The organism is Nonlabens sp., assembly GCF_047636915.1.
Classification (GTDB): Bacteria; Bacteroidota; Bacteroidia; order Flavobacteriales; family Flavobacteriaceae; genus Nonlabens.
The window spans coordinates 1-49,429 of sequence record NZ_JBLIGN010000015.1; the positions used below are offsets into that span (position 1 = coordinate 1).

General features: G+C 35.4%; 45 protein-coding genes and 1 pseudogene. 27 read left to right on the forward strand and 19 right to left on the reverse strand.

Annotated elements, in window-relative coordinates; genetic code table 11:
• Positions 1 to 1,971 precede the first annotated feature (1,971 nt).
• From ACJAT0_RS04155 to ACJAT0_RS04180, 6 genes are all read left to right on the forward strand, one after another.
• A complete protein-coding gene (locus ACJAT0_RS04155) occupies positions 1,972 to 2,388 on the forward strand; it encodes a response regulator (RefSeq protein ID WP_415180650.1) in 417 nt (138 codons plus the stop codon).
• Between the two features lie 523 nt (positions 2,389 to 2,911).
• Positions 2,912 to 4,888, forward strand: a complete 1,977-nt coding sequence (locus tag ACJAT0_RS04160; RefSeq protein ID WP_415180651.1) for a PAS domain S-box protein — start codon at positions 2,912 to 2,914, stop codon at positions 4,886 to 4,888.
• A gap of 4 nt (positions 4,889 to 4,892) precedes the next feature.
• Positions 4,893 to 6,023: an FIST signal transduction protein gene (locus ACJAT0_RS04165; protein ID WP_415180652.1), complete on the forward strand. Its 1,131-nt coding sequence runs from the start codon at positions 4,893 to 4,895 to the stop codon at positions 6,021 to 6,023.
• A complete protein-coding gene (locus ACJAT0_RS04170) occupies positions 6,024 to 7,076 on the forward strand; it encodes a sensor histidine kinase (protein WP_415180653.1) in 1,053 nt (350 codons plus the stop codon). It abuts the gene before it with no gap.
• Position 7,077: 1 nt separating this feature from the next.
• Positions 7,078 to 7,395 (forward strand): Hpt domain-containing protein, encoded by a 318-nt coding sequence (locus ACJAT0_RS04175; RefSeq protein WP_415180654.1) that lies wholly within the window; start codon positions 7,078 to 7,080, stop codon positions 7,393 to 7,395.
• A gap of 33 nt (positions 7,396 to 7,428) precedes the next feature.
• Positions 7,429 to 8,157, forward strand: a complete 729-nt coding sequence (locus ACJAT0_RS04180; protein ID WP_415180655.1) for a LytR/AlgR family response regulator transcription factor — start codon at positions 7,429 to 7,431, stop codon at positions 8,155 to 8,157.
• A gap of 365 nt (positions 8,158 to 8,522) precedes the next feature.
• On the opposite strand, the gene ACJAT0_RS04185 is transcribed toward ACJAT0_RS04180, so the two are convergent.
• Positions 8,523 to 10,544 carry a tetratricopeptide repeat protein gene (locus tag ACJAT0_RS04185; RefSeq protein ID WP_415180656.1) on the reverse strand — a complete coding sequence of 674 codons (2,022 nt, stop codon included), beginning with the start codon at positions 10,542 to 10,544 and terminating at the stop codon, positions 8,523 to 8,525.
• A 490-nt stretch (positions 10,545 to 11,034) separates the two neighbouring features.
• On the opposite strand from ACJAT0_RS04185, the gene ACJAT0_RS04190 reads away from it, so the two are divergent.
• From ACJAT0_RS04190 to ACJAT0_RS04200, 3 genes are all read left to right on the forward strand, one after another.
• Positions 11,035 to 12,282, forward strand: coding sequence for a sugar isomerase (locus ACJAT0_RS04190; RefSeq protein WP_415180657.1), 1,248 nt, complete (start codon positions 11,035 to 11,037; stop codon positions 12,280 to 12,282).
• 124 nt (positions 12,283 to 12,406) lie between these two features.
• Positions 12,407 to 12,706, forward strand: a complete 300-nt coding sequence (locus tag ACJAT0_RS04195) for a hypothetical protein (protein ID WP_374003533.1) — start codon at positions 12,407 to 12,409, stop codon at positions 12,704 to 12,706.
• 24 nt (positions 12,707 to 12,730) lie between these two features.
• Complete coding sequence (locus ACJAT0_RS04200) at positions 12,731 to 13,930, forward strand: glycosyltransferase (protein ID WP_415180658.1); 1,200 nt, start codon at positions 12,731 to 12,733, stop codon at positions 13,928 to 13,930.
• On the opposite strand, the gene ACJAT0_RS04205 is transcribed toward ACJAT0_RS04200, so the two are convergent.
• Genes ACJAT0_RS04205 through ACJAT0_RS04215 form a run of 3 tightly spaced genes read right to left on the reverse strand, consistent with a single transcriptional unit; the run spans position 13,931 to position 19,733 of the window.
• Positions 13,931 to 15,439: a glycoside hydrolase family 2 TIM barrel-domain containing protein gene (locus tag ACJAT0_RS04205; RefSeq protein WP_415180659.1), complete on the reverse strand. Its 1,509-nt coding sequence runs from the start codon at positions 15,437 to 15,439 to the stop codon at positions 13,931 to 13,933.
• Positions 15,436 to 16,635 (reverse strand): hypothetical protein, encoded by a 1,200-nt coding sequence (locus ACJAT0_RS04210; RefSeq protein WP_415180660.1) that lies wholly within the window; start codon positions 16,633 to 16,635, stop codon positions 15,436 to 15,438. Before ACJAT0_RS04210 ends, ACJAT0_RS04205 begins: the two co-directional genes overlap by 4 nt.
• A 35-nt stretch (positions 16,636 to 16,670) precedes the next feature.
• The gene (locus ACJAT0_RS04215; RefSeq protein WP_415180661.1) at positions 16,671 to 19,733 is read right to left on the reverse strand and encodes a hypothetical protein; all 3,063 of its coding nucleotides are present in this window, start codon (positions 19,731 to 19,733) and stop codon (positions 16,671 to 16,673) included.
• A gap of 161 nt (positions 19,734 to 19,894) precedes the next feature.
• Here ACJAT0_RS04215 and ACJAT0_RS04220 point away from each other — a divergent pair, with 161 nt between their 5' ends.
• Positions 19,895 to 20,710: a dolichyl-phosphate beta-glucosyltransferase gene (locus ACJAT0_RS04220; RefSeq protein ID WP_415180662.1), complete on the forward strand. Its 816-nt coding sequence runs from the start codon at positions 19,895 to 19,897 to the stop codon at positions 20,708 to 20,710.
• 384 nt (positions 20,711 to 21,094) lie between these two features.
• Here ACJAT0_RS04220 and ACJAT0_RS04225 read toward each other — a convergent pair whose 3' ends face one another.
• Both ACJAT0_RS04225 and ACJAT0_RS04230 read right to left on the reverse strand, forming a co-directional pair.
• The gene (locus ACJAT0_RS04225) at positions 21,095 to 21,763 is read right to left on the reverse strand and encodes a ZIP family metal transporter (protein ID WP_415180663.1); all 669 of its coding nucleotides are present in this window, start codon (positions 21,761 to 21,763) and stop codon (positions 21,095 to 21,097) included.
• A 221-nt stretch (positions 21,764 to 21,984) separates the two neighbouring features.
• Positions 21,985 to 23,157, reverse strand: a complete 1,173-nt coding sequence (locus ACJAT0_RS04230; RefSeq protein WP_374003540.1) for a THUMP domain-containing class I SAM-dependent RNA methyltransferase — start codon at positions 23,155 to 23,157, stop codon at positions 21,985 to 21,987.
• 44 nt (positions 23,158 to 23,201) lie between these two features.
• On the opposite strand from ACJAT0_RS04230, the gene ACJAT0_RS04235 reads away from it, so the two are divergent.
• A complete protein-coding gene (locus ACJAT0_RS04235) occupies positions 23,202 to 24,002 on the forward strand; it encodes a class I SAM-dependent DNA methyltransferase (protein WP_374003541.1) in 801 nt (266 codons plus the stop codon).
• A 532-nt stretch (positions 24,003 to 24,534) separates the two neighbouring features.
• On the opposite strand, the gene pyrF is transcribed toward ACJAT0_RS04235, so the two are convergent.
• Both pyrF and prfA read right to left on the reverse strand, forming a co-directional pair.
• A complete protein-coding gene (gene pyrF / locus ACJAT0_RS04240; RefSeq protein WP_415180664.1) occupies positions 24,535 to 25,344 on the reverse strand; it encodes an orotidine-5'-phosphate decarboxylase in 810 nt (269 codons plus the stop codon).
• Positions 25,345 to 25,369: 25 nt separating this feature from the next.
• Positions 25,370 to 26,446: a peptide chain release factor 1 gene (gene prfA / locus ACJAT0_RS04245; RefSeq protein WP_374003543.1), complete on the reverse strand. Its 1,077-nt coding sequence runs from the start codon at positions 26,444 to 26,446 to the stop codon at positions 25,370 to 25,372.
• Positions 26,447 to 26,539: 93 nt separating this feature from the next.
• Here prfA and ACJAT0_RS04250 point away from each other — a divergent pair, with 93 nt between their 5' ends.
• From ACJAT0_RS04250 to ACJAT0_RS04265, 4 genes are all read left to right on the forward strand, one after another.
• Positions 26,540 to 27,163 (forward strand): hypothetical protein, encoded by a 624-nt coding sequence (locus tag ACJAT0_RS04250; RefSeq protein ID WP_415180665.1) that lies wholly within the window; start codon positions 26,540 to 26,542, stop codon positions 27,161 to 27,163.
• The gene (locus ACJAT0_RS04255; protein ID WP_415180666.1) at positions 27,156 to 27,626 is read left to right on the forward strand and encodes a peptide-methionine (S)-S-oxide reductase; all 471 of its coding nucleotides are present in this window, start codon (positions 27,156 to 27,158) and stop codon (positions 27,624 to 27,626) included. Before ACJAT0_RS04250 ends, ACJAT0_RS04255 begins: the two co-directional genes overlap by 8 nt.
• 162 nt (positions 27,627 to 27,788) lie before the next feature.
• Positions 27,789 to 28,199, forward strand: a complete 411-nt coding sequence (locus ACJAT0_RS04260) for a hypothetical protein (RefSeq protein ID WP_415180667.1) — start codon at positions 27,789 to 27,791, stop codon at positions 28,197 to 28,199.
• Positions 28,200 to 29,030 (forward strand): hypothetical protein, encoded by an 831-nt coding sequence (locus tag ACJAT0_RS04265; RefSeq protein ID WP_415180668.1) that lies wholly within the window; start codon positions 28,200 to 28,202, stop codon positions 29,028 to 29,030.
• A gap of 7 nt (positions 29,031 to 29,037) precedes the next feature.
• Here ACJAT0_RS04265 and ACJAT0_RS04270 read toward each other — a convergent pair whose 3' ends face one another.
• The 8 genes from ACJAT0_RS04270 to ACJAT0_RS04305 all read right to left on the reverse strand — a co-directional run bounded on the left by ACJAT0_RS04270 (position 29,038) and on the right by ACJAT0_RS04305 (position 35,922).
• Positions 29,038 to 30,216, reverse strand: a complete 1,179-nt coding sequence (locus ACJAT0_RS04270; RefSeq protein ID WP_415180669.1) for an AIR synthase related protein — start codon at positions 30,214 to 30,216, stop codon at positions 29,038 to 29,040.
• A 174-nt stretch (positions 30,217 to 30,390) separates the two neighbouring features.
• Entirely contained in the window at positions 30,391 to 30,567 is a 177-nt protein-coding gene (locus tag ACJAT0_RS04275) for a hypothetical protein (protein WP_415180670.1), read from the reverse strand.
• A 524-nt stretch (positions 30,568 to 31,091) separates the two neighbouring features.
• A complete protein-coding gene (locus tag ACJAT0_RS04280) occupies positions 31,092 to 33,278 on the reverse strand; it encodes a glutamine synthetase III (RefSeq protein ID WP_374003549.1) in 2,187 nt (728 codons plus the stop codon).
• Between the two features lie 122 nt (positions 33,279 to 33,400).
• Positions 33,401 to 34,351 carry a calcium/sodium antiporter gene (locus tag ACJAT0_RS04285; RefSeq protein ID WP_374003550.1) on the reverse strand — a complete coding sequence of 317 codons (951 nt, stop codon included), beginning with the start codon at positions 34,349 to 34,351 and terminating at the stop codon, positions 33,401 to 33,403.
• A gap of 632 nt (positions 34,352 to 34,983) precedes the next feature.
• Positions 34,984 to 35,190 carry a hypothetical protein gene (locus tag ACJAT0_RS04290; RefSeq protein WP_415180671.1) on the reverse strand — a complete coding sequence of 69 codons (207 nt, stop codon included), beginning with the start codon at positions 35,188 to 35,190 and terminating at the stop codon, positions 34,984 to 34,986.
• A 238-nt stretch (positions 35,191 to 35,428) separates the two neighbouring features.
• Positions 35,429 to 35,566, reverse strand: a complete 138-nt coding sequence (locus tag ACJAT0_RS04295; protein ID WP_374003573.1) for a hypothetical protein — start codon at positions 35,564 to 35,566, stop codon at positions 35,429 to 35,431.
• Positions 35,567 to 35,607: 41 nt separating this feature from the next.
• Positions 35,608 to 35,745: a hypothetical protein gene (locus tag ACJAT0_RS04300; RefSeq protein WP_374003553.1), complete on the reverse strand. Its 138-nt coding sequence runs from the start codon at positions 35,743 to 35,745 to the stop codon at positions 35,608 to 35,610.
• Positions 35,746 to 35,751: 6 nt separating this feature from the next.
• Positions 35,752 to 35,922 (reverse strand): hypothetical protein, encoded by a 171-nt coding sequence (locus ACJAT0_RS04305; RefSeq protein ID WP_374003554.1) that lies wholly within the window; start codon positions 35,920 to 35,922, stop codon positions 35,752 to 35,754.
• 236 nt (positions 35,923 to 36,158) lie between these two features.
• Here ACJAT0_RS04305 and ACJAT0_RS04310 point away from each other — a divergent pair, with 236 nt between their 5' ends.
• The 3 genes from ACJAT0_RS04310 (at position 36,159) to fsa (ending at position 37,601) form a co-directional block, all read left to right on the forward strand.
• Positions 36,159 to 36,413 (forward strand): hypothetical protein, encoded by a 255-nt coding sequence (locus tag ACJAT0_RS04310; protein ID WP_415180672.1) that lies wholly within the window; start codon positions 36,159 to 36,161, stop codon positions 36,411 to 36,413.
• A 134-nt stretch (positions 36,414 to 36,547) separates the two neighbouring features.
• On the forward strand, positions 36,548 to 36,742 hold the full coding sequence (locus ACJAT0_RS04315) for a hypothetical protein (protein ID WP_415180673.1): 195 nt from the start codon (positions 36,548 to 36,550) through the stop codon (positions 36,740 to 36,742).
• Between the two features lie 202 nt (positions 36,743 to 36,944).
• The gene (gene fsa, locus ACJAT0_RS04320) at positions 36,945 to 37,601 is read left to right on the forward strand and encodes a fructose-6-phosphate aldolase (RefSeq protein ID WP_374003557.1); all 657 of its coding nucleotides are present in this window, start codon (positions 36,945 to 36,947) and stop codon (positions 37,599 to 37,601) included.
• A 77-nt stretch (positions 37,602 to 37,678) separates the two neighbouring features.
• On the opposite strand, the gene ACJAT0_RS04325 is transcribed toward fsa, so the two are convergent.
• Positions 37,679 to 39,139: a hypothetical protein gene (locus tag ACJAT0_RS04325; protein ID WP_415180674.1), complete on the reverse strand. Its 1,461-nt coding sequence runs from the start codon at positions 39,137 to 39,139 to the stop codon at positions 37,679 to 37,681.
• A gap of 140 nt (positions 39,140 to 39,279) precedes the next feature.
• On the opposite strand from ACJAT0_RS04325, the gene ACJAT0_RS04330 reads away from it, so the two are divergent.
• The 5 genes from ACJAT0_RS04330 (at position 39,280) to ACJAT0_RS04350 (ending at position 45,110) form a co-directional block, all read left to right on the forward strand.
• Positions 39,280 to 40,899, forward strand: a complete 1,620-nt coding sequence (locus ACJAT0_RS04330; protein ID WP_415180675.1) for an ABC-F family ATP-binding cassette domain-containing protein — start codon at positions 39,280 to 39,282, stop codon at positions 40,897 to 40,899.
• A gap of 559 nt (positions 40,900 to 41,458) precedes the next feature.
• Entirely contained in the window at positions 41,459 to 41,740 is a 282-nt protein-coding gene (locus ACJAT0_RS04335; protein WP_374003560.1) for a riboflavin synthase subunit beta, read from the forward strand.
• A gap of 8 nt (positions 41,741 to 41,748) precedes the next feature.
• Positions 41,749 to 43,581 (forward strand): DNA mismatch repair endonuclease MutL, encoded by a 1,833-nt coding sequence (mutL, locus tag ACJAT0_RS04340; RefSeq protein WP_374003561.1) that lies wholly within the window; start codon positions 41,749 to 41,751, stop codon positions 43,579 to 43,581.
• 24 nt (positions 43,582 to 43,605) lie between these two features.
• Positions 43,606 to 44,235, forward strand: coding sequence for a rhomboid family intramembrane serine protease (locus tag ACJAT0_RS04345; protein ID WP_415180676.1), 630 nt, complete (start codon positions 43,606 to 43,608; stop codon positions 44,233 to 44,235).
• Positions 44,236 to 44,237: 2 nt separating this feature from the next.
• Positions 44,238 to 45,110 (forward strand): rhomboid family intramembrane serine protease, encoded by an 873-nt coding sequence (locus ACJAT0_RS04350; protein WP_415180677.1) that lies wholly within the window; start codon positions 44,238 to 44,240, stop codon positions 45,108 to 45,110.
• On the opposite strand, the gene ACJAT0_RS04355 is transcribed toward ACJAT0_RS04350, so the two are convergent.
• Positions 45,107 to 45,808: a trimeric intracellular cation channel family protein gene (locus tag ACJAT0_RS04355; protein ID WP_415180678.1), complete on the reverse strand. Its 702-nt coding sequence runs from the start codon at positions 45,806 to 45,808 to the stop codon at positions 45,107 to 45,109. The genes ACJAT0_RS04350 and ACJAT0_RS04355 overlap by 4 nt on opposite strands.
• Complete coding sequence (locus tag ACJAT0_RS04360; RefSeq protein ID WP_415180679.1) at positions 45,805 to 46,527, reverse strand: RDD family protein; 723 nt, start codon at positions 46,525 to 46,527, stop codon at positions 45,805 to 45,807. The genes ACJAT0_RS04355 and ACJAT0_RS04360 overlap by 4 nt, the downstream gene beginning before the upstream one ends.
• Positions 46,528 to 46,575: 48 nt before the next feature.
• On the opposite strand from ACJAT0_RS04360, the gene ACJAT0_RS04365 reads away from it, so the two are divergent.
• From ACJAT0_RS04365 to ACJAT0_RS04380, 4 genes and pseudogenes are all read left to right on the forward strand, one after another.
• Entirely contained in the window at positions 46,576 to 47,532 is a 957-nt protein-coding gene (locus tag ACJAT0_RS04365) for a stage II sporulation protein M (protein ID WP_374003566.1), read from the forward strand.
• Entirely contained in the window at positions 47,525 to 48,460 is a 936-nt protein-coding gene (locus tag ACJAT0_RS04370) for a hypothetical protein (protein ID WP_415180680.1), read from the forward strand. The genes ACJAT0_RS04365 and ACJAT0_RS04370 overlap by 8 nt, the downstream gene beginning before the upstream one ends.
• Positions 48,450 to 49,220, forward strand: a complete 771-nt coding sequence (locus ACJAT0_RS04375) for a DUF4129 domain-containing protein (RefSeq protein WP_415180681.1) — start codon at positions 48,450 to 48,452, stop codon at positions 49,218 to 49,220. Before ACJAT0_RS04370 ends, ACJAT0_RS04375 begins: the two co-directional genes overlap by 11 nt.
• Positions 49,220 to 49,429: pseudogene (locus tag ACJAT0_RS04380) on the forward strand (DUF4350 domain-containing protein); the annotation flags it as partial. The gene ACJAT0_RS04375 and the pseudogene ACJAT0_RS04380, both read left to right, overlap by 1 nt.

Consider the following 49,429-nt stretch of genomic DNA (forward strand, 5'->3'; position numbering starts at 1 on the left):
GGGAGAGTATGTCGCCGCCTTCTTTTAAACCCTTATCCTCTATTGGATAAGGGTTTTTTTATGCCATATAGCTTCCTACTTTATCTAGATAAATAATATATAAGCATATATATGGACCACAGCTTTAAGTGCACCAAGTAGTGCTGATTATAAATTATATAGTCCAATATTTTTTTTAAATTGTTTTTATAAACAATACGGCTTGCTTTTATTACAAAATAACCAAGGCTGTACAGGTAATTATCTTTATCAATTTCAAAGTGTTTTAAATTTGTCGATTTGTGGTTATATGATATAGAAAATGTAGCCTTTCTATCTTAACTATAACCTACACTATCTATTATGCATATTTGTAAAGGTTCAAACCTTCTAGAGTCCTCCGAAAGATTTAAAATAATTTGGACGATCGGGAATATGTGGCTCTTATAAATAGTAAAAGTTTTTACAAATGTTTAAACCTAATTATTAATGTGTGGCTTTCACTGAATGAAATAAAATGGTTTTTAATAGTTATCTTGAAATAAAGTGCAGCAGTAAAGCTTATTTCAAAACAATTATCTCACTATTACAAATGTTTGTCATCAACGGTTCATTCTAAATCATATAGTTACCGTCAATTTCCATTAAAAAGCCCTGTAGAGTTGTTCGTTTAATAGATATTTCCAAGAATGGTACAAATTTTGGTTGGATGCTTTTTAAGGATGCTTGTACGAAATAGGTCCTTCTTTTTGATGAGATAAAATCTGACTTTATTTCTCTTTAGCTTCAAAGTATAAATGATCTTAATAACAAGGGATGCAAAATTACAATAGTTGGTTGTGATGGTCATGGAGTATTGCTCTATATCTTTAAAGATATTCTTGTCCACAGGTTTCCTGTTCATCTGGTTGTAATTCTTCGACCTATAGGTTCAAAAGTCATAAAACGGATACCATTTTTGACTTAAAAGAACCAGTAACTGTGATTAAGTACACCTATTAGAAGTCGCTTGAAGTAGAATTATATCTATGGTTTGATAAATGGAAAGTGTTTACAGATGAAAGAATTTCCAAATATAATACAAGTAAATGTTATTACATACATAGATGTTAGCGCATGGTTCACTGAAGCCTAAAAATAAATATAATTTGGTTATTTGCTTGAACGACAACTATTATATAGAAATACCTAATACTATAAACATGGTAGAAGGTCATTTATTTGATAACAAACACAGGCTTAAAAACTTTTCTGGGCCAACAAAACGGAGAAAAATAAATCGCGCAAATGAGTTTTCTTAAGCATGGATCATTTCCCGTAGAGGTTGGACGTCGCCAATGCCAACTTCCCTTTATTGCTAGATGTACGAAGATAAAAATATAATTGATGCTAAATCAGTATTGAACAAAATGTAAAGTCACCTTTTGTTAACTTGAAAATAATAGCTAAAAACAGCAACTGTTTTGTCTTTTACATCAAAAACTATTATGAAGGCCAAGTTTGTAATTCGCATATGCATAAGACGTTGAATTTTTTTAGTATACTTGAAGAAATAGAGCATAAAGCGATATTTAATTTATACGGTCGGGAAAAAGGAAAATATATTTTATAGTTAAAATGGAAGCTTTTCCAGCGTAATTTTTGTAATTATGGGTTATTTTGTGGTTTTTATTGCTACAATTTAAACAATATATTCGATTATTTACAAATGAATCTCTTGATCAGTGCTGGCACTTACTCTATCTTAAGATTTGTATGTGATGCTTGAAACAAACGTTTGTTCAATTAGGTCATTTGGTACCAGTTATGTTGGGTACTAGTTATAGCTATGCTGCAATGGTTTGCTTTGTGGTATCGCCAAGGGTTCATGATCACCTTTCCAACCATCGACACTTAAAGGTCATTCATCGACACTAAATATAGGTTTGATCTCTTTACTTAACAATTCAAGAAATAAATTAATATATTTATTTTTGCTAAAAGGTAAAAAAATTGAATAATTCAAAGCTAAAAATATTTCTTATTGAGGATGACACTATAGAAGTTATGAAATTGAAAAGGGCCATCAAGAAGCTCCAATTAACTCATGAACTTATTGAAGCTAAAGATGGAGAAGAAGCATTATCCTTCTTAAGGGATAGTGGCGTTCTACCAGACATTATCTTCTTGGATCTCAATATGCCTAAAATTAACGGTATTGATTTTTTAAAAATTATAAAATACGATGATGTTTTAAAATACATACCTATAGTTATTTTAACTACTTCTAATAACCGTAAAGATGTTCTGACTTGTTATCAAACAGGAATTGCGGGTTATATAATTAAGCCCTTAAAATATGAGCATTATGTGAATAAAATTGCTTCAGCTTTGGAATACTGGAGTATGAACGAACTAATAAAAGCATAGCAAGAGGGCAGTCCCTTAACTTTTTATTGGTATATTATTTTCAATCTTACTATTAAATGGCATAGGTTTATATTAGTAATCAGGATTTTTCTCTTAAAATACATATCCTCAATAGAACCTATAAGTCACTTGAAGTAATAATCATCAGCCTACGCTACATATAAATATATAGGTTCTGTGTTTACCTATTTTCTTCTAATAATAGAGCCTCTTTTGAAACGCAGTTAATTTGCCGTTTGGCACTTTTTAATCAAGTTTTAGATTCTATAGCATTGCTTCTTTGATATAGGACAAATCCTATGCAATCCTGCATATAATTTATGTAAACTTGGGACTTTACAAATACACTGCTGTAAAAAAGATGTGTTGCGCAATTATTAAAACAGAACAGGCCAGTAAAGCCTGTTATTGTTTTTGAAAAGGTCAACGGGCTTTAATTTTTGAGCAACTTCATGAAAAAGTGACTACCTTAGAGGATAATAGTAAAGAAAGGCTAGTAAAGTAGAACTTAATACAGCTGCTTATGAATGATGAAAAAGCCAAATTATATGAAAGGGCATTAGCCCTAGAAAAGGCTGCTCGAAAGGAAGCTGAACACACACTGGATGAAAAGTTGATAGAGCTCTACACTAAAACTAAAGAGTTAGAAGTTTCCAAGGAAAAGTTAGAAGAATTATTACAAACTAAAACTTCAGAACTTAAAGGACTTTTTGAGAACCTTGTAGATGCTTATGTGTTGATAGATCTCACAGGCAATGTTCTTAAAATGAACGATGCGGCCGAAATTTTATTAGGGTATGGATCGCATGAAAAATTAAATCTTTTGGATTTAGTTATTCCAGGAGAACGCTTAAAGGTAATAACTAGTTTTAAACAGCTCTATGAAGAAGGTTTTATAACAGACTTTCATGTAAAAATAGCTATTGCAGATGATTCTATACGTTTGGTTCATATCAATGCAAGTATCATTTACAATTCTAAATATCAACCTATTGCGGCACAAGGAATAGTAAGAGACATTACAGACGAAAAAGCTGCGGAGCAGCAGCTTTTAGATACTCAGAATCGATTAAATACGCTTATACGTAACTTAGAAATAGGAGTTCTTTTAGAAGATGAAAATCGCAATGTCGTGGTTACTAATAAACGTTTCTGTAACTTTTTCAATATACCTCATGCTCCTGTAGATATGATAGGTCAAAATTGTTCCAATGATGCAGAATTATGCAAAGGACTATTTCAAGATCCTGTATTATTTACAGAAAGAATAAATGAAATTATTAGTAATAAAAAGCAAGTTTTATCTGATGAGCTTGTTTTAAAAGATGGGTCTGCTTTAGAGAGGGATTTTATTCCTATCTATGAAGATGGCGTTTACAAAGGCCATCTGTGGACGTATAGGGATATTACTTTAAGAAGAAAATATAATGAAGCTATAGAGGCAGAAGGACAAAAGTACAGCAGTATTATTGCTAACATGAATTTGGGACTTATCGAGGTAGATACGAATGATAAAATCACGATGGTGAATCAAAGATTTGAGGAAATGTCCGGTTACTCTAAAGAGGAATTGATTGGTGAAAAAGGGCATGAAGTTTTACTAGATGAAGATAATAAGGCCGTTCTTTTACAAGAAAACGATAAACGAGCTAAAGGAGACTCAAGTTCTTACGAACTAAAGGTGCGGGACAGAGATGGGCAGAGTAAATACTGGCTTACAAGTGGTGCGCCTAATTACAGTATTACAGGACAGCTCATAGGTTCTATAGGTATTCATCTTGATATTACTAAAATTAAAAATCTAGAAGCACAAAAACAAAGGTTGCTTTATAAATTAGAGAAAAGCAATAACGAACTTCAAGAATACGCACATGTAGTTTCACATGATTTAAAATCTCCATTACTCAGTATAAATGCCTTAGTTACTTGGATAAAAGAGGATAATAAAGGCGCATTATCTGAAAACACCTTATCTCATTTTACTATGATTGATGAGACGTTAGAAAAAATGGAGCAACTTATTTCTAATTTATTAGAATATTCAAGTATTGTAAATGATCATGATGTTTCCAGAGACGTAAATTTGAATAGGGTAATGGATGATATTGTAACGCTGCTGCACTTTCCAGATCACCTGATGTTTACGATAGTAAAACGGTTACCCACCATAAAAGTGGATCGAGTTAAAATTCAGCAATTATTTCAAAATTTGATTAGTAATGCTATCAATTATTGCAATGAAGAAAATAGTTATATTGAAATTGATTATGAAGATGGGGTCAAAGAGTATACTTTTTCTGTAAAAGACAACGGAATAGGTATCAATAAGGAGTACCATCAGAAAATTTTCCAAATATTTCAAACACTTCATAAAAGACAGGAGTCCACAGGGATAGGACTTTCTATTGTAAAAAAAATAGTGGATTTGTACAATGGTCGCATTTGGTTAGAAAGTATTCCTGGTAAAGGAACGACTTTCTTCTTTACTATAGAAAAATAAAAATATGAGAACAGTACAATTACAAAAGAAAGCGGCTGGTGATTGGGAATGTTTAGGTGATCAGTATATTTTAAAGGAGCCATTAGTACTCATTTTTGGGAATCGTTTCTTACTAGAAGATGAAATGAATTATGAGGAATTAAGAACGCGCTTTCCTGATGGTCACCTAGTATTTGGATCTTCTTGTGGCGAGTTAGTCGGCAGCTCTGTAAATCATGAGCATATTACAGTTACGGCTATTGAATTTGAACGCACTACTTTTGAAGTAAAAGCTTTTAATATAAAGGATAGTAAAGGCGATAGTGAAATAGCTGGTAGAGAGGTTGTTAAAAAATTAAACCCTTCAGGACTCAAACATATTTTTGTAATCTCAGAAGGAAGTTTTGTAAATGGATCTGCTCTCACTAAAGGAATGCAAGAAGCGTTGCCTAAAATCATGATAACTGGTAGTTTATGTGGAGATGATGCACGTTTTGAAAAAACATTAGCCTCCTATAATAAGGCTCCTAAACAAGGAGAAATTGTTGTTATCGGTTTTTATGGTGATACTTTTGAAGCTTCTTTTTCTATATATGGCGGTTGGACACCTTTCGGTCCGGAAAGATTAGTCACAAAAGCTGAGGAAAATATTCTTTATGAAATTGATGGTAAGCCAGCACTCGATTTATACAAAAAATATTTAGGTGATAAAGCAATGGATTTACCAGGGTCTGCGCTCATATATCCATTAAATATAAAAAGTCAAGAGAATCAACAATCATTTGTGCGCACGATATTAAATATAGATGAAGAAAAAAACACCATGATTCTCGCAGGAGATGTTCCTCTTAATTCTTCTGTACAGTTGATGATGACTAACATGAATAATATCGCAGCAGCGTCTGAAACGGCTGCTATTCGAGCCATGCAAGGAAGGGATAAAGCGCCGCAACTTGCTTTATTAGTCAGTTGTATAGGTCGTAAATTAGTATTGAATCAACGGGTTGAAGAAGAGATAGAAGAAGTGCGCGGTATCATAGGTGACGATGTCATCATAAGCGGTATGTATTCTTATGGCGAGATAGCTCCTTTTTATGGGGAACGCAGTTGTAAATTACATAATCAAACCATGGCCATAACGTTAATAAGTGAATAGATGAATCCGCTTTTAAAAAGACAAATTAGTAAATACCTTCCTGCTGACCTTAAAGGACGACAAGATTTAGAGATTTTTTTAAAATCTGTTGAAGATTCTTATGATAATTTAGATGATCAATTTAAAATGACTCAACGAGCTATGAAAATAAGCTCTGATGAATTATTTGAAGCAAACAAATTGCTGAGGGAAGAAACGGAACTGCAACGCAATTTATTAACGAAGTTACAAACGGTTATTAATACAATTCAGCCTTTTGAAAACACGGGAGAGCAGAAAAATATTTTTGAAAACCTAGAAGGAAAGAAGCTTGCAGATTATATAAATGAACAAGCTGGACAACTTATAAAGGTTAATAAAAATCAAGAAAAATTACTTACAGAACTGGCACTTCAGAATCAAGAGTTAAATGACTACGCGCATATCGTCTCGCATGATCTAAAATCCCCATTAAGAAGTATTGAGGCCTTGATGAGTTGGTTAATAGAAGAACATCGGTATACACTTGATAAAGAAGGAAAGGCATATTGTGAATTAATCGTTTTTCACATAGAAAAGATGGATGCACTTATATCTGGAATTTTAGAATATTCCTCAATTGGCAAGGAAATAAGAGTAGAACGGGAGCTTAATTTAGAAGTTTTAGTGAAAGAAACGATAGAATTACTTAACGTGCCAGATCACATACACATAAAAATACACCAGTTACCCATAATAGAAGTGGACCGATTTAAGTGGCAACAAATTTTTCAAAACCTGATTGTCAATGCTATAAACAGTATCGATAAACAAGAGGGCTTTATAGATATTATTTCAAGGGATCTGGATACTAAAATTCAATTTGAAATTAAGGATAATGGGAAGGGAATTGATTCGGCTTATTTTGAAAAAATATTTCAAATATTTCAGAAGTTAGAAAATGATTCTAAAAATACGGGTATAGGATTATCAATCGTAAAGAAAATCATCACTTCTTACCAAGGTGAGATCTGGCTAGATAGTGAACTAGGAAAAGGGTCCTCATTTTATTTTACCCTACCTAAAACAAATTAAAATGGAAGAACCGAATTTAGATTATATTAATGAACTTGGTTTTGGAGATAAGGTGTTTATAAATAGACTCATCGCTGTAATTAAGGAAGAATTGCCTCAGGAAATAGAACTTTACAATAAGAACTTTAATAGTTCTGCTTTTGTAAAAGCCGCTGAAAGTGTGCATAAATTAAAGCACAAACTGGGGATAATGGGCATGGTTGATGGTTATAATACGGCAATTGCATATGAAGAGGAGCTAAAAATGGGTGGAAGTTCGCTTAAAAGTGAATTTGATATCCTACTTGAACACTGTAATCGTTTCATAAATGAGTTATAATATGTAAATTGCTGGAACACAAAATTTAAAATTTTGAATTGTATTATAATTGATGATGAAGTAACCGCCAGAGCAATAGTATCCCATTTGTGCAGCCAGGTAGATAGTTTAGATGTTATTGAAGAATTTCCCAACGCTATAAGCGCTATGAAATTCCTTAATAGAAACGATATAGACCTCATCTTTTTAGACCTCCACATGCCAGATTATAGTGGCTTTGATTTTATAGAAACACTTAAGAACCCTCCTAGAATAATTTTAACTACCTCTGATAAGAATTTTGCTATTGAAGCTTTTGGCTATGATTGTATCGTAGATTATTTGCTCAAGCCTATTACTTTTCCAAGGTTCTTAAAATCGGTACAGAAAGCACAAAATGAAAAGGTGGTATCAAATCCTGAGGCGCCAATTTCTTCAAAACCCAATACGAACGAATCTTTTTCTCCTATGGAAAAAGAGATGTACGTGAATATAGATCGAAGACTAGTGAAAATTGAATTTGAAGATATTTATTTGATTGAAGCAAAAGGCGATTACATCCTTATAAAGACAGAGAAGAAAAATTATACTGTTCATTCTACACTTAAGAAAATAGAAGAGAAACTTCCTGATGTGCTCTTTTTAAAAGTACACCGATCCTATATCATCAATATAAATAAAATAATTGACATCGAAGATAACAGCGTTCTAATTGCAAAGAATGTGATACCAATTAGCAGGTCCAATAGACCAGAATTGATGAGGAGGCTTAACTTGTTGTAAGTGAGTTATAAGACTGACCAAACGCAAAAGCGCAACAAAAAAGTGCCGAATCCTTTTCTGAATGTATCGAAGAGTTTTGAGAACCCTTCTGCATATGAAGGTTCAAAGAACTTTAAGCTATTATTTTTTTAAAGTTTATTGAATTTACGAGAAGTTTAGAAGAGGTCTTTTCCACCTAGTTTTGTAGCACTTATCTTTATAAAATTCTTCCCTACGAGTTAAAAATTAAAAGGCGGTATTCGCAAATGGATTTCCACATAATAGGAAAGGTCTAATGCCACAGGATCTTTTTTTTCAGGAGTTCTAGAATATTTTCCTGCTAAGAAATGAGTTGGTCATTTTGAATACAACACCGTGTTATGGTGTTAAAAATCAAATAGCTTTCCTTTAGTAACTTGTAATCTTAATGTAAAACCTACCTCCGTAAATTCGAACCCAGATGCAGTTGCACTGGCTATGTTGCTGTACTTACCATAAGCGCTTGCTTGCCATCTTGGAGAGATGCTGTAAATCAACTTCCCTTCAGCCCTTAGTAAGGTAGTGGCATCATCTTTTTCTACAAATTGATATCCAATAGCAACATTGGAGCCGTAAGTCCATTTCCCTTTGTTGCCATTTAAATCCAGAAAAGCTTCGGCAGCTTGGTAAATACTTGGACTAAAATACTGACTTGGGACTTGTTCTGTATAACTTAAATACTGGTAGTTCAATCCTGCTTTTAGAGCTGGTGCTTTTGTAAACGTATAATAAAGAGAGGTGAAAATAAGGTTTCTAGAATTCTTATCTGTTTGCCCTGTATGCATTAAACCGGTATACCATCCCAGATTAAAGCTTGTCCCCATATTGTAATGAATCATGTAGTTGTTCATGAATATCTTCTCATCGATAAGTGCAGCGTTAAAATTTTGTAATTCACGACGGTATCCTATCTCTAAGTTTTGTAACGCGTAAGGTCTTGTTTTTATAAATATAGAACCGTTGACATCTGTATAGCTATTCACGTCTGCAGTTGCTTTTGTAAAACCTATGGTATTTTCTATCCAAGTATTATTTTTGATTCTGTACTTCGTACCTATAGAAACATTGGTATTATTAGCCATATTTCCTAAAGTTATGTTTTCTGTAGTTCTATAAGAGTAATTGAAGCTGGCAGTAAAACGATCAGAGAAAGGAATCGTAGCGTTTACACTTGCCCCATATGCTTGATTATCACCATTATCTTTTGTGTAAGCTCCAGTGGTTTGAATAGCAGGACTTAGCGCCTTATCTAGGGCAGTTAGTAAAGCTTTTGCATCTTTTTGTTCTGGATAAAAGACCAGTGTTTTTTGAGCATAAATGTAAGCTTTACCTAAATTTCCCTGACCGCGATAGGCATTTGCAATTCCTAAATTTCCGTTGAATGATGTACTGTCCTTATCTAAAATACTCTTGTAGTAATCGATACCTCTAGATATCTGTCCCGTATACATATACATAGAAGCACTTAAGGCATCTATTCTATTAGAAGTGCCCAGTTGAGTAGTTAACGATTCAATAGCTATTTTTGCGGTTCTGTATTTTCCATTCCATATAAGCGCTTGAATGTAACGTTCTTGAGCAGTCATAATTTTAAGAGAATCTGTTTTTGCTAGAGCAGTTGCTTCTTGAGCTAATTTCAGTGCTTTTTTATTTCTGCTCTTAAGATGAGCAACAAGTGATAGACCTACAAGACCGCTTACACGATCTTCTAATTCACAGTAGATGGCATTTGCTTTAGTAAAATCAGCGGTATTAATATAAATATTTGCGAGTAAAATTTTAGAATCGGCATCATTTGGAAAGTCAATTAGGTTTTCTTCAAGTAGTTGAATAGCAGTTGCATATTCTTGTTGGGATATGTATTGAGATGCCGTACCTAATTTCATGTATTTTTTTGAAACCATTGCGTTTTTGTTACCAGGCTGTATTTTTAGCGCTGTATCTACATATTGCAATGCCTTTTTATATTTCTCTAAGTTAGAAAGTGTGTTTGCATATCCCAAAATTGCGGGAAAACTGGTGCTGTCTTTTTTTACAAGACCTTGATACATTTCTTTTGCCTCATTAAATTCTTTGTTCCATAATAATGACTCGGCATAGTTCAATAGGATTTCAAAATCAGCTGGGTAAGCCGTCTTTAGATCTATAAATATTTTTTTTGCTTCTTCGGTATGACCGTTAAGTCCTAAAGCACGACCATAGCAAAGCCTAGCGGTTTTATGAGTTGGGTGGTTTATAAGTATGTTGTGAAAGAAGGTTTGCGCTTCTATATACTTACCGCTTTCTAGAAACTGGAATCCATCTGTCATATCTTGGCCATAACAGATCGTGCTAACTAATAAGATGAATAAGAGACCGAGTTTTTTCATGGCTGGTTTATTTACAGATGCAAGTTATCACTACGTACATTCGTTTTAATCTGTGGCTATTTGCAATTGATCTATACATTCCGTCGTTTGAAAGATATTTGATTTAGGTCAACAGCGATTTGCATACCGATGCACTACAAAAAGTGTTTTTTCAATAAGGTATAAGGGCTCTATATGTCAGTTGTTTATGCCGCTTTCGCGAAAGCAAAACTAGTACAGTTCTTTAAAAAAATCTTTAAAAGTTGCTTTCATACCATTCATCTACAGCATATTTCATCTCGTCGAAATACTCCAAACTTCTTTTCTATTCATCTCATATTTGTAGTAGAACTAAAAACAGTAGTTATGGATTTTACATATATAAAGAATAGAAACGTTCTGAAAATTGTATACAATCGCAGAATTATTTCAAAGAGTTATAAAATGGTTGTCGTTTACAGAAGAGTAAAAAAGCAAGTTATACAGTTAGTGACGTCCTAAATATAACGCTATGTTAGTTCTTGCTCAAAAAATAAAAAAGATATTTACTCCAGAGCAGCTTTTTATGATCAGTGCTTTTTTAGTAAATGTAGGAAACTATGTTTACAATTTATTATTAGGTCGTTACTTGGGTCCATCCCAATTTGCAGATGCTGCGATATTGATTACTTTGCTTCTTGTACTTTCATTTATAGCAATGACATTTCAATTTACGGTAACTAAGTTTACGGTAGAATTCCCATTGGATCAGAGGAACATATTACTAACAAAAATCTATGCTTATGCCATAAGTACAGGACTCGTTTTAGGAATGTGTACGGTGTTTTTTGCAGGTAATTTAAAGACTATTTTTCAAACAGAGTCTTCAGGAATGTTTATAGCATTTGGAATGGCGATACCACTGTATTTTATAATGAGTGTGAATCGTGGTATTCTTCAAGGAGAAAGTGATTTTATCAGTTTGTCGATCACTTATCAAGCTGAAATGCTGTGCCGCTTATTTTTTACATTTACTCTTTTAATTTTGTTTGATGTGTCTTCAGAATATGCGGTATCTATTGCGATAGGTGTTTCTTTTATAGCGGGACTTTTCCCGATGAAAAGACGTCCTGCTGCCAAATATTTAACTCTTGAAATTTCTAAAAGACAACAAAAGAAAATCATACTTTTCTTTTTCCTTACTGCTTGTTACGAGTTGACACAAATAATATGCAACAACAGCGATATATTGTTAGTAAAGCACTATTTCCCTTCCTACGATGCAGGATTGTATGCATCTCTTGCTCTTATAGGTAGGGCGGTTTATTTTGTAACTTGGATGTTTGTGATGTTATTATTACCTGAAGTACTTCAAAATCGTAAAGAAGGAAAAAATCCTATTCCCGTATTAAAAAAGTATATAGGGTACATTACACTTCTTTCATTTGTCATTGTGAGCTTTACATTTGTCTTTCCTGAAATTGCGGTGCACCTGCTTTTTGGAACGCCGTATATCAGTATTTCTTCATTACTAGGTTGGTACGCTTTAGCCACCTCGTTTTTTGCATTAGCTAATGTTTTTGCTTATTACTTTCTTTCCTTAGATCATTATATACCTATTGTCATAACTGCCCTTTTTGGAACACTCCAAGTAGTGTTTATAATGTCATTTCATGACAGTCTTTTAGAGGTGGTTATGGTTCAGGTATATGTTATGGCAGGATTGCTTGTGGTTCAAATTTCATATTTCGCATATAATCAGCTCCTCATTAAAAACTAATAATCGTCTTTTAGCTATGATTCATCCGTACATAATGTTGATTGGTCGTAATTTCTCAAAATAATATAAAGTATTGAACATATTTGTAGTGCCAATTAAGGTTAGTAATTCTAAAATAAATATTATGGCATTACAAATTGAAGACAGAGAAGGCGTAATTTGTTTTAAAGGGGAAGTTTGTAGTTCACATATTCAAGAGGTGTTGACCTTGGTTAGCATGCTCGTCGCAATTGATCATAAAGTAATACTCAATTTGTGCGGTTTGGAAAAAGGAAAGGATATTTTAATAGCAGGATTGAAAAATATTAAAAAAAACCTTGCCGATGATAATAAGCTTTCATTTTTTAGTTCCAATGATGAAAATGTACTTCTGTTATTTCAGCAAATCAACAATCCAAATGATATAACTAAGCTCGTTGCTTAATTTTCACCATCAAATTTTAATATTATGAAATTAGCAATCGTAACCTCGTATCCGCCTAGTAAAGTTACTCTTAATGAATATGCATTTCACTTGGTAAAACATTTCAGACAGCATCTAAAAGTAACTGAATTGACTTTGTTAACAGATGTACACGCTAAGGAAGCTGAGATCGATTTTAAGGAAGTAGGATGCAGAGTAAGGGTTCAAAAATGTTGGAAGTTCAACAGCTATTCGAATCTATTTTTTATTGCAAAAGCTATTAGAAAGACACAACCAGATATGGTGTTGTACAACCTGCAATTCATGAAATTTGGAGATAAAAAAATTTCTGCAGCCTTAGGATTGTTCTCCCCATGGTTGACTAAATTAATGAAGGTAAAGACAACGGTACTTTTGCATAACATTATGGAAACCGTCGACTTAGAAAGTGCTGGTTTTACCGATAACAGAATTAAAAGAGCTGTTTTTAATTTTATCGGAGAAATGCTTACTCGTGTCATTCTTAAAGCAGACAAGGTTGTGTTAACCATAAGTAAATATGTAACTATTCTAGAAGAAAAGTACCAGGCAGACAATTGTGTACTTATTCCTCATGGGACTTTTGAAATCCCAGAAGAGCCTTCTTATGAGCTGGCTACTGGAGCTCTTAAAGTAATGACATTCGGGAAATTTGGCACCTATAAAAAAGTGGAGAATTTAATTGAAGCCGTAGAGCAAGTTAGAATGCGTACCGGTCAAGATCTTGAAATTGTTATCGCCGGAACAGATAACCCGAACACATTGGGATATTTACAAGGGGTTAAAGAGCAATATAGTGAGAGCTCTAATATCACGTTTACAGGTTATGTTGCTGAGGAAGACATCTCTACTATCTTTTCAGAGAGTGCTATAGTTGTTTTTCCTTATACGTCCACCACAGGGAGCTCTGGAGTATTGCATCAGGCAGGTAGTTATGGAAAAGCGGTCGTTATGCCAGATTTAGGTGATTTAAGTATCTTAGTTAAAGAAGAAGGTTATAGAGGAGAATTCTTTGAGCCTAAAAGTGTGGATAGTCTTGCCGCTGCCATTGAAAAACTAGTCCTAGATAAAGAACACAGAATTGAGCTCGCAAAAGCAAATTATAAAGCTGCTAGCGCCTTGCCTATGTCTGTAATTACTAAAATGTATTTAGATATGTTTGAAGAGAACATGATCCCTCCTGCCCAAGTTCCAATCGCAGTTTAATCAATTGTTTTTGAGGCTTGTATAAGCTGGCTTTACCCCTGCAGAATCTATAATTCCAAAGTAGGCCTGTTTATTTTTACGCCAGGGAAGTGAGCCAGCCACATCATTGGGAATTTTATCAAAATCATAAAGCGTCCAGAACAAATAGTTGATACTATCTCTTTTTTGTATTTTTAAAAGAGCTGTGTAAAAAGATGCCTGATCTTCTTTGTCTTTTCCCCCAAAACTCCAAAATCCATCATAACTAGATAGACCTATTTCCTGCAGTAAAACGGGTTTTGAAGTTTCTTGCTTTAAAGAGTTGTGGACTTTACTAAGATCTTCTAGATTTTGATAATAATGATAAGAGATAAAATCCACTTCATTTTTAAGAGTCAAAGCTGCTTTATGGGAAGACCATCCTATGGTTACTGGATGTATGGAGTCGATCTGTTTTAGGGCTTTAATGGTTTGAGATAACCAGGATAAAACTCGTTCCTTATCTCTATTTACAAAATCTAAATTGGGTTCGTTTTTTATATCCCAAGCCAGCAAAGCAGGATGATCACTAACTTTCATGACTACAGCTTTAAGATGTTGATTCGTCAGTGTCCAATTCTTTATATCATAATTTCCATAGAAATCAAAAAGAGTAATCATCACTTTTAAATTTGCTTTTTGAGCCTCGTCTAAAAGTATACTTAGTTTTTCTAATTTGTTCACATCTACATGGGCTTTCCCAAAATCGCTGTAGCCTATAAAAACTCTTATGGTGTTTAGATCCAATTCTTTAATGATCTTAAAGTCTGCTGCAAAAGTTTTAGAAGTTACATTTCTATTAAATGTGTCCCAAGGGTATTTTTCAGGATAATAATTGAGACCTTTTATTTGATTGATCCCAACTGGAATACTATTTATTGCAGCGGCAATTTCGTTTATGGCAAGCTTTTCAAAATGTCTGATACGCCAGAAACCATCTTCTAATAAAAGAATGACTCTATAATCTTCGTTGAATTCACGTTGCGTAATAAATTTATTATTTTTATAAATTTTTTCTATTCCAGAAACACGACGGTCCGTTATAATCGCAACAGTTCCATCGGCGCTATAAAAGTCTAAGGTAATGTGGTGATTTAAAATAGTAGATCGGACAGCTATTTTTTGAGCGGTATTGAAGGCAATAAGAGCATTGACTTTTTCACGAGCACTTTTTGTATAGTGATCATAAATTCCATCCGTATTATTATTTTCTAGAGCTAGATTTTTCACAAACCAAGCATCCAGGTAATCTTGCTCTATTTTTTTCTGATTTTCATGCGCCAGTGGTCTTCCTGGATTATCTATAGAAACCCAAGTTACTTCTGGTAGGTAATAATCAGTACGCGCTATATCTAGGTGTAATATTTTAGAACTATCAGCTCCTGTATTTAGGTAAGCAATTACCTGACTGATGCCATAGATGACGGCTGCATTCACAAGAATAAATACAGCTATAATGAAGATGCGATATATAATTTTATTTTTTTTCAATGAAGTTGTATGTATTTTACAGTGGTAATACCCAAAGATGCTACTTGAATTTTATAAATATTTTGCGATAGTAAAGCGGTGTCAAATCTATAGGTCACTATTCCTGCTTTAGTTCTCAACAGGGTCTCCTTTCCATTGAATTTTATACGCACTTGGACGCCGTCTGGTATAAGCTGGCCTAAATAACTAGTCAATGGACCGACTGTGATTTGATTGTTTTGAGGCTCCTGAATAGGGATCTCTTTTAAAACAGATTGGAATTTAATTTCCAATTCTGGACTCTCTACCATACCCATTATAATTCCTTTAACAGTCCATACGGAAGGTCTTTCTGGGTGTAACGCTTTCGCGAAAGCATACCCATTAATCGTACTTGCTGCAGTTTGCCATTTTTGATTTCGGTCATCGTTTATAAAAAACTTAACCAGTGTACCATCAGTAGTGATGTTGCCATGTGCATCTTTTATTTGATCGGTTTTAATCGTGATCAGTTCATTTCCATCAGCATAGTTATGATTGCTATCTTCTTTTATTTGGAATGCTGTTGGGATATCCGGAAATACATCGGTAACGAGCTCTTTTGAAGAACTATGATTGATCGTACTACCTGTGATTATTCTTCCAGTTCTTAAAGGAGCACGTATTCTTTTCCACGTGAATCCAGCAGAGAGTTCTTTATATTGTTGGTATATAGTTCCTTTAAATTGATGTTGCAGGGAAACCATAGTACCATCTGGTAATAAGTTGTCAAGACTGTCTACGGGAATGCTCACAAGCATGGTGTAATCTCTAAGGGTCGCAATAATGCTGCGCGGTCCTAAGTAGTTTTCTATAGCTTTTAAAGCTTTGATATCTGCCACTAATTTAAAACTGCCGCTTTGCAGTGTTTCTTGATCAGCAATAAGCTGCCAGGTTATAACGCTAGCATGTTTAGTGATTTCTTTGGGTATTTTTATTTGAAGCTCATTGTTTTTTATATCTGCAGGTAAAATTGTACTTCCATAAGTTCCTGAAATCACAAAATTTATTTTCTGATAAGAGCTTTTGTCAAAGGTTTTAAAAAATACTTTTATCCCACTATCGGTCACTATTTGATTTTTAGGTGGCTGTATCTTAAAACGAGCTACTCCTTTAGTTTCTACTTTCTGTTTGTCGTTTGCAGTAGAACAGGAAAACAGTATCGCTATAAAAGCCATCAAGATAAAAATGTTGCGAGATAGGTGGGTTATCATCATCTTGGATTTCCTATAAATGCGTTAGTAGTGATGGAAATATATTGATATGGCAATCCATCCACCTGGATTAAAAACTCTTTCCGTCCTATATTATTTCTATTTGGATGTACTTTTGTCGCAATATCTTTGTTGGGCAGTCCATTTACAGAAACATTTAAAAGGGCGGAAGAGAGGATCAACGGAGATTGTATATCAGGTAAGATGAGTTTAAAAGCTATTTTTCGTTGGGGTCTAATACTCTCATTGATATACACCGCATCTGTCCATATCAATTCTTGTGCATCGTTATAATAACTGATTAATAGTTGAGGTATGGTGGCTGCCTCTATACTTGGGTTAAAAAGAAAACCAGTCAACTCTTTTCCTTTTACATGAATATGGGAAGGAGCAACTGTCTGGGATAGCCCTGAAGTAGCAACATTTGCCTTTACTTGAATTTCAAATTCTTCAGGCATTTCAAACGCTCTATGTGGATCATTACTACTATTAAACTCTATGAGAAAAGGAGTTGTTTCTTTAGCAAGTAATTTGTGCTTTATCACATCTTGGGCATTGTATCTAGCGATTTCTTTATTAAATTTATTATATAAAACTCCTGTCACAGATATATCTGCTGGGATGTTATCTACATTCTGTATAGCACCTATTAGGTAAAATGTGGTGTCTTTTTGTATAAGTCTTGCATTGAGAACTTCTACTACAGGTTGTTTTAGAACATCTTCATGAAAAGTTTGTCCTGATGTGATTTTACGTTTGCCGTGATTAAAAAAGTGGGTGCTGCTTTTGAGCATGAGTTGATCTGGAGGTATGTCTGGATCTACATTTTTAGGAATGATATACCATTTTCCTTTTTCCTTTTTTATAAGAAGAGTATCTTTAGTTTTTATTTCTTTAAGGGGTGTTATCCAGCTTATGGAGGCCACACCGGTGGCTGTAATTTTGGTTTGTTCTATTATTTTAACCGATATGCTATCCATTTTTGCATAAGAACTCAATAGGCCGTCAGACAAAGATATCTCTAACATAAATTGAGAAATATCCTTTTCTTTCAAGGGATCAATAAACGAATGTGCTGTTTCAAACTCTCTAAAATCTAAGGCATCGTAATAAGCGATTATTACACTTTTTGGACTTAGTTGCGCTGCTTTTTTGATATAAAGGCCGTAAACCATATAGACTCCAAATACTAGTATGCCGCTTATCCATAACAGCGAGATTCCATAAAGCCATTTTAGAACTATTTTTTTCACTGGTAGAGCTTTAAAATAAATTTGTTGAATTTCTTTTTTTTTCCTAAAAGAACGGGACCACATTCCACTTAAATATAGCAGTATGCTTATAATCAATGTAGAAAGAGGAATAATTCCCCACAGTAATTTTTGAAATAAAGGAACATCATCTTTAGGTAAAATACTAGGTAAAGGAATGATTCCAGATCGCTCCCATATCGCAATGCCATTTTCTAATTGACTCAATCGGTGCCAGCCAGTAAAGTAGAGTAGGGGATCATAAAATTTATCATTAGAGAACACATATTTTAAATGAAATTTCTCCGGTACAGTAAGAAATTGTTGTAGTGAGCCCAGCCCCTCTATACCTCGATATTTAGAGTTTTCAAGGCGTTCTACCGCTCTAGTAGTAAACTCTGGTAATCTTCTTGCCGAATGGTAGTTGCCGTCTACAGTGGTTGCCTCTGTTTGCGCAGACAGCCATGCCATTTGATCTCCAAAGCCCAATGGCAAATAACGCCATCTATCATGATCGTCCTCATTCAAAAAATTTACGATAGACTTCATTTTAATAGCCTCTGGCTGGGTAGGTCTGAATTTGCCTAGCGTCATCGTGAAAACGGCAATGGCGATAAAGCACATGGCAAGCATTCCTCCACTGGTTCTATGGAGTATTGCGCCCCATTTTTGCTGCAACAGTTCTTTATAATCGCCATCTGTAAATCGATAACAAAATTCGCCAAATAAAGGCAGTGCCATAATAGATGCCCACAAAGTAAAACGATCTAATGTCAATATATTAAAAGCATTTTCCCCCAATATTTTTAAGGGTATAGGCGTTGTTCCACCCGTGCCTAGAACAAATAACAGACTGAATGAGATTCCGAAAAAAAACAATCTTTTGCTGTAAAACCTGTAGAAAAAGTAAGGTAAAAGAAATAGTAATATTCCCCATGGAATAATAAAAAACACCAATCCAGATGAGGTGACTTCTATAAAGTTATCTCTGGAGCCGTGTGGTATAGGGATTTGAGTAATGGGATTTTTCTTAGAATTGATCCAATAAGGCAGTATGCATCCTACAATCAGCACCAGCGAGCAAGCTCCAAAAATGACGACACGTTTTAAGTGTTTCCACAGCGCTTTTGAGAAAGTTAAAAAAGTAACCTCAGTATTGCTACTTACTCTTTCTCTTGCCGCGTCCATAATTGCAGTTCCTATTAAAGGGCATATAAAAAACACCATACCGAAAATAGGTGTCACATGATGTGAAGTAACGGTTACCGCTAGTAAAGCAAGTGATTTAAATAAGTAGACTCTCTGACCAGTTTTTATCCATTTGTATATTTCTGGTAAAGCATGTAGGAGAATAGAAATACCAATGATGCTAGGCAACTGTCCAAAAACATGAAGGGTTTCTACAAAACAAGAAGAAAAGACTGCCATTATAGCCGCATATCCCGCTATCTTTTTATTGGGAATAAGAATCTTAGTAAAACGATAGATTCCTGTAATAAATAATATGACCCCTATTAAAGCAACGGTGAACATTCCAAATTTTAAACCACCTATTAAAGATAACACTCCTATGGTTTGATGTACTAAAGGGGGATACCCAAAAACGGTAAAGCCAGTGTACCAACTATAACTCCAAGGTTCGAACCAGCTAGTTGCATAATGATTTGCAAAGAACAAATGTATCAATGCATCATAGGTCTTTTCTAAGGTGAAAAACATAGACGTTCCATGGAATATAATTCCTAACAATACGGCGGTGATGAGATACTTATTTGTCTTTGAATTATACATAGGCATGTGAAAAATAGTCATTCTTTGTACGAGGTAAAGATAATTCTTTCGATAAATGGCCCGTCTATCGATGAGTGGTTTCTGTCTAAAGGAAACTACTGTCTATCGAAAATGACATATTGGAAGCTTGTTCTTGAGATATGTTTGTAGTGTAATTAATATTAATTCTAAATGGTATAAGTATGAAAACTGGAATTATTATCCCATGCTATAATGAAGAAAAGAGATTAGATCAAGAAGCTTTTATATCTTTTATACAGCAAAACAAAGACTATCATTTGTGTTTTGTAAACGATGGTAGTAAGGACAATACGTTGGAAATCCTTCATAAAATGAAAGATCAAGCGCCTGATGGCATCAGTATAGTTGATGTAAAAAAGAATTCTGGAAAAGCAACTGCTGTAAGGGCAGGAGCCAGATTCTTCTACAACGAGCCTCATATTTCTTTTATAGGTTTTATGGATGCAGATCTTTCTACAGATTTCAGAGATTTCAAAGATTTAGTAAAGACATTAAAGAAAGAGAATAAAATACTTGTCTTTGGTTCTAGAAACTCAGGTGGTAATGGTAAAATAGAACGCAATTTTATGAGAACCGTACTCTCAAACTTTATCAAGCAATTTATTTTACTAATTTTAGCGATGCCTATTAGAGATACCCAATGTGGCGCAAAAGTTTTTACTAAAAATATCGTTCCAATACTGTATCAAGATGCGTTTTTAAGCAGGTGGCTGTTTGATGTAGAGCTATTTTTAAGACTTAAAAAGTATTTGGGAAAAAATAACATTATGAATAAAATTACAGAGCAGCCATTAATGAGGTGGGTGCATGTAGAAGACTCCAAGTTAAGCACTAAAGATGCCATCATTATTCCTATAAAATTAGCTCAAATATGGATGAATTATAACGTATTTACTGTTAACAATACAGTGCGCAATCTGTATACAGGTACCTTTAAAATAAATGATGCTTCGACTGAATATTCTATTGCAGCATAAATAGTTACTTTTTAAAATTAGGGATATAAAAGGGTTGTTTTATAAAATCCCATCCGACATGTCATTAAATTTTTAGTAGGTTCTAATGGGATAATAATTGTAAATAATAAGGCTGGTGGAATTTCTATAAAATAGTGTTGGGGAATGACTGGAGTTTAAGAACCTATCTATTCTGGAGGGAATAAAAGAATCTATAAATCTGGTGTCTTAATAGATTTGTTAAAGAGGGTAAATAAAAGTTTCAAGAGACAAAATCACTGCCATCTTACAAAAAAAAACTTTATCCTTAGTTAAGGAGTTTAGCGGCAAAAAAAACTCTTGTTATTCCAGCATGTTCTGAGAATTAAAGAGCAAAAAAATAGTTGGCATGGTAGCTACAATTATCTAAAGTAAAAATCCCAAAACACCCCCTATTACCATCACCACAATTTTAGCGAAATTGAACTTATGAGCTTCACTAGCTTCTAGAATTAGTGTGGTAGAAACATGAAGAACAATTCCAGCAACTATAGCCTTTATGGGTAACATAAAATCTTCCAGAATTTCTAAATTTCCAGCTACCAGACTTCCTAAGGGTGACATAGCCGCAAAGAATAAAATAATCAGGACTGTTTTGAACTTGCTAAAATGACTAGAAAGTAAAAATGAAGTAAAAATAAAAGCAATAGGTATTTTATGAACAGCTATACCATAAGTCATGCTGGTTTCTCCTTGCAAGGGCATTCCTTCTAGAAACGCGTGCAAACATAAACTACCGAACAGTAAATAAGGAAAAGTATGGGCTGCCTTATCAATATGTAAATGACCGTGTTCAGCGCCTTTTGAGAAAAATTCAAGAATAATTTGTAAGAACACACCACCCATAAGATAGGCGCCATACCTATTCCTGCCACCTTCATAAATCTCGGGTAAGAATTCACTCGCTACGGCACTTAATAAAAAGGCTCCCGAAAAAGCAAGGAGCAATTTCATGCGTTCCTTTGATTGTGACTTGAGAAGCAAGGCCGCGGCAAAACCTAATAATACAGCAAGAAAGGGTAGGAGTATATTCATGTTTAGTTCTCAGTTATTGTCTCAAAAAAGTTGGTCCAATAGTTTTTAATGTAATGATATTTTTAGTTCTAAATTAATGAGGGACCTGCTGGTTTTATCTCCGTTTAAAGGAGTTCAGTTGTCGGCTCAAAAAATGGGTTCTAGAATTTTAATTTAAGGGTCTATAAAGTTCCAAATTTATCTAGGATCTGTCCGTACCGTCTCAATGCTCGTTAAATTATTTATTCTTCTTCCTCTTTCTCACCTCTCAACTTATGCAATTTTTTAGTCCCTTTATACATATCGTATTTAACAAGCTTCGCTTCTATCTTACCGTTGTACAATTGAATTTTACGGGATGGGCGCAAACCTACAAATTTTAGAGCATCCATATTTCCTGTAATCATCCATGCGGTAGAACCTGCATAACGCTGTTTTAAAGTGTCGCCTATTTCTTTGTAGAACTCTTCAATATCAACAGAAATACGCTCATCGTAAGGTGGATTAAACATTAAAAAAGCACTTGCGCTTTGATAATCTCTAAAAAAATCTCCTTTTTCTACTTTTATAAAGTCTGTAAGATTGGCATTTTTTATATTTTCAACTGCTTTTTCTATAACATAGCCGTCAGCATCTCGAGCGATAATTTTCCCGTCAAATTCGCGCATTTTCTTCAAACAACTTGCTTGTATGTTTTCAAACAGCTCATTATCATAATCAGGCCATTTCTCAAAGCCAAATTCACTGCGGTTGATATTTGGAGCAATGTTTGCCCCTATCATAGCCGCTTCAATAGCAATTGTTCCACTACCACACATAGGATCGATAAACGTAGAACGCTGGTCCCAATTACTCAATAATATGATTCCTGCCGCAAGAACCTCATTAATAGGAGCCTCATTAGTCATTGTTCTATATCCTCGTTTATACAAAGGTTCACCACTTGTATCTAACGATACATCAACATTCTGGTCGTTAATATGTACCGATATTCTCAAATCTGGATGCCTAGTGTCTACATCTGGTCGCTGTCCAGTATTGCGTCGTATTTGATCTACTATAGCATCTTTAGTTTTTAAAGCTACGTACTGGCTGTGATTAAAATATTGGGATGCAATTGTTCCATGAACGGCTAGAGTATCATGATATGTTAAATGTTTAGACCAGTCGTATTGATAGATCCCATCATAAAGGTCTACTTCATTTCGTGCTCTAAAGCTATAAATAGGTTTAAGAATTCTGATGGCTGTACGCAACATCATATTTGCCTTGTACATAAATCCTTGGTCTCCAGTAAATTCTACCATGCGCACACCGCGTTTTATGTTTGTGGCACCTAGCTGTTTTAGTTCTTGTTCAAGGACTTCTTCTAGGCCAAAAAGCGTTTTGGCAATCATCTTAAAATTTTGGGACATCATCGTGGATTTGGATCGACAAAATTAAGGTATTTTTGCGGTCTATGAGCAATGTAAACACATCAGATCAGTGGTACGCCAGTTGGTTCGACACGCCTTATTATCACATCCTTTACCGCGATCGGGATTATGCGGAAGCTGGAGCGTTTATGAAGCGACTTACCCAGCGATTAAAATTGGATAAGAATGCGCAAATTATGGACCTTGCCTGCGGCCGTGGTCGTCACAGCATGTATCTCAATCAATTGGGATACCGGGTTACTGGTGTTGATTTGAGTGATAGTAGTATCGCTTTCGCGAAAGCGGAATTGAGAAAAAATATATCGGGAGTATCTGATAAAAAAGCGCATAACAGCTTAAATCCTATCGATGCTTCTAGCATCGAGTTTCACGTGCACAACATGACCGTAGCTTACGATCAAAGCTTTGATGCCGTTTTTAATCTTTTTACTAGTTTCGGGTATTTTGATGATGCCGCAGATAATTTAAAGACGATAACAGCCATAAAAGAAAACTTGAAACCTGGAGGGTATGGAGTCATTGATTTTATGAATGTAGGTCATGTCATTAAAAATCTAGTAGGGCAAAACTCTAAAACAGAGGAAGGCATCACTTTTAATAATTCCAGACGTTTTGAAAATGGTTTTATATACAAAGACATAAGGTTTAGAGATAATGATCACGATTATCATTTTACAGAAAGAGTAAGTGCTTTAACATTAGAGGATTTTCAAGGATATTTTTCAGCTGCAGGTGTAGATTTAATAGAGGTGTACGGTAATTATCACTTGGAAGATTACGATAAGGAAATTTCAGATCGGTTGATAATGATATTTAGAAAGTAAAGGCTTTCATTTAAATCTCATTCCACTGCATAACGGAATCTCTAAGAGCGAATGCTGTGTCTTTAATTTCATTTTCCATATGTAATTCCTAATTTTTAAGGGATGTATTTTATTGTTTTTCAAATGGGTTTTCCCTTCAGGTAACTATCTATGGGGTCACGGGTGTTTAAGGAACTAGAATTTTCGTCAATGTTTTTAATTTGTCTTCAACACTTTTAGGCTTTACCATATTTCCTGCATTTCTCAAGCATTCCTAGCAAAGCTAGTGGTACTCATTTTTCTCACTATACGCAAATTCCACTGGTCAGATAGTTTCTTTTCAAGAGAGGATCTTTTTAGTGGTTATTGGTTTTTTCGCTTGATTTAAATTGAATGGTGTTGGTTATGATAATCATGCCACAGATAATTAACCTTCAACCTTAAAGTTCTGACGCAGGTTTAAGTTAACCGAAATAGAAATTATGTTGCTCAGCTTTGCTGAGAATCAAAAGGGGTTGACCCGATGATAGGCATCAATAAAATGACGAGATAATTAAATCAACCCAGCCATTTGCTGCTGCAATTCCATTGCTTTGACTCTTGCGGCACGAATAAAATCTTTCCCTTGAGATGCATAAATGATGCCGCGAGAAGAGTTGACCAGCAATCCTACTTGATCATTCTTACCATATTTTACGACTTCTTCAAGTGAGCCGCCTTGGGCTCCTACCCCAGGAACCAATAGAAAAGCATGAGGTACTATTTTTCTGATCTCCATTAGATATGCTGCTTTAGTAGCACCTACTACATACATCAATCGATCGCTGTTCTCATATTGAGAAGCGGTTTTAAGTACTTCTTGATAGAGTGGTTTTCCATCTACAGTTTTGGTCTGGAAATCAAAAGCTCCTTGGTTGGAAGTTAGGGCAAGAAGAATAGCAAATTTATTTTCAAAAGTTAAAAATGGTTCTACAGAGTCTTTACCCATATAAGGAGCAATAGTGACACTATCAAAATTCAAATCTTCGTAAAATGCTTTGGCATATCTGGTGGAAGTATTTCCTATGTCGCCGCGTTTAGCATCGGCAATGGTGAAGTGATCTGGATAATTCTCGTTGAGGTAATGGATTGTTTTTTCTAAAGCTTGCCAGCCTTTTACTCCATAAGCTTCAAAGAAAGCTGTATTGGGTTTATAGGCTACACAGAGATCATGAGTGGCGTCTATGATCGCTTTGGCAAAAGTGAAAATAGGGTCTTCCTCCTCCAATAAATGAGGAGGTATTTTTTCTAAATCAATATCCAGTCCAATGCATAGGAAGGACTTTTTCTCAAGTATTTGGGTGGTAAGGTTTTCTAAAGTCATTTACATTCTATACTGCTATGCACCGTTATATCTCGTCATCATTCATTTGTAACTTCTCGGTATTATCCACCAGTCGAAGTTCATCAATGATTTTTTGAATGTCACCATTAATGATATTATCTAGGTCGTACAAGGTCAAGTTGATGCGGTGATCTGTAACGCGACCTTGTGAATAATTATAGGTTCTAATCTTGGCACTACGGTCACCCGTACTTACCATGCTTTTACGCTTTTCAGAGTCGGCAGCCATTTTCTTTGCGAGCTCAATATCATACAGACGGGAGCGCAAAACTTTTAAGGCCTTTTCTAGGTTTTTGTGAGAAGATTTTTGATCTTGACAACTTACGATCATTCCCGTAGGTTCGTGGTGTAATTTAATGGCACTATAGGTAGTATTTACCGACTGCCCACCAGGACCTGTAGAGGTAGTACGCTCGATACGCACCTCTGTCATGTCCAGTTCTAAGTCAAATTCTTCTGCTTCTGGAAGTACCATAACCGTTGCAGCACTGGTATGCACACGACCTTGAGTTTCTGTTTGAGGAACACGTTGCACACGGTGCACGCCAGCTTCAAATTTTAAGGTACCGTAAACGTCATCGCCGTTTACTTCCATAATGATTTCTTTATAACCACCACTAGTTCCATGACTCGTGTCAACTATACTGGTGCTCCAGTTTCTGCTAGAACAGTATTTTTCATACATTCTAAAAAGATCTCCAGCAAAAATACTGGCTTCATCTCCACCAGCACCGGCACGTATTTCCATGACAGCATTTTTAGCATCTTCTGGATCTTTAGGAACCAGCATCATACGTATTTCTTCTTCTAGCGCAGGAATGGCTTCTTTAGCTTCGTCCAGTTGCATTTGAGCCATTTCTACCATGTCGGCATCGCTGCCGTCTGATATAATTTGTTTTGCTTCTTCTAGATTTGCTGCAAGTTCTACATAAATCTCACGCTTGTCCATGAGTTTTTTAAGATCTTTATATTCTTTGGTAAGTTGTACGTATCGTTTTTGGTCAGAAATTACATCTGGCTGTATGATCAAGTCATTTACCTCGTCAAAACGATTTTTTACAATATTTAATTTATCTATCATGGTCTAATTCAAGTCCTGCGAAAATACGGAATTAACCGTTAATTTTTCGGCATAAAACTTGCTGATTGCTGCGTAATCAAAAAACAATGTGTCTTGAAAAACCTACTTATAGCACTTACTTTTTTATTCTCGATGACTTCTTTTGCTCAGACTACTGAAATAAGAGCTGGAGCAGGATCTGGAGCTTTTTATTTTACGGAAGAAGCAGATAAAGATATGTTGTTTGCTTATGATTCTCAAGCCTCATTTTACTTTGACGTAACGCATCATTTTAAAGATCGCATGGACGGAATCAAATTGCGAATTCAAAGCACCAGTGTACATGTAGTGGGGAAAGATTATCAAACCGGTATTGCGATAGATGGAACGGTGGAATTTTTTATAACTTCTTTATTGTATGAGCGTATAAGAGCAGATAAAATGTTCAACATAGGGTGTCATATTGGAATGGGACTTACGCAGCAGGAGTTTAAACAACAAAAGAATACCAACTGGAAAGCTGTTGAGGCTCGCTTTATGAGCATTACGTTTGGTGGTGCTTTCTCTTTAAGGCTTCATGAAAAACCTCGTTTGATTCTTGAAACTGCCCTCTTATGGACGGATCCTATTACTACTTTAAGAGGTTCAGAAAACTGGCAAACTGTTGGAGAGGACATTAGCTTCCTAGGGCAAATAGGTATTTCTTACCGCTTTAAACAAACGTATTTTAATGTATGAATTAGGATTAGGTGGTGGTTGTCATTGGTGTACAGAAGCAGTTTTTCAGGCAGTTGATGGTGTGGATAAAGTGGAGCAAGGTTATATTTCCAGCGTGGCTCCTTTTGCTGATAGAAGTGAAGCAATCGTTATCCATTTCTCCGACCAGGTGAATTTGGAGAAATTAATTGACCTTCATCTACAGACGCATGCTGCAACAAAAGAACACAGCCGCCGCAAGGAGTATCGCAGTGCGATTTATTATTTTAATGAAGAAATGAAAAGTAAAATAGAAGCAGTAATGACCTCGCTTTCGCAAAAGCGAAATGAAACATACATCACTCAAATCATCCCATTTGTATCCTTCGAACCCTCTTGGGAAAACGTTCAAAATTACTATAAGACTAGACCTGATGCGCCGTTTTGTAAACGCTATATTGAGCCGAAGTTAGAAGTTGTAAAATGGTTATCAGCATTACTTTAGGGTAACTATTGAGGATGCTATAGATTCTAAACTGATAATTTATAAGATGCAGCCGCTATTTTTATAACTTCCGATATCTTTATGAGCTGTAAAACAACCGGTTATGAAAAACCTGCTGTTTCTTGTGCTCCTTGTGTTTCAGTATGTCCATCGATTACCTAAATGAGTTATTCAGGTTGTACAAGAACATCTGTCGTTATTGAGTGGAATGCAGCAGGCATGCCGACATTATGGGAGATTGAATATGGTATTTATGGGTTGACTCCGGGGACAGGTGTTTTGGATACTCTGTTTAATACTCCTTTCCCTATTACAGGGCTGTCGACTAATACAACCTATGATGTTTATATCAGATCTGTATGTAATCAGAACCAAGTTTCTGCTTTTGCTAGACCTTTAATTCTTCCAGGGAATTATGATACGATAACTGGGAGACTAACTTTTGATCAAAATTCAAATGGTTGTACTACTTCAGACCGCTTGGCAACTGGTATTCCTGTGACTGCTTCTTCTACCACATCTATGGCAGAATACTTTGGCATTTCTGATAGTACTGGTGATTATACCATATAAGTGCCAGACGCTACTTATAATGTAACGGTGATGGTCAACAACTCTATTATTTCTGTTCACCCTACAACAATTAACATAAGCTTCCCTAGTGGCACTGATAGTTTAAATCAAAATTTTTGTCTGCCGGCTACTGCAATGCAAGAAGATATGTTGGTTGTTATTATTCCTGAAACACAAGCCAAACCGAGATTTCGTACTACCTATACAGTCGTTTTAACAAATCAAGGAACCGTAGCATTTACTAATGTGGTAGACTTTACTTATCCTAGTGATTACGTGACGTTTCTAACGGCTATGCCAGTGGTAACATCTTCTACTTCTGCTAGTCTGTCATGGAATTACACGCTTCGTCCTTTTGATAGTGCCATCTATAGAGTTGAGCTTAACTTTAATCTACTTATACCTCCTGCTTTTCCTTTGAATTCTGGTGCTATTTTAAACTTGAACGCATCGACTTATCTTACTGGAGCTGATACAGACATTTCTAATAATACTGTTCATTTAGCTCAGAGCGTTGTGAATAGTTTTGACCCTAATGATAAGACCTGTTTACAGGGAAAAAACATGGATCCTAGCCAGGTAGGTGAGTACCCCGATTATTTGATTTGTTTTGAAAATATGGGAACTGCGAGTGCGATTAAGGTGCGTGTTAAAGATGTTATTGATACTTCTAAGTTTGATATCAGCAGTTTAGCTCCTTTAAATGCGAGTCATGAAAAGTACACAAGTATCACAAATGGCAACGAGGTAGAGTTTCATTTTGACAACATTAATCTGGACCTCAATGACGCGACAATTCGATGGTTACCGAGGTACATACATACAGCGTGATGGATTTTTAATATTCAAAAACTCCAAACTCACTATCAATAGTCAGTTTTTTAGAACTAGCAGTTTCTACGCGACCTATGATTTGAGCCTCTACATGAAACGACTTGGAGATATCGATGATTTGCTGTGCAATAGATTCATTTACATAGAGTTCCATACGGTGTCCCATGTTGAAAACCTGATACATTTCTTTCCAGTCGGTACCAGATTCTTCTTGGATCATTTGAAACAACGGTGGCAATTCAAACAGGTTGTCTTTTATAATATGCAAGTCTTTTACAAAGTGCAAAATCTTAGTTTGAGCGCCGCCAGAGCAATGCACCATACCATGTAAGTCTACTCGGTTGACATCGCTAAGAATTTTCTTGATAATAGGCGCATAAGTACGAGTAGGAGATAAGACCAGTTTACCGGCATCCAGCGGACTTCCTTCAACGGGATCGGTTAGGTTCTTAGAGCCAGAATACACTAATTCTTCTGGAACTGCTACATCGTAACTTGCGGGATATTTTTCTTTAAGGCTTTTATTAAAAACGTCATGTCTTGCGCTTGTAAGTCCGTTAGAACCCATACCGCCATTATATTCTTTTTCATAAGTCGCTTGCCCAGAACTAGAAAGTCCTACAATTACATCACCTGCCTTTATATTGGCATTGTCCACGACATCGTCGCGTTTCATGCGAGCTGTAACGGTAGAATCTACGATAATTGTCCTTACAAGATCACCAACATCGGCAGTTTCTCCACCTGTTGAGATGATTTCAACACCGTGAGACTTAAGGTCTGCTATGAGTTCTTCTGTACCATTTATGATGGCACTTATCACTTCTCCCGTTATCAGGTTTTTGTTTCTTCCTATCGTACTAGAAAGTAAAATGTTATCTATTGCTCCTACACAAAGTAAGTCGTCCACATTCATGATCAAAGCATCTTGAGCAATTCCTTTCCATACGGATAGATCTCCCGTTTCTTTCCAGTACATATAGGCAAGACTGGATTTTGTCCCAGCGCCATCTGCATGCATGATAAGACAGTGCTCTTCTGATCCTGTCAATGTATCGGGCACAATTTTACAGAAGGCTTGTGGAAACAATCCCTTGTCCACGTTTTTAATTGCGTTATGTACGTCTTCTTTGCCAGCGCTCACACCGCGCTGCGCATATCTTTTAGAAATGTCTTGGCTCATAGTGCAAAGTTAGCGTTAAGTATTAAGTTTTACGTATAAAGTATCAAGACTGTTGTGTGGAGATATGAAATGGTTGTTAAGAGTTTTAGAAGATGTTTTTAGATTAATTTACGGTATTCATCGACTAGGATTTGTAGATTCTCAATCCTAAATTCTTTTTTTTAATTCTATCTACTAAAATTGGTTGATCTGCAAAATACCTGCTGGTAGATCTTCTAAAGGTTTTTCTTGACCTATAACTTGCGCTCCATAGGAGTTTTCTCCCATTATTGTCATGCAGCTTTTGTCGCTTCTTTTCACTAATAAATATACAGATGCCCAACCTCTAGAATTTCTAGACTTGACTACCATAATATTCTTCTTATTGATTTCGTAATTGTCACCCTATTTATGTAGTAATTTTATCAGAATAGGAAGTTATTAAAAACTAAGATTTTTCTTATGGTTACGATTATCCTTTGATTTTTTCAAATGCTTCATTCCAACAAAAGCCATTGTACCAGTTTTAAATATATACGTATTCCCTTCGTCTAAATTTGTAATGAATTGGTGGACATTCTCAGCTTTATAATTAGCCACTTTTGCTTTTTTGTTTGTCTTAAATTTAATCTTTCCAGAGAATGCCCCATTTGATGGGATGGAGCTAAATCCACTAATGGAACTTCCATCACTTAAAATTACTTGACTTTGAAATTAACGAGATGATAAGGGTCATACATAGATATATGCTCTCATGAAATAAAATTTAGACACTAACAACAACTATTAAATTTGAAAAGATCATGTTTTTATCTAAACTTGGCAAAAGCTAATTTATATAAAAATGCCCTAGAAAATTAATTCTAGGGCATTGTAAAAGGATTTATAACGTTGAATTATCTAGTAAAAAGTAATTCTCTGTATTTAGTTAACGGCCACATTTCGTCATCTACTAACAGTTCTAATTTGTCGCAGTGGTAGCGTATCTGGTCAAAGAATGGTTTTACTTCATCACAATAGGCAGCAGCAGTAGCTTCAGCATCTCCTGTATTATTTGCCTTTTTACGTGCGTCGGTCATTTCTGTAATTCCTTTGTTGATGTATTCAATGTGCTCGGAGATTTTTTCTATAAGAGTCATTTGCTCTTTTGCCATTTTCTTGAAGTCTTTACCAAAGATTTCTTTTAAACCAACAACGTTTTCGATCAATCTGTTTTGATATTTTACAGCGGTAGGAATTACATGATTGCGGGCAATATCTCCTAAAAGTCGGCTTTCAATCTGTATGCGTAAAGCATATTCTTCTACTTCTATTTCATAACGCAATTCAGACTCTACTTTGCTCATGATGTTCAAGTCTTCAAACAACTTGATGGACTTCTTAGAAACTTTTGCTTTCAGAGCGTTTGGCGTTGTTTTATTATTACTCAACCCACGTTTTTCAGCCTCTATTTCCCAAGCTTCACCGTATCCATCTCCTTCAAAGCGTATTTTCTTAGATTTTTTAATGTATTCTCGTAATACATTAAAAATAGCTTCATCTTTCTTGAGTTTCTTGTCTTTTACAAGAGCGTCTACTTCAGCCTTGAATTCGATTAATTGCTGTGCAACAATCGCGTTAAGAACTGTCATAGGGTTGGCACAGTTAGCCGTTGAACCTACGGCACGCAATTCAAATTTATTACCTGTAAAAGCAAATGGAGACGTACGGTTGCGGTCGGTATTATCAAGAATTACTTCTGGAATTTTACCTACTACGTTTAATTTAAGATCTGTTTTCTCCTCTGGAGAAAGTTTACCATCGGTTACTTTTTCTAACTCGTCAAGAACTCTTGTTAATTGAGAACCTATAAATACAGATATAATTGCTGGTGGTGCTTCATTTGCACCCAGTCGGTGATCGTTAGATGCACTTGCGATAGTGGCTCTTATCAATTCTTCATGGTCATGAACTGCTTTGATGGTATTTACAAAGAAGGTTAAGAACTGAAGGTTCTTCATAGGGGTGCTGCCAGGAGAAAGTAAATTTACTCCAGTATTAGTAGCTAGTGACCAGTTATTGTGTTTTCCAGACCCATTTACTCCCGCAAATGGTTTTTCATGAAATAATACTTTAAAAAAGTGTCTCGAGGCCACTTTTCTCATCACATCCATAAGTAACGAGTTGTGGTCTACTGCAAGATTTGCTTCTTCAAAAATAGGGGCGAGCTCAAACTGATTAGGAGCTACCTCATTGTGTCTTGTTTTAACAGGTATACCTAACAGCATACATTCTGTTTCCATATCACGCATAAAGTTCAACACACGTGTAGGAATAGCACCGAAGTAGTGATCATCCAGTTGTTGTCCTTTTGCAGAAGAATGTCCTAGTAAGGTACGTCCAGCTAATTGTAAATCTGGACGGGAATCAGCCAGTGCACTGTCTATAAGGAAGTATTCTTGTTCCCATCCCAAAGTAGCTATTACTTTTGAAACATTCTTGTCAAAATATTTACAAACATCAGTTGCTGCGCTATCTACTGCTTGCAAAGATCTCAAAAGGGGTGTTTTGTAATCTAGTGCTTCACCCGTGTAGGCTACAAAAACGGTAGGGATGCAAAGTGTTGTTCCCATAATAAAAGCAGGAGATGTAGGGTCCCATGCGGTATATCCACGAGCCTCAAATGTGTTTCTGATACCTCCGTTAGGAAAAGAAGAAGCATCTGGTTCTTGTTGAACTAATTGTCCACCGCCAAATTTTTCTATTACGGTACCGTCCATTTCTAATTCAAAAAAAGCATCATGCTTTTCTGCAGTGGCACCTGTAAGTGGTTGAAACCAGTGCGTATAATGAGTCGCTCCATTTTGGATAGCCCACTCCTTCATTCCTGTAGAAACATGATCAGCAACGCTACGGTCTATTTTGCTGCCGTTAATGATCGCATCTTGAACGCTTTTATAAGCGTCTTTGTTCAAATGCTGGCGCATAGAGCCTTTATCAAATACGTTGTTTCCGAAAATTTCGCTACGTCTTGCTGGCTCGTTAACAGCAATTTCTTTGCGGTTAAGTGTTTCTTTTAAAGCTTGAAATCTTAGTGTAGACATCTGTTGTGTTTATTGTTATTATGGTAATAATGACAAAAATAATGAAATACCCTGCTTACGCCCTAAAGAAAGTTAGGTTAGATTTCAACAATTATATAATTATTGTAAAGAAGCCCTACTTTTTATAGGGTTGAAAAAGCTACATATAAAAAAAGTACGTAAGCGCAGAGGTAAATAATTCCTTTATACCTCGATATGTGATAAGCTTTAGGTAAAAAAGCTAAAGGTAAAAGAGCCAATGCAATTCCCAACATCCAGTAAATGTCATTATTCAATAACCCCATTCCTTTTTCTTCAATCTGTATGGGTTGAATAATGGCTGTAATTCCTAATACAGAACCTATATTAAATATATTAGACCCTATTAGATTTCCTAAAGAGATGGCCTTTTCTTTTTTCAATGCCGCAATTATAGAAGCGGCAAGTTCGGGTACGGAAGTGCCTAGAGCTACCATAGAAACAGCAATAATACTTTCTGGTATTCCTAAGCTAGCTGCTATCTCTACAGCAGCCTCTACGAGTAACACACTTCCTTGCCATAACGCAATACCTCCAAGAATAAAGAACAGGATGATTTTCCACCATACAGACTCTTGTAATTCTTCGTCAACCCTTAGCGTTTCTTTATTTTTATGAGCACGTATTATCAGCAGGACTAGAAATATAACAATGGAGCCAAGTAATACAGCACCTTCCCAACGCACCAAATTATTACCTGAAAGAAGCAATACATATAACAAAATGCTAAAAGCCATCATCCACGGCCAGTTGAACTTAAAAAAGTCTTTATCTATAGCTAGAGGAGCAATAAGAGCTGTTGTTCCTAGTACGAATGCAATATTTGCAATATTGGAGCCTATCACATTTCCTAATGCAAAGCCAGAAAAACCATCTAGGGCAGATTGAACGCTGACGATCAATTCAGGAGCACTGGTAGCAAATGAAACTACCGTGAGTCCAATGATCATTTTGGACAAGTTTAATTTCAATGATAAACCTACGGAAGAGCGCACGAGAAACTCACCACCGGCGACTAGAAGTACGAAGCCTATTATTAAATAAAAGATGCTCATGTGATTATTTTAAAAGGTCAAAAATAGGAGATAATAGCAATCTATTGCAGCGGAAAATAAAAAAACAATGGAGATTATTAGATTCCCTAATTTTTGTGAACTGTTTTAGTGAAAAATAACTTGGCTTGTTTTCATATGATAAGCAGCACCGCTAATCTTTATTTGCCCATCCTTGTGCATTTTTTTTAAAGTAGGAATCACTTTCTATATGTCAGCCAGTGTTTTAGTTACATTTTCATTTATGATCATATCAATAAAGGCTATATTTTTTGAAGTGTGTTTTACGTCTTTATGGCGAGTAAGTACGGGCCTGATATCATTAAGTAGGTTTGAAGATTATTCATTCCTAGTTCAGCTGCATCGGTATTGTCAATAGCATGTTGCGCAGCACCACAAGACGTATGTCTAGCACTGTAATTAACTTCGAGCCAGCTACAGCATTGGCAAATTCCATAGAGCCTGCGATAGAAGCATTTTCAATAGTACCAGCTACACGAGCTATAAAAATATCACCGATCCCCTAGTCAAAAACATCTTCTACTGGCACACGACTATCTACGCAAGAAAGGACCATTGCTTTAGGATATAGTCCGATGGCAGCAAGTCTTCTTTTTCTGAGTAGTTTCTGCGAGTTAAGTTGTTGTTTTTAAAATTTCACCTCCTTTTTTAAGACGGCCTATAAATTCGTCTGCTGCCGCACCTGTTTGGTCCTCGGCAGTAGGTATACTCGTAAGAGTTGTTTCCACTCCTTGTATTTTTAGAGTGCCTCTATTTTCAACTGTTTGTCCTGCTTTTGGATGGTATGAAACGAGGCAGGTCATGACGATAGCGATTGGCATTAATTTAAAGGTGTTTTTTATCTTGTTCAGTTTAAAGTTGATCATTACCAAGTCAGGTGTAAACTAAATCAAGCTAGCCTTTGCCCCAGTTTACTGTTTTCTGATTCATCCAGCCTAATCGTACCCTTAGGGCATCACTTAATGAGTATACTGTTCCTAAGTAGCTTCTCTTTCTATCAAACAGCTCTACACTTCGATTTGCCCCTATGTCCGTTTGATCATGAATAAAGAGTATGTTTTATACTGCTATGTATACTGCGTTTTTAGAAAGGTATTTCTGATTCATAGGTACGTTTAAGAATAAGTTATAGCGATATCTAGTTCTTACATCTTGATTTTCTACCCAGCGTTGTTCGTATCTAAAACGCTCTGTGATATAAAATCGTTCTCCTAATTTTGTGGTAACAAAGCTTCTTGTTAGATGCGGCTTTCACCGCTTGTATCTGTCGCTTCACCATAGTCTCCAGTTGTCACATTACCATAACCTAAAGCGAAGACTGAGTCAGAATCATTGGGACTATAAGTAATGCCGGTTCTCAATAGCAGCTGTTCCATGTCCCCTTAACCACGCCAGTCGCGATATTGAAAGTCTCCCTGAATTTCCCAGTTGGAGTTTTTAAACTTTGCCTTATAGAAAAGCATATACCAGGCGCCAGTTTGAGAAGATTCCACTTGCGCATGTCCTGTAAATGTAGCAAAGGCAGTAATTATGCGTAACGTATGCCTTAACATTGGGTTGCTTTTACCTATCAAATAGGTCTTTGATTCATTTATTATGATGGTATCATGGTACTATGATTATAAAGTATTGTTATAGTTTCCTAAAAATTTGTTTTGCTATAAATATTTCTAGGATCGATAAGGTCATGATTAAAGGTATCAAGTTTTCTTTTTCAAACCACCTATTCCTTAAGTTTCCTTAAGAGACTAAGTACGGGAAACGGCTCCTCAGTCATACCGTAGAACTGATGGCTCCAATAGGTTTTGAAGCGTTCACGTTTAGGAAACTCGATATAGAAATGAAATCTGCGGAAGCCTCGATATTCAGAAGTTTTGAAAATAAACACCAACTACTTGTGTTTTTAAGTTGCTGGTATTGGGAATGGGTGCATTATCTTATACACATCCAAACTTTAAAGATTAAAAGTCAAGAAGAACAATTAAGACGCACTATTCATCAATTATTACAATCCTCTGAGCCATCTAAAGGACGGAGTATATAAATGAAAACTTACTACATAAGCTTCTCGTTGGGGAATTTGTAAAGGCGATACATCATCACGATGTATATGATGAAAATCGTCAAGGTATGTTTAAAAGTCGTAAAGAATTAGTTGATAAAATTGCTTAAATATTATTGAAAATCAATTTCCAGTCTACTTATACTATTGCTTTAGCTACAACTATGCTAGACATGGCAGATAATCAAATTTACTATGTAGCGCGCCTCCCTAAGTTGCCTAGTTTAAGGAAAACTGATGATAAACTGAATCAATTGGAACGCCTCATGAATCACCTTGCTTTTTCTATCATTCTTAGCCCAGTCGAGTAGCTGTTTTATGCTGGCGCGAAAGCCGAACAAATTGATTTTTTTCTTTAGAAATGCCGGAAATACAATTGGGCAACTGGGATACCAAGGGAAATAAAGATTGCTTGTTAAAAAAAAATGATATTTAAGAAGGTAAAACTACCTAAATGACAAAGGTAATCTCCATTTTTGTACTAATTTACAATTAACATCTTAATACATAACCATGAAGTTTTTTATTGACACGGCAAATTTAGACCAAATCGCAGACGCCCAGGATATGGGTATTCTCGATGGAGTAACTACAAATCCTTCTCTAATGGCTAAAGAGGGAATAACAGGTGAGAAAAATATTATCAATCATTATAAAAAAATCTGTGAACTGGTCCAAGGAGACGTTAGTGCAGAGGTGATTTCTACAGATTTTGAAGGAATGGTTAGAGAAGGAGAAGCGCTAGCGGCACTTAATAGTCAGATAGTCGTAAAGCTCCCTATGATTAAAGATGGTGTTAAGGCTTGTAAATATTTTTCAGATAAGGGGATCAAGACTAATGTTACACTTGTCTTCAGTGCAGGACAGGCATTACTTGCTGCAAAAGCAGGTGCCACCTACGTATCTCCATTTATAGGTAGATTAGATGATATCAGTACAGATGGTCTTAACCTTATTGCAGAGATTAGATTAATTTTTGATAACTATGGTTTTGAGACACAAATCCTTGCGGCTTCTGTAAGACATACTATGCACATTATAGACTGTGCAAAACTGGGAGCAGATGTAATGACTGGTCCGTTATCTTCTATAGAAGGATTGTTAAAGCACCCATTAACAGACATAGGTCTTGCAAAATTTCTTGCAGATTATAAAAAAGGAAACGCTTAATTGATAAAATTAGTAATAAAAAAGAGCCTTGATTTTAAAATCAAGGCTCTTTTTTTTCACAAACCTTTAAATTAAAATTACCTGCTTAAATAGCCTAATAAAGTCGTTTCTATTTGATAATGAAATAAATTAATATTAGGGTCCAGTATGGTAAGTCCCGAGGCCACTACCATGCTTCGATTATCATTTCTTAAAGCGAGTTGTTTGCTTATAGACTGGTTGTCCACTAACTGGAATTCTGAGGATTTTAAAAAACCAAATTTCTCGCTGGTATCGCTCCATACGTTGCTTTTTGGATTATCTAAATTAATTCCTATAAAATTGATTTCAGGATATTTTATTCTTAATTCATTAACTTTACTGTGAATATGTAAGGCGTAAGATTCATTTTTATTAGACCAATAAAACAAAACATTCAATTCATGTAATTGAGAAGATAAATGGGTAATTCTTTTATCGTATTGATACAAGTCAAAATCAGGAAGCTTGTTGCCTGGGTCAAGATTGATGTAAGTAGCGGCTATTTTAGTAATATTATCATTAAGCCTCTTGTCTTGAGAGATTTCTAGAAACTCTGCGACCAGATGGTTGATCTCTTCAGCATTTTTTCTGCTTCTAATAAAGTTCCTCGTCTCTATACCTGCAAATAAACCTTTTAACTGCTCATCAGTAAAAAGGCTGTCTATGACGTGCAATTTCTCTTTACGGTACTCAAGACCGTTGCGATCTACTGTTTTACCAGATCCATGTTTACGAGCACAATTGTACAGAGCAACGTTTGAAACTAGTGAAATAATGTAAGGTTTAAACGCATAGTTATTTAGTAATTCTGTACTACATATTTCTAGATGGTGTCGGTACGAGTAAAAATTAGAAGGGAGAACATCACTTTTTAAAATATCACTTTTACCAAAGTGAGTGTAGGCATAGCGTTCTAATCGGGACCACGAATTGAAATTGAGAATTTTGCTAGTGCTTTTCACAAAATCTTCTTGAAATTTATTTTTTGCAGCTGCGCTGTCTAAATCTGCGTTTCTAACAACAGACAAGCTGTCAATCATATTCTTAAAATCACTAGGCTCGCGATGGTATTCAATTAATAAAGATCTATTCTCATTTTCAATCTCTGTGAATAAATTGATGAGGTAATTGTTTTCTTTTGCTGCAGCTCCTGTAAATGCGAGCGATTCATCAAAAGCTTTTGTATTTAACCTCATTCTGAGCGTATCTCCGTACCCTATATATATGGATTGATACTCATTGGGATGTAGAAAAGTATAAAGTCCAGTTTTTAAAGAATTATACTTTTTTATAAAAACGCCTTTTTTATTTAAAAAAAGAGTGTCATTAATGTCAGAATAGTTTCTTAAAATAACATAGTTGGCTCTTGGGTTTATAATTTTTCCGGTAATTACTAAAGGCGTTTCACCTGTCTTTTTTTCTTTACAAGAAGTTATACATATCAAGCACAATATGATAAATATCGCGTTAAATATAATGTAATTGCGCTTTCGCGAAAGCAAGATATAACTGGACATAAAAACTTAGAAAATTAACTATTATAACAAAAAACGGCTTATTGAACTAAAAGTTGAGTTAATGCATTGTTAAAATCATAGCCAAGAGTTTTTTTTAAACACAATAGAATGAGTATTTTTGCAAATCCAAAAATTAATCTATGTTAACTGTTTCTAATTTATCAGTACAATTCGGTAAGCGCGTATTATTTGACGAAGTAAACGCAAAATTTGGTGGTAGTAATTGCTACGGGATTATAGGTGCAAACGGTGCTGGCAAATCTACCTTTTTAAAAATCCTCACAGGTAAAATGGATGCCACTAGTGGTCACGTAAATCTAGAAGCGGGCAAAAGAATGTCTGTTCTTGAGCAAGATCACAATGCGCATGATGAAGACACAGTTTTGGAAACAGTTCTTAAAGGGAATAAACCACTTTATGAATTAAAGAGACAAATTGATGCCCTGTATGCAGATTATAGTGATGAAAATGCAGATAAAATAGGAGAGCTTCAAGTAGCATTTGAAGAAATGGATGGCTGGAATGCTGACAGTGCCGCGGCATCCCTTCTTTCTAACTTAGGAATAGGAGAAGAATATCATTACACCCTAATGGGTGATATGGATAATAAATTAAAGGTGCGTGTATTATTGACACAAGCACTTTTTGGTACGCCAGATCTGCTGGTAATGGATGAGCCCACTAACGATCTTGACTATGAAACGATTGCATGGCTAGAGCATTTTCTAGCACATTATGAAAATACCGTAATTGTCGTATCGCACGACAGACATTTTTTAGATGCAGTATGTACTAATATAGCCGATATAGATTTTGGTAAAATTAATCAGTATACAGGTAACTACGCCTTCTGGTACGAATCTTCTCAACTAGCTGCGAGACAGCGCCAGCAAGCTAATAAAAAGGCTGAGGACAAGAAAAAAGAGCTTCAAGAATTTATTGCTCGTTTTAGCGCAAACATGGCAAAATCTAAGCAAGCAACATCTCGTAAGAAGATGATTGATAAATTAGACATTTCTGAGATCAAGCCGTCTTCAAGACGTTATCCTGCCATAATCTTTGAAAGAGATCGTGAAGCTGGTGATCAAATTCTCAACGTAGAAAAACTTGCGGCTTCTATAGATGGTGAAGTGCTTTTTAAGGATGTAGATATCAATCTTGCCAAAGGTGATAAGGTGGTTGTTTTCTCAAGAGATAGTCGCGCTACTTCTTTGTTTTACGATATTATGAATGATCGCGCAACCGCTGATTCTGGAACATTCAATTGGGGTGTTACTACAGTTCAAAGTTACTTGCCTGTTGATAATTCAGAGTTTTTTGATGTAGATTTAAACCTAGTGGATTGGTTGAGACAATACGCGCAAACAGAAGAAGAGAGAGAAGAAGTTCATATTAGAGGTTTCTTAGGTAAAATGATCTTCTCAGGTGAAGAAGCCTTAAAAAGTGCTCGCGTCCTCTCTGGAGGAGAAAAGGTGCGCTGCATGCTATCCCGAATGATGATGAAGAGAGCAAACGTTCTTGTAATAGATGAGCCTACTAACCACTTAGATCTTGAATCCATCCAATCCTTAAATAACAGCCTTAAGAACTTTAAAGGAACTGTGATGCTAACCACCCATGATCATGAATTTGCCCAAACAGTGGGTAATCGTGTGATAGAATTGACTCCTAATGGAGTTATAGATCGCTACACTACTTTTGAAGAATACATGGACGATAAGAAGATCAAGGAACTGAGAGATAAGATGTATTCGGTTTAGTGATCAGTCACCGTTTTTAGTAGTCAGAATGATGCAGTGATCAGTTCAGTATAGTAGCAAGCAAAGAGTCGGCGGTTTGTTGTGGCACTTTATTAGGAGGTTAGTAGCGGTTGTAGGTGCATGCACTTGATTACTTCAGAAGTTTAGCATGAGTCGCTCGCAAATTTAAGTAGTCAAAAAGGGGTGCTATTTGCTCGCCAAACTCTCAGATATTCTGAATGTTTACCTGTCTTTCCAAAAAAAAAGCTGGTAATATGATGGTAAAAAATGAAAAGCAAGTGTCAGATCTATTGGGGTTTCATTGGCTTTTATCAGTTTGATTCATGTTTTTTTTTTAAATTTCAATAGCGATAAAATATAACAATGAGTGGAATAAGTGCCGCTTTTATAAATGAAGTAGTTCCCTGCGGCTTTCTTTTTGTGTTGCAGAAGTAACGATGCGGTTTTTATTATTTCAATTGCCAATTAAGTTCTGATTTTCTTTTTTTTCTTTTTATTGGGAACAATCTTTGCATCATCTCTAAGGAGTATTCGTTAAATTTGTAAAATACCAGAACTTATGGGGATTATAGGTCGCAGAAAGAATAAAAAATACGATTATGCACCACGCTATTATAAGAGTAGTACTGGTGACAAACCTTTTGAGATCAAACATAAATTTGATGATCAACGTTCTACCATTCAACACGTAGGATTGAAAGGAAAATTCGGGAATGCCATACAAGATTTAAAGCAAGGAGCAGATGCAATGGTGAAGAGAAGACTCTTGATTATTATTGCCATACTCGTATTTTTATTTCTTTGGGTTATCGATTTTGATTTAACCATCTTTAGATTCTAATTGGCTTCATGTCAGATATAATAAAATTATTACCAGATCATGTTGCTAATCAGATAGCAGCTGGAGAAGTCGTGCAACGACCAGCCAGTGTGGTAAAAGAATTGCTTGAAAACGCGGTTGACGCTGGAGCGACACAAATCCACATGATCATAAAAGACGCTGGTAAAACATTAGTGCAAGTTATAGATAATGGCAAAGGAATGAGCATGACAGACGCCCGTATGGCTTTTGAACGTCACGCAACCTCAAAAATAGCTACCGCTGATGATCTTTTTAATCTACATACCAAAGGCTTTAGAGGAGAAGCACTTGCTTCTGTAGCTGCGATATCTCAAGTCTCTGTAAAGTCTAAAAGAGAAGAAGATAACCTAGGAACTTTACTAGAAATAGAAGGAAGTAAAGTCACTCGACAGGAGCCAGTGGTAACTTCTCAAGGAACCATGATAAGTGTGCGCAATCTATTTTATAACGTACCTGCCAGAAGGAAATTTCTCAAATCAGATCAAGTAGAATTGCGCAATATTACAGATGAATTCCATCGTGTTGCCATGGTACATCCAGAGGTAGCGATGAGTTTTACTCATAACAACACTTCTTTATTCAATCTTATTAAAAGTAACTACAGACAGCGCATCGTAGCGATTATGGGAGCGAAGACTAATGAAAAATTAGTTCCTGTAGAAGAAGAAACAGATTTGATGACGGTAAAAGGATTTATAAGCAAACCAGAATTTGCCAGAAAAACACGCGGACTCCAATATTTCTTTGTCAATAATAGATTTATTAAGCATAGTTATTTGAATCATGCTGTGTTGAGCGCTTTTGAAGGTCTTTTAAAAGATAAATCCAATCCAGCTTACTTTTTATACCTAACGGTACCTAAAGATAGTTTGGATATTAATATCCATCCTACTAAGACAGAAGTAAAATTTGATGATGAGCATAGTTTATATGCCATTCTAAGGGCTAGTGTAAAACACGCCTTAGGACAGTTCTCTGTGAATTCTATTGATTTTCAACAAGAGAAGCAGTATGAAGTCCCCTATGACGTTGCTAAAAATGGACATTCACAAGTTCCTAAAATCGAAGTTAATTCAGACTTTAATCCTTTTCAGCAAGAAAAAAGTAATAAAAAAACCTACCAGTCACCTTCTTTTCAAAAGCCACCAGCGCAACCTTGGGAAGCACTTTATGCTGGGATAGAAGAAACTTCTCAATTAATAGATGAAACAGATCGTGAAGCATCTACTTCTTTTATGTTCCAGCAACATGAAGTAGAACAACGCAATATCTTTCAATTACAGCGCAAGTTCGTGATCAGCACGTTAAAGAGTGGTCTGTTAGTGGTCAATCAACAAAGAGCCCATGAGCGTATTCTTTATGAGAAATTACTAAGACAACTCACGGTGCAAAATGGAGTAAGCCAGCAATTGCTTTTTCCTATCAAAATCAATTTGCCAATGGAAGAAGTAGCGGTTCTTATGAATTTGCAAGAAGAACTCGAACATACCGGTTTCCTTTTTAAAAATTTAAAAGACAACGTAGTAGAAATAGAAGGACTTCCTTTAGAATTAAAAGAGAAGGATGTTCCGTTAGTTTTAGAAGCAGTTATAGCAAAAGAACAGCATGACTTGCCAGAAAACACCTATTCCCCAGCAGATCGACTTGCGCAAACTATGGCAGCAAACATGTCTATTAAAACAGGAGAGGTGTTAACTAGAGAAGCGATGGAAAACCTAGTAGATGAATTGTTTGCCTGCAAAGAACCCGAAATTACCGCTTCTGGAAAGAAAATATTTATCAATCTATCGGGAGATAGTCTTCATTCAAAATTCAATTAGATGTTTAATATTCGTTTATCACCAATGGTTAAGAACCTTCTTATTCTTAACGTTATAATTTATATAGGATTCAAATTAGTTTCCTACGATGATTTTCTTTTCAATACGTTTGCTTTATGGTTTTTTGAGAATCCTAATTTTAAAATCTGGCAGCCCATAACGCACATGTTCATGCATAGTCCAGAAATCACTCATGTATTATACAATATGCTTTTTTTGATATTTTTAGGGCCAGCTATAGAAGATTGGATGGGATCAAAGCGATTTCTATTCTTTTATTTAATGTGTGGAATAGGGGCTTTTTTGACAGTTTCTGCTGTTGATTTTTACAGTTTCACTTACGATACACAAGCTTTTATGAGCAATGGTTTTTATAGGCCCTCAGTGGGAGCCAGCGGTGCTATTTATGGAGTTATGGCAGCTTTTGTATGGTTGTTTCCTAATCGAACTTTGGTGTTATTTCCAATTCCTATCCCTATAAAAGTTAAATATTTGATAGGGTTCTATATGGTCAAGGAATTACTAGCTACCTTTAATTTTATTGCAAGTAGTGCAAATGTGGCCCACCTGGCACATATAGGTGGTGCGATTTTTGGATTTGTTATGATATGGTACTGGAAGAAAAATGAAATGGATAAATATAGGATCAATTAGATATGAATATTTGGGATAAGTTTAAGGCAAAATATGCCTCTTTTGATAGTAGTGGTAAATTGATTACCGTTCTGTTTTTCACAACTTTGACAGGTTGGATTTTGAGTAGTGTTTACGAGCCTGTTTATATGCAGCTGGTAGTAGTTAAAGGTTTTTTACCTGCTTTGTTACAACCCTGGAGCTGGATTACTTATGGTTTTCTTCATGGAGATCTCTGGCATTTTATAGGTAATGCTTTTGGTATCTATATCACTGGAAGATATATCCTGAATTTATTTACAGCGAGGCAGTTTTTGTCCTTATTTTTTATAGGGGTTTTAGCGGGATCAGTTTCTTTTATACTAGCCACAGGATTGATTCCTAATTTTTTTAGAGGTAGCAGTATGATAGGGGCAAGTGCCGGTGTTTTTGCGCTGATATTCTTTTCTTGTACATACTTTCCAGATTCCGAGTACCGTCTTATTTTTGTAAATATTAAATTAAAGTATATTGGCTATTTCTTTCTCTCCACTAATTTGCTAATGGTGGTCTTACAATTAAATACTGGAGGTAGTCTAGCACATCTTGCAGGAGCAGCTGTAGGATATTATGCCGCGACACGTATGAAGTCAGGTATCGATGTAATGGAAAGTTTTGCAAAAATAGGAGATTTCTTTGCGACGGTTTTTAAGTCTGGTGAAAGAAAACCTAAGGCAGAGCGTGCAGCAAAAATGAAAACGGTATATAAGGGGACCACTACTAGTTCAAAGGCTACCGCGGCAAGGTCTACCGATCAGGCTAAGATCGATTCGATTTTAGATAAGATTTCTTCTAGCGGTTATGAATCCCTCTCTAAATCGGAGAAAGATTACCTGTTCAAGGCTGGGAAAGACTAGTCTTTTTTAGATATTTTACTTTTTCCGCTTTCTGTTTTGTTTTCCGCTTTCGCGAAAGCGGAATTATCATGCAATTCTTCTATAAGTTCTTCTTTAGGATAAGGCGATGGCAGGTTGATCTTAAATACAACGGAAAATACACGTATAGCGATAACCATAATCCCAGAGACAAGGAAAACAATTTCACTGGGTAGTTCGAACCTTAAAAGTAAGAAGTAAATGCCACCACCTAGAATACAGGCTGTTGCATAAATATTTTTCCGGAAGATAACAGGAATCTCATTAACTAGAATATCTCTTATAACACCACCAAAACAAGCCGTAATACATCCTAAAATAATACAAATTAATGGATTTAATCCTGCAGTTAGTCCCATTTCAAGACCTACTACAGTAAAAAATCCTATTCCTATGGCGTCAAATAAGAACAGAGTTTTGCTCAGTTTTAATAAATATTTTCTAAAAAAGAAAGTGATGATTACGCAAATGAGAACGGTATAGATTAAATTCATATTTCGCATCCAAGAAACAGGGTCGACACCTATAAGGACGTCTCTCAAAGTGCCACCACCAGCAGCAGTTACAAAGGATACAATAACAATTCCAAAGGGATCTAATTTTTTGGAAAAGGCAGCTAACGCACCAGATATTGCAAAGGCTATAGTTCCTAATAAGTCTATTACTTCTATATAATTCATCGTCCTTGAGTTAGGTAGGTGTAGTCTTTTAGTACGGTGCGCACATAGATACCATCTCGTAAATCAGATTGGGTGTTTAAAAGTGTTTCTACTTTGATACGCAATTCCTTTAGTGTCCTATAATCGCGACTTTCTCCGGCAAGGCGGTAGATATCTTTGATCTCATTAATGTCTGCATCAGAGAGCATATAGGCATTTTGAAATTGTGGATGATAATCAGCTTCTAGATCTTCTAGAATTGTATGGGATATTTTAGCGCTCTTCCTGGTATTGATGACTATTGTTTTTGCAGCAATATCTCCTAGTCGTTGTTTTCTTTCTGAAAATAAAATAGCTACAACTCCTACAGTTCCAAAAAATAAAACAATATCAATAAGTCTTAGAATCCACCGAACCAGAAAATCAGATAGTCTAGCTGGAGAGCCATCTTCTTTTACCACTTTGATTCCCATGATAAATTTACCTACGGTGCGGCCATTAAAAACAAGATGCAGGATGAGCGAGTAGCAAAATATAGGCAGTAGGGATAACTCTTGTATTCCCAGTACATTATCTTCGTCAAATAAACCGACTGCTCTATAAACAGTCATGGTCATGGTGATGAGGTAGATGATCATCACTACGAGATCAAGTAGAAAAGCAACGATGCGTTTACCGATTCCAGCAAATTCATATTCAATGTTTACATTTTGTGCTGTGTTAATTGCAGTATTTGACATTCGGTTGTAAATTTATATCTTTAATATTTTTATCCAATAAAATAGCCCATGCGTGAAGCAGCTTTTGTCAAGCAAAATAAGGAAAAATGGATCGCTTTTGAAAAAGCACTAGATGCAAATGTAAAGATCAATCCAGATCATTTATCAGACTTATATATTCATCTTACTAATGATCTTGCTTATGCACAGACTTATTATTTAAATTCAAATACGTTGAAGTATTTGAACTCGCTCGCCAGTCAGGCACATCAAAAGATATATATCAATAAGAAAGAAAGCAAAAATAGCATTGTAGAATTCTTTAAAACAGATTTTCCATTGTTTTTTTCAGGTTATCAAAAAGAATTTCTATTTGCTATTCTCGCTTTCGCAATTGCCGTGTTTATAGGAACTATAAGTACCTTATATGATGATAGTTTTGTAAGGTTAATTTTAGGAGACTACTATGTTAATATGACTTTAGAGAATATAGCTAATGGGAATCCTACTGCTATTTATCAAGATAGTGGTCAAGGAGGAATGTTTCTTGGAATTACAATCAATAATATACGAGTAGGGATGATGTGCTTTGCATTAGGCTTGCTTACTTCAATTGGTTCGTTATATGTTATTTTTAGCAACGGTATTATGGTAGGTGCTTTTTTTACTATGTTTTATAGAGAAGGAGTAACTTTAGATGCGTGGCGAGTAATAATGCTTCACGGCACCATAGAGCTTTCTATAATCGTAGTTTGCGGTGCTGCTGGAATAATTTTAGGAAATGGGATACTTTTCCCAGGCACTTACGAACGTAAATATTCGTTGGTAAAAAGTGCCAAAGCTGGCTTAAAAGTAATGGTGAGCACCATTCCTTTATTTATCATTGCAGGATTTATAGAGGGATTTGTTACTAGATACGCTTTTATGCCAGCGATTCTCAATTGGGCCATCGTTATAGGAAGCGCCGCTTTAATTATATGGTATTATGGAATTTATCCTAGAATAGTTAAAAACAAATATGAGTAAATACATTGAGCCTAGGTTACGCAGAGATTTTGGCGGCGTTATAACTGCTTATTTTGATTTCCTAAAAGGCGATCATAAAAATATTTTCAAGGTTTTTATCACCTATAACTTTATTTTTATTATCATTTTATTTTTGACCAATTATCTAGCAGATACGGGCCTTGACGCGTTAATAGCAATATCTAATGGTTCTTATATGGATCAAGCTTTGTCGGGTTCTTTAGAAACAAGTGTCGCTGCTAGTGTAATAGGTGCTGTCATCAATGTGATTGTGATACTTTTAAACGCAAGTCTAGCAGGAGTTTATTTGCGTTTGTATGAAAGAGATCGCGCTAATAATCCCAATTATAAAGAAATATTTCATTTTGCAAAAAAGAAAATAGGAGGTATGTTCCTTCTTTTAATTATAGGCGGTATTGCTATAATACCCGTAGCCATAGTTTCCGTTATAGCTATCATAATACCTATTGTAGGGGTGCTATTTATATTTCCAATTATCATGATCTCTTATTTTACTTGGATAGGGATGAGTATGTTTTCTTATGCTTATGAGGAGCATCTAGACGCTGTTGCTGCATTAGGAAAAGGATGGGAAATGTTGTTTTCTAAATACTGGAAAGCTGTCGGAGTTTCTTTTATATCTACTATTCTTATCTATATTACCTCCACGTTATTTCAATTATTACCGGCGCTTATTATTGGTTTTTATAGTTATAACAGTGCAGAAGACAATCTAGAATTAGACAATAATATTTTTATTAAAGCCGTAGAGTTTTTCTTTTATGCCATTAATAGCATTACTGGAATACTGGCATTTTTTTTAGTCATGTTAGTCATGGGGTATTTGTATTTTAATCTTCATGAGACCAAATACAATGTATTTTTAAAGAGTCGCATTTCAAAATTAGGAGTCTATAATGAAGAATAAATTTTATGTTTTCACTCTATTCTTCGTACTTGTTTGCTCCCGTACAGGAAATGCACAGATCGTTGAAAATCTGATCAAAAATATGGAAGAACAACCTGTTGAAATAGTGGATACCCTAGGTAGAAATTATGATACTAGAGCACTTAAAGTCCGTAAAATAGATCAAGACCTTAAGGAGGAATACTCTGGAAGTGAGTTCAACTACGAGCGTATTCAAAATAGCAGTCAGAATCTTTTCGGTAGGTTTTTGAGTTGGATTTTGGAAGGGATTCAAAATATTTTCGGATTTACATTATCTCCAACTACAATAAAATTACTGACCTATTTATTTTATTTTCTTATTGGTGCGGTAGTTGTTTTTATGATTGTGAAACTGCTAGGTAATGAACAGGCTTCAAAACTATTTGGAAGGACAGCAACTAAAACCAGTAGTGTCGTTATAGAAGAATATCATATAGGAGAAATAGATTTAACAAATTTGATTCAAGAAAATGAGCGAGAAGGTAATTATAGAAATGCGGTACGGTATCAATATCTCGCATTATTAAAAAGCCTAAGTGCTAAAAACCTAATCGATTGGGACTTTCAAAAAACCAATACTGATTACTACAGAGAGCTCACACATATAGAGACTAAAGAGCACTTTAAGAAAATATCTTATCTATACGATCATGTCTGGTATGGAGAGTTTGCTATAGACCAGAATTTGTATCGAGAAGCAGTTACAGAGTTTAATGCACTTAAAAATAGAGCTGCCTGATGGATAAAAAATCTAAAATATACCTGTATATTATTTTTGGTGTGGTTGCCTTGATGCTCCTTTTAGAAGTCATCACGCCACAGCCGCTGAGTTGGGAAGAAAGTTATACCAGTGGTGATAAAATCCCATATGGGGCTTATGTACTCTACAATCAGCTGGAGGATCTTTTTGAACAAGAAGTAGAAAGTATAAAAGTCGATCCGGTTAGC

Coding starts and splice junctions, on each gene's coding strand:
- ACJAT0_RS04160 (WP_415180651.1), top strand. CDS start 2,912: ATGAATGATGAAAAAGCCAAATTATATGAAAGGGCATTAGCCCTAGAA.
- ACJAT0_RS04165 (WP_415180652.1), top strand. CDS start 4,893: ATGAGAACAGTACAATTACAAAAGAAAGCGGCTGGTGATTGGGAATGT.
- ACJAT0_RS04170 (WP_415180653.1), top strand. CDS start 6,024: ATGAATCCGCTTTTAAAAAGACAAATTAGTAAATACCTTCCTGCTGAC.
- ACJAT0_RS04175 (WP_415180654.1), top strand. CDS start 7,078: ATGGAAGAACCGAATTTAGATTATATTAATGAACTTGGTTTTGGAGAT.
- ACJAT0_RS04185 (WP_415180656.1), bottom strand. CDS start 10,544: ATGAAAAAACTCGGTCTCTTATTCATCTTATTAGTTAGCACGATCTGT.
- ACJAT0_RS04190 (WP_415180657.1), top strand. CDS start 11,035: ATGTTAGTTCTTGCTCAAAAAATAAAAAAGATATTTACTCCAGAGCAG.
- ACJAT0_RS04195 (WP_374003533.1), top strand. CDS start 12,407: ATGGCATTACAAATTGAAGACAGAGAAGGCGTAATTTGTTTTAAAGGG.
- ACJAT0_RS04200 (WP_415180658.1), top strand. CDS start 12,731: ATGAAATTAGCAATCGTAACCTCGTATCCGCCTAGTAAAGTTACTCTT.
- ACJAT0_RS04210 (WP_415180660.1), bottom strand. CDS start 16,635: ATGGCTTTTATAGCGATACTGTTTTCCTGTTCTACTGCAAACGACAAA.
- ACJAT0_RS04215 (WP_415180661.1), bottom strand. CDS start 19,733: ATGACTATTTTTCACATGCCTATGTATAATTCAAAGACAAATAAGTAT.
- ACJAT0_RS04220 (WP_415180662.1), top strand. CDS start 19,895: ATGAAAACTGGAATTATTATCCCATGCTATAATGAAGAAAAGAGATTA.
- ACJAT0_RS04225 (WP_415180663.1), bottom strand. CDS start 21,763: ATGAATATACTCCTACCCTTTCTTGCTGTATTATTAGGTTTTGCCGCG.
- ACJAT0_RS04230 (WP_374003540.1), bottom strand. CDS start 23,157: ATGTCCCAAAATTTTAAGATGATTGCCAAAACGCTTTTTGGCCTAGAA.
- ACJAT0_RS04235 (WP_374003541.1), top strand. CDS start 23,202: ATGAGCAATGTAAACACATCAGATCAGTGGTACGCCAGTTGGTTCGAC.
- pyrF (WP_415180664.1), bottom strand. CDS start 25,344: ATGACTTTAGAAAACCTTACCACCCAAATACTTGAGAAAAAGTCCTTC.
- prfA (WP_374003543.1), bottom strand. CDS start 26,446: ATGATAGATAAATTAAATATTGTAAAAAATCGTTTTGACGAGGTAAAT.
- ACJAT0_RS04255 (WP_415180666.1), top strand. CDS start 27,156: ATGTATGAATTAGGATTAGGTGGTGGTTGTCATTGGTGTACAGAAGCA.
- ACJAT0_RS04260 (WP_415180667.1), top strand. CDS start 27,789: ATGAGTTATTCAGGTTGTACAAGAACATCTGTCGTTATTGAGTGGAAT.
- ACJAT0_RS04270 (WP_415180669.1), bottom strand. CDS start 30,216: ATGAGCCAAGACATTTCTAAAAGATATGCGCAGCGCGGTGTGAGCGCT.
- ACJAT0_RS04275 (WP_415180670.1), bottom strand. CDS start 30,567: ATGGTAGTCAAGTCTAGAAATTCTAGAGGTTGGGCATCTGTATATTTA.
- ACJAT0_RS04280 (WP_374003549.1), bottom strand. CDS start 33,278: ATGTCTACACTAAGATTTCAAGCTTTAAAAGAAACACTTAACCGCAAA.
- ACJAT0_RS04285 (WP_374003550.1), bottom strand. CDS start 34,351: ATGAGCATCTTTTATTTAATAATAGGCTTCGTACTTCTAGTCGCCGGT.
- ACJAT0_RS04290 (WP_415180671.1), bottom strand. CDS start 35,190: ATGCCAATCGCTATCGTCATGACCTGCCTCGTTTCATACCATCCAAAA.
- ACJAT0_RS04300 (WP_374003553.1), bottom strand. CDS start 35,745: ATGGAACAGCTGCTATTGAGAACCGGCATTACTTATAGTCCCAATGAT.
- ACJAT0_RS04305 (WP_374003554.1), bottom strand. CDS start 35,922: ATGTTAAGGCATACGTTACGCATAATTACTGCCTTTGCTACATTTACA.
- ACJAT0_RS04310 (WP_415180672.1), top strand. CDS start 36,159: ATGGCTCCAATAGGTTTTGAAGCGTTCACGTTTAGGAAACTCGATATA.
- fsa (WP_374003557.1), top strand. CDS start 36,945: ATGAAGTTTTTTATTGACACGGCAAATTTAGACCAAATCGCAGACGCC.
- ACJAT0_RS04325 (WP_415180674.1), bottom strand. CDS start 39,139: ATGTCCAGTTATATCTTGCTTTCGCGAAAGCGCAATTACATTATATTT.
- ACJAT0_RS04330 (WP_415180675.1), top strand. CDS start 39,280: ATGTTAACTGTTTCTAATTTATCAGTACAATTCGGTAAGCGCGTATTA.
- ACJAT0_RS04335 (WP_374003560.1), top strand. CDS start 41,459: ATGGGGATTATAGGTCGCAGAAAGAATAAAAAATACGATTATGCACCA.
- mutL (WP_374003561.1), top strand. CDS start 41,749: ATGTCAGATATAATAAAATTATTACCAGATCATGTTGCTAATCAGATA.
- ACJAT0_RS04345 (WP_415180676.1), top strand. CDS start 43,606: ATGGTTAAGAACCTTCTTATTCTTAACGTTATAATTTATATAGGATTC.
- ACJAT0_RS04350 (WP_415180677.1), top strand. CDS start 44,238: ATGAATATTTGGGATAAGTTTAAGGCAAAATATGCCTCTTTTGATAGT.
- ACJAT0_RS04355 (WP_415180678.1), bottom strand. CDS start 45,808: ATGAATTATATAGAAGTAATAGACTTATTAGGAACTATAGCCTTTGCA.
- ACJAT0_RS04360 (WP_415180679.1), bottom strand. CDS start 46,527: ATGTCAAATACTGCAATTAACACAGCACAAAATGTAAACATTGAATAT.
- ACJAT0_RS04365 (WP_374003566.1), top strand. CDS start 46,576: ATGCGTGAAGCAGCTTTTGTCAAGCAAAATAAGGAAAAATGGATCGCT.
- ACJAT0_RS04370 (WP_415180680.1), top strand. CDS start 47,525: ATGAGTAAATACATTGAGCCTAGGTTACGCAGAGATTTTGGCGGCGTT.
- ACJAT0_RS04375 (WP_415180681.1), top strand. CDS start 48,450: ATGAAGAATAAATTTTATGTTTTCACTCTATTCTTCGTACTTGTTTGC.